52 protein-coding genes (1 of these 52 only partly in view) are annotated in these 55,926 nt (G+C 65.7%); 27 read left to right on the top strand and 25 right to left on the bottom strand.

Annotated features, from left to right (window positions below):
* Positions 1-39 precede the first annotated feature (39 nt).
* Positions 40-1,095, top strand: a complete 1,056-nt coding sequence (locus tag ACODS9_RS10070; RefSeq protein WP_489093845.1) for a GlxA family transcriptional regulator — start codon at positions 40-42, stop codon at positions 1,093-1,095.
* Between the two features lie 131 nt (positions 1,096-1,226).
* Positions 1,227-2,432: an NAD(P)/FAD-dependent oxidoreductase gene (locus ACODS9_RS10065; RefSeq protein ID WP_489093844.1), complete on the top strand. Its 1,206-nt coding sequence runs from the start codon at positions 1,227-1,229 to the stop codon at positions 2,430-2,432.
* A gap of 18 nt (positions 2,433-2,450) precedes the next feature.
* Here the strand turns inward: ACODS9_RS10065 and ACODS9_RS10060 are convergent, their stop codons facing one another.
* From ACODS9_RS10060 to ACODS9_RS10030, 7 genes are all read right to left on the bottom strand, one after another.
* Positions 2,451-3,161 (bottom strand): HvfC family RiPP maturation protein, encoded by a 711-nt coding sequence (locus tag ACODS9_RS10060; protein WP_489093843.1) that lies wholly within the window; start codon positions 3,159-3,161, stop codon positions 2,451-2,453.
* Between the two features lie 4 nt (positions 3,162-3,165).
* Positions 3,166-3,987, bottom strand: coding sequence for an HvfB family MNIO-type RiPP peptide maturase (locus ACODS9_RS10055; RefSeq protein WP_367238162.1), 822 nt, complete (start codon positions 3,985-3,987; stop codon positions 3,166-3,168).
* A 97-nt stretch (positions 3,988-4,084) separates the two neighbouring features.
* Entirely contained in the window at positions 4,085-4,576 is a 492-nt protein-coding gene (locus tag ACODS9_RS10050) for an HvfA family oxazolone/thioamide-modified RiPP metallophore (RefSeq protein WP_110733818.1), read from the bottom strand.
* A 167-nt stretch (positions 4,577-4,743) separates the two neighbouring features.
* Entirely contained in the window at positions 4,744-5,304 is a 561-nt protein-coding gene (locus ACODS9_RS10045; RefSeq protein ID WP_046855081.1) for a DUF4174 domain-containing protein, read from the bottom strand.
* 208 nt (positions 5,305-5,512) lie between these two features.
* A complete protein-coding gene (locus ACODS9_RS10040; protein WP_489093842.1) occupies positions 5,513-10,039 on the bottom strand; it encodes an NEL-type E3 ubiquitin ligase domain-containing protein in 4,527 nt (1,508 codons plus the stop codon).
* 77 nt (positions 10,040-10,116) lie between these two features.
* Positions 10,117-12,477, bottom strand: a complete 2,361-nt coding sequence (locus tag ACODS9_RS10035; protein ID WP_489093841.1) for a DNA polymerase II — start codon at positions 12,475-12,477, stop codon at positions 10,117-10,119.
* 93 nt (positions 12,478-12,570) lie between these two features.
* On the bottom strand, positions 12,571-13,776 hold the full coding sequence (locus ACODS9_RS10030) for an MFS transporter (RefSeq protein WP_489093840.1): 1,206 nt from the start codon (positions 13,774-13,776) through the stop codon (positions 12,571-12,573).
* A 114-nt stretch (positions 13,777-13,890) separates the two neighbouring features.
* On the opposite strand from ACODS9_RS10030, the gene ACODS9_RS10025 reads away from it, so the two are divergent.
* Positions 13,891-14,802, top strand: a complete 912-nt coding sequence (locus ACODS9_RS10025) for a LysR family transcriptional regulator (protein WP_367858832.1) — start codon at positions 13,891-13,893, stop codon at positions 14,800-14,802.
* On the opposite strand, the gene ACODS9_RS10020 is transcribed toward ACODS9_RS10025, so the two are convergent.
* On the bottom strand, positions 14,783-15,703 hold the full coding sequence (locus ACODS9_RS10020) for a LysR substrate-binding domain-containing protein (protein ID WP_046855076.1): 921 nt from the start codon (positions 15,701-15,703) through the stop codon (positions 14,783-14,785). The two genes, ACODS9_RS10025 and ACODS9_RS10020, sit on opposite strands and share 20 nt — an antisense overlap.
* Positions 15,704-15,874: 171 nt before the next feature.
* Between ACODS9_RS10020 and ACODS9_RS10015 the strand changes: the two genes are divergently transcribed.
* The 6 genes from ACODS9_RS10015 to ACODS9_RS09990 all read left to right on the top strand — a co-directional run bounded on the left by ACODS9_RS10015 (position 15,875) and on the right by ACODS9_RS09990 (position 20,502).
* Entirely contained in the window at positions 15,875-16,651 is a 777-nt protein-coding gene (locus ACODS9_RS10015) for a YqcI/YcgG family protein (RefSeq protein WP_046855075.1), read from the top strand.
* 2 nt (positions 16,652-16,653) lie between these two features.
* Positions 16,654-17,286 (top strand): LysE family translocator, encoded by a 633-nt coding sequence (locus ACODS9_RS10010; protein ID WP_046855074.1) that lies wholly within the window; start codon positions 16,654-16,656, stop codon positions 17,284-17,286.
* A gap of 26 nt (positions 17,287-17,312) precedes the next feature.
* Complete coding sequence (locus tag ACODS9_RS10005) at positions 17,313-18,413, top strand: hypothetical protein (protein WP_401109519.1); 1,101 nt, start codon at positions 17,313-17,315, stop codon at positions 18,411-18,413.
* A gap of 167 nt (positions 18,414-18,580) precedes the next feature.
* Positions 18,581-19,246 carry a sel1 repeat family protein gene (locus tag ACODS9_RS10000; RefSeq protein ID WP_401109612.1) on the top strand — a complete coding sequence of 222 codons (666 nt, stop codon included), beginning with the start codon at positions 18,581-18,583 and terminating at the stop codon, positions 19,244-19,246.
* A gap of 128 nt (positions 19,247-19,374) precedes the next feature.
* Positions 19,375-19,998, top strand: a complete 624-nt coding sequence (locus tag ACODS9_RS09995; protein ID WP_489093839.1) for a ferric reductase-like transmembrane domain-containing protein — start codon at positions 19,375-19,377, stop codon at positions 19,996-19,998.
* 15 nt (positions 19,999-20,013) lie between these two features.
* Complete coding sequence (locus ACODS9_RS09990; protein ID WP_046855071.1) at positions 20,014-20,502, top strand: HvfX family Cu-binding RiPP maturation protein; 489 nt, start codon at positions 20,014-20,016, stop codon at positions 20,500-20,502.
* A 69-nt stretch (positions 20,503-20,571) separates the two neighbouring features.
* Here ACODS9_RS09990 and ACODS9_RS09985 read toward each other — a convergent pair whose 3' ends face one another.
* Genes ACODS9_RS09985 through ACODS9_RS09975 form a run of 3 tightly spaced genes read right to left on the bottom strand, consistent with a single transcriptional unit; the run spans position 20,572 to position 26,222 of the window.
* Complete coding sequence (locus tag ACODS9_RS09985; protein WP_489093838.1) at positions 20,572-23,718, bottom strand: efflux RND transporter permease subunit; 3,147 nt, start codon at positions 23,716-23,718, stop codon at positions 20,572-20,574.
* Between the two features lie 15 nt (positions 23,719-23,733).
* Positions 23,734-24,960 carry an efflux RND transporter periplasmic adaptor subunit gene (locus ACODS9_RS09980; protein WP_489093837.1) on the bottom strand — a complete coding sequence of 409 codons (1,227 nt, stop codon included), beginning with the start codon at positions 24,958-24,960 and terminating at the stop codon, positions 23,734-23,736.
* A gap of 59 nt (positions 24,961-25,019) precedes the next feature.
* Positions 25,020-26,222 carry a TolC family protein gene (locus ACODS9_RS09975; RefSeq protein ID WP_489093836.1) on the bottom strand — a complete coding sequence of 401 codons (1,203 nt, stop codon included), beginning with the start codon at positions 26,220-26,222 and terminating at the stop codon, positions 25,020-25,022.
* 212 nt (positions 26,223-26,434) lie between these two features.
* Here ACODS9_RS09975 and ACODS9_RS09970 point away from each other — a divergent pair, with 212 nt between their 5' ends.
* From ACODS9_RS09970 to ACODS9_RS09960, 3 genes are all read left to right on the top strand, one after another.
* Positions 26,435-27,655, top strand: coding sequence for a putative DNA modification/repair radical SAM protein (locus ACODS9_RS09970; protein ID WP_263157888.1), 1,221 nt, complete (start codon positions 26,435-26,437; stop codon positions 27,653-27,655).
* A complete protein-coding gene (locus ACODS9_RS09965) occupies positions 27,652-28,494 on the top strand; it encodes a TIGR03915 family putative DNA repair protein (RefSeq protein WP_489093835.1) in 843 nt (280 codons plus the stop codon). Before ACODS9_RS09970 ends, ACODS9_RS09965 begins: the two co-directional genes overlap by 4 nt.
* Positions 28,495-28,644: 150 nt before the next feature.
* Positions 28,645-30,813, top strand: coding sequence for a TonB-dependent siderophore receptor (locus ACODS9_RS09960; RefSeq protein ID WP_489093834.1), 2,169 nt, complete (start codon positions 28,645-28,647; stop codon positions 30,811-30,813).
* 102 nt (positions 30,814-30,915) lie between these two features.
* On the opposite strand, the gene ACODS9_RS09955 is transcribed toward ACODS9_RS09960, so the two are convergent.
* The 5 genes from ACODS9_RS09955 to ACODS9_RS09935 are packed head-to-tail and all read right to left on the bottom strand — an operon-like array spanning position 30,916 to position 35,354.
* Complete coding sequence (locus ACODS9_RS09955; protein WP_046855064.1) at positions 30,916-31,671, bottom strand: ABC transporter permease; 756 nt, start codon at positions 31,669-31,671, stop codon at positions 30,916-30,918.
* Positions 31,671-32,876 carry an ABC transporter substrate-binding protein gene (locus tag ACODS9_RS09950; RefSeq protein ID WP_489093833.1) on the bottom strand — a complete coding sequence of 402 codons (1,206 nt, stop codon included), beginning with the start codon at positions 32,874-32,876 and terminating at the stop codon, positions 31,671-31,673. The genes ACODS9_RS09955 and ACODS9_RS09950 overlap by 1 nt, the downstream gene beginning before the upstream one ends.
* Positions 32,863-33,684 carry an ABC transporter ATP-binding protein gene (locus ACODS9_RS09945; RefSeq protein ID WP_046855062.1) on the bottom strand — a complete coding sequence of 274 codons (822 nt, stop codon included), beginning with the start codon at positions 33,682-33,684 and terminating at the stop codon, positions 32,863-32,865. Before ACODS9_RS09945 ends, ACODS9_RS09950 begins: the two co-directional genes overlap by 14 nt.
* On the bottom strand, positions 33,681-34,745 hold the full coding sequence (locus ACODS9_RS09940; protein WP_489093832.1) for an acyl-CoA dehydrogenase family protein: 1,065 nt from the start codon (positions 34,743-34,745) through the stop codon (positions 33,681-33,683). The genes ACODS9_RS09945 and ACODS9_RS09940 overlap by 4 nt, the downstream gene beginning before the upstream one ends.
* 48 nt (positions 34,746-34,793) lie before the next feature.
* A complete protein-coding gene (locus ACODS9_RS09935; protein WP_046855060.1) occupies positions 34,794-35,354 on the bottom strand; it encodes a carboxymuconolactone decarboxylase family protein in 561 nt (186 codons plus the stop codon).
* Positions 35,355-35,456: 102 nt separating this feature from the next.
* On the opposite strand from ACODS9_RS09935, the gene ACODS9_RS09930 reads away from it, so the two are divergent.
* Positions 35,457-36,371: an AraC family transcriptional regulator gene (locus ACODS9_RS09930; protein ID WP_489093831.1), complete on the top strand. Its 915-nt coding sequence runs from the start codon at positions 35,457-35,459 to the stop codon at positions 36,369-36,371.
* A 7-nt stretch (positions 36,372-36,378) separates the two neighbouring features.
* Here ACODS9_RS09930 and ACODS9_RS09925 read toward each other — a convergent pair whose 3' ends face one another.
* The 4 genes from ACODS9_RS09925 to ACODS9_RS09910 form a co-directional block, all read right to left on the bottom strand.
* Positions 36,379-37,257, bottom strand: a complete 879-nt coding sequence (locus ACODS9_RS09925) for a DMT family transporter (RefSeq protein WP_110700769.1) — start codon at positions 37,255-37,257, stop codon at positions 36,379-36,381.
* A gap of 176 nt (positions 37,258-37,433) precedes the next feature.
* Complete coding sequence (locus ACODS9_RS09920) at positions 37,434-37,934, bottom strand: GNAT family N-acetyltransferase (RefSeq protein WP_489093830.1); 501 nt, start codon at positions 37,932-37,934, stop codon at positions 37,434-37,436.
* Between the two features lie 117 nt (positions 37,935-38,051).
* The gene (locus ACODS9_RS09915; protein ID WP_489093829.1) at positions 38,052-38,471 is read right to left on the bottom strand and encodes a RidA family protein; all 420 of its coding nucleotides are present in this window, start codon (positions 38,469-38,471) and stop codon (positions 38,052-38,054) included.
* A 90-nt stretch (positions 38,472-38,561) separates the two neighbouring features.
* Positions 38,562-38,774 carry a PLDc N-terminal domain-containing protein gene (locus ACODS9_RS09910; protein WP_031315336.1) on the bottom strand — a complete coding sequence of 71 codons (213 nt, stop codon included), beginning with the start codon at positions 38,772-38,774 and terminating at the stop codon, positions 38,562-38,564.
* Positions 38,775-38,901: 127 nt separating this feature from the next.
* On the opposite strand from ACODS9_RS09910, the gene ACODS9_RS09905 reads away from it, so the two are divergent.
* Complete coding sequence (locus ACODS9_RS09905) at positions 38,902-39,651, top strand: SIR2 family NAD-dependent protein deacylase (protein WP_489093828.1); 750 nt, start codon at positions 38,902-38,904, stop codon at positions 39,649-39,651.
* A gap of 18 nt (positions 39,652-39,669) precedes the next feature.
* Here the strand turns inward: ACODS9_RS09905 and ACODS9_RS09900 are convergent, their stop codons facing one another.
* Positions 39,670-40,137, bottom strand: a complete 468-nt coding sequence (locus tag ACODS9_RS09900; protein ID WP_489093827.1) for an FAD/FMN-containing dehydrogenase — start codon at positions 40,135-40,137, stop codon at positions 39,670-39,672.
* 61 nt (positions 40,138-40,198) lie between these two features.
* The gene (locus ACODS9_RS09895) at positions 40,199-40,813 is read right to left on the bottom strand and encodes a LysE family translocator (protein WP_489093826.1); all 615 of its coding nucleotides are present in this window, start codon (positions 40,811-40,813) and stop codon (positions 40,199-40,201) included.
* Between the two features lie 112 nt (positions 40,814-40,925).
* On the opposite strand from ACODS9_RS09895, the gene ACODS9_RS09890 reads away from it, so the two are divergent.
* Entirely contained in the window at positions 40,926-41,378 is a 453-nt protein-coding gene (locus tag ACODS9_RS09890) for an Lrp/AsnC family transcriptional regulator (RefSeq protein WP_046855052.1), read from the top strand.
* Between the two features lie 25 nt (positions 41,379-41,403).
* On the opposite strand, the gene ACODS9_RS09885 is transcribed toward ACODS9_RS09890, so the two are convergent.
* Positions 41,404-41,754: a hypothetical protein gene (locus tag ACODS9_RS09885; RefSeq protein ID WP_046855051.1), complete on the bottom strand. Its 351-nt coding sequence runs from the start codon at positions 41,752-41,754 to the stop codon at positions 41,404-41,406.
* 227 nt (positions 41,755-41,981) lie between these two features.
* Between ACODS9_RS09885 and ACODS9_RS09880 the strand changes: the two genes are divergently transcribed.
* From ACODS9_RS09880 to ACODS9_RS09870, 3 genes are all read left to right on the top strand, one after another.
* On the top strand, positions 41,982-42,161 hold the full coding sequence (locus ACODS9_RS09880; protein ID WP_046855050.1) for a hypothetical protein: 180 nt from the start codon (positions 41,982-41,984) through the stop codon (positions 42,159-42,161).
* A 73-nt stretch (positions 42,162-42,234) separates the two neighbouring features.
* The gene (locus ACODS9_RS09875) at positions 42,235-42,615 is read left to right on the top strand and encodes a glycine zipper domain-containing protein (RefSeq protein WP_046855049.1); all 381 of its coding nucleotides are present in this window, start codon (positions 42,235-42,237) and stop codon (positions 42,613-42,615) included.
* A gap of 206 nt (positions 42,616-42,821) precedes the next feature.
* Positions 42,822-44,072 (top strand): 2-aminoadipate transaminase, encoded by a 1,251-nt coding sequence (locus ACODS9_RS09870; protein ID WP_489093825.1) that lies wholly within the window; start codon positions 42,822-42,824, stop codon positions 44,070-44,072.
* 3 nt (positions 44,073-44,075) lie between these two features.
* On the opposite strand, the gene ACODS9_RS09865 is transcribed toward ACODS9_RS09870, so the two are convergent.
* On the bottom strand, positions 44,076-44,378 hold the full coding sequence (locus ACODS9_RS09865; RefSeq protein ID WP_046855047.1) for a hypothetical protein: 303 nt from the start codon (positions 44,376-44,378) through the stop codon (positions 44,076-44,078).
* 193 nt (positions 44,379-44,571) lie between these two features.
* On the opposite strand from ACODS9_RS09865, the gene ACODS9_RS09860 reads away from it, so the two are divergent.
* Entirely contained in the window at positions 44,572-45,000 is a 429-nt protein-coding gene (locus ACODS9_RS09860) for a hypothetical protein (RefSeq protein WP_489093824.1), read from the top strand.
* A 67-nt stretch (positions 45,001-45,067) separates the two neighbouring features.
* Positions 45,068-47,179, top strand: a complete 2,112-nt coding sequence (gene fusA / locus ACODS9_RS09855; protein ID WP_489093823.1) for an elongation factor G — start codon at positions 45,068-45,070, stop codon at positions 47,177-47,179.
* Positions 47,180-47,247: 68 nt separating this feature from the next.
* Here the strand turns inward: fusA and ACODS9_RS09850 are convergent, their stop codons facing one another.
* On the bottom strand, positions 47,248-48,690 hold the full coding sequence (locus ACODS9_RS09850; protein WP_401109465.1) for a SulP family inorganic anion transporter: 1,443 nt from the start codon (positions 48,688-48,690) through the stop codon (positions 47,248-47,250).
* Between the two features lie 172 nt (positions 48,691-48,862).
* On the opposite strand from ACODS9_RS09850, the gene ACODS9_RS09845 reads away from it, so the two are divergent.
* From ACODS9_RS09845 to nuoE, 7 genes are all read left to right on the top strand, one after another.
* The gene (locus tag ACODS9_RS09845) at positions 48,863-49,627 is read left to right on the top strand and encodes a secretin N-terminal domain-containing protein (protein ID WP_489093822.1); all 765 of its coding nucleotides are present in this window, start codon (positions 48,863-48,865) and stop codon (positions 49,625-49,627) included.
* A 490-nt stretch (positions 49,628-50,117) separates the two neighbouring features.
* Positions 50,118-51,443, top strand: coding sequence for an isocitrate lyase (gene aceA, locus ACODS9_RS09840; RefSeq protein ID WP_046855043.1), 1,326 nt, complete (start codon positions 50,118-50,120; stop codon positions 51,441-51,443).
* A 138-nt stretch (positions 51,444-51,581) separates the two neighbouring features.
* A complete protein-coding gene (locus ACODS9_RS09835; RefSeq protein WP_489093821.1) occupies positions 51,582-52,244 on the top strand; it encodes a lysoplasmalogenase in 663 nt (220 codons plus the stop codon).
* 380 nt (positions 52,245-52,624) lie between these two features.
* Positions 52,625-53,038 carry an NADH-quinone oxidoreductase subunit A gene (locus ACODS9_RS09830; protein WP_011534614.1) on the top strand — a complete coding sequence of 138 codons (414 nt, stop codon included), beginning with the start codon at positions 52,625-52,627 and terminating at the stop codon, positions 53,036-53,038.
* Positions 53,039-53,047: 9 nt separating this feature from the next.
* The gene (locus ACODS9_RS09825; protein WP_008096180.1) at positions 53,048-53,725 is read left to right on the top strand and encodes a NuoB/complex I 20 kDa subunit family protein; all 678 of its coding nucleotides are present in this window, start codon (positions 53,048-53,050) and stop codon (positions 53,723-53,725) included.
* Between the two features lie 79 nt (positions 53,726-53,804).
* Positions 53,805-55,586, top strand: coding sequence for an NADH-quinone oxidoreductase subunit C/D (gene nuoC / locus ACODS9_RS09820; RefSeq protein ID WP_046855041.1), 1,782 nt, complete (start codon positions 53,805-53,807; stop codon positions 55,584-55,586).
* A 2-nt stretch (positions 55,587-55,588) separates the two neighbouring features.
* On the top strand, positions 55,589-55,926 hold the 5' portion of the coding sequence (gene nuoE, locus ACODS9_RS09815; RefSeq protein WP_012313767.1) for an NADH-quinone oxidoreductase subunit NuoE. The gene runs 160 nt beyond the window's last position; the window shows 338 of its 498 coding nt (coding positions 1-338); its start codon is at positions 55,589-55,591; its stop codon lies beyond the right edge, outside the window.

Here is a 55,926-nt window from a genome sequence, read left to right as displayed (position 1 = left end):
CTCGACTAGGGCCTACGCCCCGTCCACAAGCAGCGCGCCATGACCGACATCCCGCAGATTCCCGCAGCGCCCGTGCACGCGCTTGACCAGCCGCGCACCTTGCTGTTCCTCGCCTACCCGCAGATGGGCCTGCTCGACCTCAGCGGCGCGCAGACGGTGTTCTGGGCCGCGACCAAGGCCCGCGCCGCGCGCGGCCTACCCGGCTACCGGGTGGTCACCGCCAGCCTCGAAGGGGGCCTGGTGGCCACCGCCGAGGGCCTGGCCGTCGTCACCGAGCCACTGGCGCCCTGGCTGCACGAGCCCTTCGACACGCTGGTCGTGCCCGGAGCCCCGGAGATCGTCCGCACCCTCCCCGATCACGCCGAGCTGGTCGCCTGGCTGGCCAAGGCCGCCCAACGCGCCCGACGTACCGCTTCGGTATGCAGCGGCACCTTCCTGCTGGCCGCCGCCGGCCTGCTCGATGGCCGCCGGGCCGCCACCCACTGGGCGATGTGCGATGCCCTGCACCGACGTTTCCCGGCCATCGAGGTGGATGCCGAATCGATCTTCGTGCAGCAGGATCAGGTATGGACTTCGGCCGGCGTCAGCGCCGGCATCGACCTGGCGCTGGCCCTGGTCGAGGCCGACTGTGGCCGCGAGGTGGCCATGCAGGTGGCCCGCGAATTGGTGGTGTTCCTCAAGCGCCCCGGCGGCCAGGCGCAGTTCAGCGAACTGCTCAAGGCCCAGGGCGAGGACAGCGACGCCTTCGAGACCCTGCACCTATGGCTCAGCGAGCACCTGGGCGACCCGCGGCTGACGGTCGAGCGGCTGGCCGAGCAGGCGCGCATGAGCGTGCGCAATTTCACCCGGGTGTACAAGCACAAGACCGGCCGCACCCCGGCCAAGGCCATCGAGGTGTTCCGCCTGGAGGCGGCGCGCCGCTTGCTGGAAAACTCCGACCAGCATATCGAGCAGGTCGCCCGCCAGTGCGGGTTCGGCAGCGAGGAGCGCATGCGCCTGGCGTTCCAGCGTCACCTGGCGGTGACCCCGCGGGACTATCGGGCGCGCTTCGCCCGCAGCGTGCCGCTGGCCGAAATCCAGGGTTCTTTGGCCTAGGGACAAACCTGGGGGGCGCTTAGCATCTGCACCACGCCTGTCGGGCCGTAATCCAGGCTCACTCACTAGGCGTACCCTTTTTCCACTGCCGCAGCGACAACATCGATAATCGCGGCATCCAGGAGCCCCTCATGAAACAGATCCTGATCATTGGCGCAGGCTTCGCCGGGCTGTGGAGCGCCCTCGGCGCCGCCCGCCTGCTCGACCTGCACAAACGCGACGACGTGCTGATCACCGTGCTCGCGCCCCAGGCGGAGCTGCACATCCGCCCACGCTTCTACGAACCCGACGTACACACCATGGCCGCGCCCTTGCAGGCGTTGTTCGACGCGGTCAACGTGCGCTTCGTCAAAGGCACGGCCTACCACATCGACCAGGCCAGCCAGCAGGTGGCCTATCGTCAAGCGGGTGGCATCGAGGCCAAGCTGGGTTACGACCGCCTGATCATGGCCTGCGGCAGCCTGCTCAACCGCCCGGCGCTGGAAGGCTTCGACCAGCACGCCTTCGATGTCGACAAGATCGACTCGGCCACCCGCCTGGAAGAACACCTCAAGTCCCTGGCCGCCCGCCCCGACAGCCCCGCACGCAATACCGTGGTGGTGGCCGGTGGCGGCTTCACCGGCATCGAGACCGCCACCGAGCTGCCTAGCCGCTTGCGGGCGATCCTGGGCGACAAGGTCAAGCCGCGCATCGTCGTGGTCGACCGCGGCGCGAAGATCGGCGCCACCCTGGGCGACGGCATTCGCCCGGCCATCGAACAGGCATCGGCGGCGCTGGGGATCGAGTGGATCTGCGGCGCCACGGTGGCTTCGGTGGAAGGCGGCGGCGTGCTGCTGGACAACGGTGAACGCATCGCCGCCAACACCGTTGTCTGGACCGTGGGCTTCAAGGCCAACCCACTGACCGAGCAGATCAGCGGCGAACGCGACCGCCAGGGCCGCCTGCATGTGGATGGCAACCTCAAGGTCATCGGCAACCCGGCGGTGTACGCCGCGGGCGATGTGGCCTACGCTGCCTGCGACGAGGCCGGCAACTACGCGGTGATGTCCTGCCAGCATGCCATCCCGCTGGGCCGCTACGCTGGCAACAATGCCGCCGCCGAGCTGATCGGCGTGGCGCCGATGACCTACAGCCAGCCCAAGTACGTCACCTGCCTGGACCTGGGCGCCTGGGGCGCGGTGTACACCGAAGGCTGGGAGCGCACCGTCTCGCCGCCGACGGACAAGGCCGAGGCCAAGCAGCTCAAGCAGCAGATCAATTCGGTGTGGATCTATCCGCCGGCGGCCGACCGCGCGACAGCGCTGGCAGCAGCCGATCCGTTGATCCCGGTGGCCTGACGGTACATCTGCGCGCGCCTACAGGGCATCTCGAGTACCGACGATGATGCCCTGCTCACGCACCTGTCGCAGCATCTGCAGCCCTTGCTGCAGGTGCTGATCCCCCAGCGCCCGCAAGCGCTCGCGCCCGGTGCCGGGCAAGCCCACCAGCAGCTGCCAGGCCAAAGGCGCCAACCGGGCGAAGCGCACCTGCAGATCGGCGTCGCGGTACACCAGCAACAAGGTGGACTGCTCCGGCGCCTCGTCGGGCTGATACTCGGGGCCGATGCGCTCCACCGGCCAGCGGTAGGCCAGCACCCGTGCCACGCACGACAGCAGCGGCTCGCCGGCCAGCAGGTCGCCGTCCGGGTCGTACGGCGGATCCTCGGCGTCGCTCAGGTACAACTGCGCTTCGATCCATTCGTAGTGCGCCAGCTCCAGCTGCCAGGGGGCGTCCGGCGCGACGCCCTGCAGGTAATCGATGAAGGCTTCGGCTACTTCGGTGAACAGCGGCGTCTGGCTACGGTAATGGGCGTAGAAGTCACGCACCCGGGCATGCCAGCGCTGATCGCCAAGGGTCCGGCGCATCACCGGAAAACTGCCGGCCAACAACCCTTCGATGGCGCCGTAGAACAGTTCGCGGTAGACCTTCAGGCGCCGCGCCTCGATACCGGGCGGCGGCGGGTTGCCGACCGGGTCGCGCAGGTGGCGGGCCAGGGTGAACTGCTGGTGGCGCAAGGTTTCGGTCATGGTCTTAGGCTCCATGGGCACGTTGCACATCGCGAATGCGCGCCGTCTCGGCCAGCAACTCAGCCAGCGGCGGGTAGTTGAAGTCGCGCTCGAGCACGGTGGGTTGCGCGCCGAAGCGCTGGCAGGCGTCGGCGAACAAGGCCCAGACATCCTCCTTGACCGGCGCGCCGTGGGTGTCGACCTTCAGGTCCGGCGCCTCGTCATAGTGACCGGCCACATGCATGCCCACCACCCGCTCGCGGGGAAGGCCGGCGAGGAAGGCCCGGGCGTCGTACCGGTGGTTGCAGGCGTTGACGAAGACGTTGTTGACGTCCAGCAGCAGGTCGCAGTCGGCCTCGTCGAGCACGGCGCGGACGAAATCCAGCTCGGCCATCGCCTGGTACGGCGCGGCGTAGTAGCTGATGTTCTCCACGGCGATGCGCCGGCCAAGGATGTCCTGGGCCTGGCGGATGCGGGCGGCCACATGGTGGACGGCCTCGTCGGTGAACGGAATCGGCATCAGGTCATAGAGGTGACCGTCGTCGCTGCAATAGCTCAGGTGCTCGCTGTACATCCGCACCTGGTGGTGGTCGAGGAACTGCCGGGTGCGCTGGAGGAAGCCGAGGTCCAGCGGCGCGGTACCACCCAATGACAACGACAGACCGTGGCAGGCGATGGCAAAGCGCTCGGCCAGGCGCGCCAGGCCCTGGCCGAAGGCGCCGCCGACACCGATCCAGTTCTCCGGGGCGCATTCAAGGAAGTCCACCGCGCCCGCCTCCATGGTCAGCAGGTCGGGCAGCAGGCCGCGGCGCAGGCCGAGACCGGTATGCAAAGTGTGTTGGGGCATGATCGGAGGGTTCCGTATGACTGGGATCGGCATCGCGGGGCCAGCCCGCCCCCACAGGGCAGATTCCGGTGGGAGCAGGCTGGCCCCGCGACAGGCTTCAGGATTTGCCGGTCAGGTGGCTGAACAGCCCGTCGGGCATCGCCTTGCCATTGGCCTTGTAGATCGCCGCCAGGTGATCGTGGGCCTCCTGCTCGGAAATGAAGCCATCGTGGTTGCGGTCGATCTTGTCGAAGTCGGCCGCCCGGTCCTTGGCCACTGCCAGGAACTCCTCGCGCGAGACCTTGCCATCGTGGTTGCTGTCGGTGCGGGCGAACGAGGCGTCGCCACACTTGCCCTCACCGCACTTGCCCTCGGCGCCGGCCTTGGCGCTGGCGCCACACTTGCCCTCGCCACATTTGCCTTCGCTTTGCGTGGCCTTGCCGCCGGCACCGCACTTGCCCTCGCCGCACTTGCCTTCGCCAGGGGTCTTGGCAGCGGCCAGCTGGTAGCCCTGGGCCAACGGTTCTACCGCGAAGGCGCTGTTGCCAAGGACCATGCCGCCGAGCAGGGTGGCGCCAAGCAGGCCGAGGGTTTGACGGGTCGTTTTCATGGTGTCGCTCCACTGTGGTTGAGAAGTGGAGCCATTGAGCCGCAACGGTGTGTCGTCGATGTATCGAAGCGGGCGTGGTTTTGTATGGCAGTGGGTCGAGGCGAGGCGCAGATACACAGGGATACAAGAACGGCCTTCTGCTGGCGCAGAAGGCCGTGACAGAGGCGTCAGTCTTCCAGTGGCTTGGGCGGCGCGGCAGGTTTGGCTGGCTTGCTCGGCTTGGCCTTGCTGTCCTTGGCCTTTGGCTCGGCTGGCGCAGCGGCTACCGGCTCCGGCGCTGTCACTGCCTGCTCACTGGCCGGCAGTGCATCGACCGCCTTGAAGATCACCTGCGGGTCGAGCTTCTCGCCGCTGTCGTCGTCCTTGAGCACATGGCGTTCGCCGTCCTTGCCTACAAGGATCACTTTTGTGCCCTTGCTGGCGCCCAGCTTGAGCTCGCGAATCAACGCCATGGTGGTCTGCTGCTCGAGGTTCTTGTCCTCGCGCTTGCCCATCATGCTGGCGACGCTGTACAGCACCAGGCCACGCTCCTTGAATCCGGCCTGGGTAGCGGGATCGTTCAGTGCCTGTTCCAGGCCACGCAGGGTCGGGTCGGCCGAACTCGGGGCAATGACCACCAACGGCCTGGCCTTGCCCAGTTCCTTGGCCAGCGGGGCATCGCTGTCGGCGGCGTGCAAAGGGCCGGCTACAGCGAGCAAGGTGGCGAGGGTCAGTGACCGAACGAGCATGCGCATCTCCTTATTCTCTCGATAAACCAAAGACTGCAGATCAGGGAGAAAGATCCGGGCCGGGAGCCTAAACCAAGTGTTCATCCATGTGCTTGGGTCAAAGGTAACCAGCGGTTTCCGCAACCCTCGCAGATCTTGCTGACACCCTTTACGGAATCACCACTCCCGACCTTGAGCATAGTCCAAAGCCATCAAGGCCCAGGACATCTCAGCGTACGAAGATTTCCTGCTCCACGGCCATCTCCAGGGCATGGCGGGTGAGATCAAGCATCAGCGTATGCTGGGCCTGCATACGCGCCTCCTGTAACGTTTCGAACCGTTTGATGCGCTCCGCCTCCGACAGTTCTTCCTCCTTGATCAAGGCCTCCACACGTGCACGATAGGGTGTGTCAATAGCCTCGAAACGTTCAGGATAGACATGACGCAGTTGCTGTTGCCAAAAGTCCCTGTCAACCAGCGACAGCGCAAGTGTTTCGCTGTCTTCTGCCGCCAGCACGCGGTCACGCGCCCTGCCGACCTGTGGGGCGCCGATACCCGCCAGGTTGCGAAACAGCATCCCGTTGATGCGCAGGGGTAAGTCGAGACTGTCACGCAGCGCCAGTCGATAGGCCAGCAGCACCTCGATCTCATCCGGCTCCGCCCCCGCCGCCCGTCGCGCCTGAACATCCTCCAGGGCGATGCGGTCGACCGCGTCCAACCGCCACAGCTGACGTCCAAGACGCAGCAAGGCGCGTTCGCGATTGCCCACCACACTATCCTGACTCGCCCTCCACACCAGCAGACGCACTTCCAGATCACTGAACCGCAAGGTGACGCTGTCCTGGCAGGTGACATCCCGGGCATCGCTGAAAAGTGTTTCACGCAATTCGGTATCTGTACCCATGGCATTGAGCATATCCAATACCCTGAAGGCAAGATCGCGGGCGCCGGCCGGGCTGTCGAAGTCCGCCGTCGCCGACAGCCCGTTGAGCAACTGGAAGAATGCATCGCCGCTTTCGCTACCCTCCACCATCGCCCAGGCCGACCCCAGTTCGTCGCGGTGCGCATCATCGATCGCATCGAGCCAGCGCATTCGCGGCAATGTTTCAACCTCGGCGACTGTCACCGACGATTCGGCGTTGGCCATGGCGGCCTGTAACCGTTGTAGCTGGTCGGCGGAGAAGGGGTTGCCCTGTAGCCATACCCGCCCGCGAGTCCATGGCCGGGCCTGATAGAAGGTTTCGGGCAACTCGGTGATGATGTTGTTGCGCAGATCGAGCGTAACCAGCCGAGGGCACTCCAGCGTGCCGTGAGGCAACGAGTTCAGCCTGCAGTAACTCAGGCGCAACTCACTCAGCCGTGCCATTGCCCCCACCGAGAACGTACGTCCGAGTGGATTGTGGGAGAGATTCAAGTAGGTGAGCGCCTCGCAACCGGCGAGCACCGTGCTTTGGCCAGGGTCGAGCGCGATCTGGTTATTGTAGAGGTCCAGGCATTCCAAATAACGCATGTGCTGCAACTGCGTTGGCAGACGGGTCAATCTATTGCCCGGAAGTTCCAGCACCCGCAGGTTGGCAAATGCCTGGAGAAAGCTGTCGGGCACAGCCTCCAGTTCCATGCCGCGCAATGACAGGATGGCGACACGTTCAAAACGGATTTGCTCCGGCAACTCTGGCAAAACACCCGGCCTGGCGCCCATCTGGCTCCACCACAGCTCGATCGGCGGGAGTCGCTGAACGGGCTCTTCGAACGTGCTGCGCCGCCAGCACCTGATGAGCGCGTCACGAAAAAAACGTCGCTGTTCGCGAACCTCCCCACGTGGAGTGCTCCTGACCCAACGTTCCAGGTGCTGGCTCAGCAGTTCCGACTGCACACGCGTCGCATCCAGGACTTCCTCGACGTGCCGACCCGAGGCTTGAACCGACTGGACCCAAAGGTCAATCTCTACCTGGTCCAGGGCGGGAAACAGCCTATGCACCCTGTCGACCAGCGCCTGAGGCCTGCCTCGCCGCCATCCCCTTCCCGGCATACGGCCGCTCAACAGATATCCGTAGCGACCGTCCTCCAGGCGCGACGGCATGCATACTCCCGTTTTTGCAGGCGACAACAGGCGCTCGACAGCCTGGCGATCAGCCAGAGCGCGCCGCAGCACCACCTGCCGTAGACCTGCCGCGTAGGGGGGGGAGAGCCCCATTGCCGCAAGCTGGGCATCGTCATAGGCACCGGCCATCACCTCGAACAACTCACCGGGCTCCCCCAGAGCACCGCCCTGCTGATCCAGGCGCAGAAACCGGCCGTTGAGGTGGAGAAGCCTGGTCGTCGTGGCAAGCCCATCCTGACCTATTGCCACCGGCCCACTGGCATGCTCGTCGAACAAGCGCCAGCGTACGTCAGTGAAAGCACCCGACAGTCCATCGAGCAACCCGATCGCCACGCGCGCGAGATCCGCCGATTGCGGCATGGCGTAATGCAAGGCCTCCAGAACCCGCACCGTACGGATCCGCGCGACGCTGGCTCGCGCGCGCTCGGCCAGCCGCAAGGGTATCCGACCAGTCTCGAGCAGGCGCCGGTAATCGCCGGCATCGGCGGACTCAAGCAATGCCTGCGCCGCTCCCCGATGCAAGCCCGGAAACACTCGTCGCAGCGCGGCGGTGGCGGCTGTATCGGACTGCTGTGCGCTGTCGTACATGCGCTGCAACAACAACCGCCTGAGTGACCCGACCTGCTCCGCCAGCGCCGCGGACTCAAGTCCGGTCGCGCCCGTCAGCAGCCGAACGTGTTGCAGCAGATAGCGGTCTTCGCTGATCTGGCCGGTTTGCAGAGCATCGATCAACCGCTGGATCCGAGCGTCTAGTCGCAGGCGCAGGACGCTGTCGCAGAGCCAAGGGTCTGGCGGCTGATCGGCCATGTGCAGAGCGCGCAGATTCTCTGCATCAATACCATTGATTTTCAGCACCGCGTCAATCCTGGCATCGTCCAGTTCGTGAAATGGCCAGCCCAATCGACGAAACATCGAGCGCGCCCCCATCCACAGTGAGGGTTGGCTACTGGCCAACCGCCAAGCACCGGCTCCATTGCCGCACAACGCGGGGCCGAAACCCGCCCGGGGTCGCAACTGCCATGTCCCGTCCAGGCCATGTGGCTGCACTGGAAAATGCTGACCGTCCATTTCCACCCACGCTTGCCCGGCGTGCCTGAAGACGCCATTGGTATCCCGACTGGCAGCCAGCGGAGGTGCCTCACTGCAATATGAAGTCGGATCCTGATTCCACAATTTCACTCCACCATCCTCAAGCGGCGCTGGCACCAGACGGTCCACCAGCACCGAACGCGCCCATGCCTGACGCGCTATCGAAACGCCCGCACCGGTCGCCGCCATCACGGCAATATCGCGCAGTACATGCGTCAGATGATCGAGGGCCGCAGACGTATCGCCTTCATGCCAATCCGCCACACCATGGAAAACCTCGGTAAGCAGATCCCAGGCAAAGACCGCAAGCAGCGCGGCGCCAACCACAGGGACGAAGAACCCCGCCAGAGCGACAAGCATCCATCCCTCGGCGGCAAGCCGCCGGTCATGGGCCCGCTGCACCTCCCGGTCGATCTGCGCAACGGGGGGCGCAATCATTGCGGCATCATCCTTGATCTGCGCGATGCGCGCCGCCGCCAGTTGGTCGAACAGCGGCTGTGCCATGGGGCGCATGTGTACCTGGAGGTCGCGGGTGGCCCAGATCGTGACATCCCGGTACAACTCGATGACGGTCGAAAAGAAGCGCTGGCTGTCGCGGCGCCTCAGAAAACGGCTGAAGAACTTCAGGTAGGCGCCATCGCGCAAATGGCGACCCAGCCGCTTGCGGCTAAGGTGCTCCAGGTCGGGATGGGCACTCCAGGGGCCGTGTGGGTCACCCGGGATGTAGCAGAGGATGCGCTTGCTGGTATTACGCAACCAGCCCTGATCGACGACGTCAAACACGATGATCTGCTCCAGCGCGCACTCCAGCACGCGCAGTTGCTTGACAACCACCGGCGCCCCGTCCAGGGCCTGCGGCTCGCCATTGCGGCACACGCGCAGAAGCAGGTCGAGCTCGGCGGCGCTCAGGATGCCGTCGGCATTGGCCTTGTACGCATCGACAACAAACGTGGAATGCAGCAACCGCGCCAGCAACTCGCGCATGCTTTGCTCGCCGGGCGGGTCAAGGACTGCGTCCAGATGGCGCTGGTAGCGTGCGCCAGCATCCAGTTCGCGGCATAACCGGGCAAACCCGATCGCGCTGGGCTGGTCAAGACGCCCCCCGGCCCCGTCGAACAGGCCGTTGCCACGCGGCTGGCCGGTAGGTGTGGACTCGCTGGCGACGAAATTGCGCAGTGTGGCTTCCACCAGCGGTATCTGCGCATAGTCAGTACCCGAAACCGGAACCCGGGTGGTGAAGTACTGACCGCGCAACGGCACCGAATACCCTTGGCGAAACCACAGGGTGCCGACATCGACCCCTGTGGCGAATCGTTTGTCGAAGGCATCCTGCAAGGCCGCACCGACAAACGCTTCGATCCCCTGCACACGCCCCCAGCGCGCCTGCAGCCGTTGCCGGCAGTCAAGGCTGGTTTTGAGCGCGGCGCTCAGTTCCGCCAGAGGGGCATCGCCAAGCCCGTGCAACCACTCAGGCAGCCGCTTGGCAATCAGGCCATCCTGGAATGCCTGTTCGAGCCTGAGCGTGTCGTCGCTTTGCGCAACCCCTGAATCGCTGTCGGTGGGCATGCGTGGTCTCCTTGTGCTGGAGGCCACAGCTTAGGGAAAGCTGCCTTGCGACTCGCACTAGCCGGCTACCACCGCGCTCAGAACAGCGCCAGTTGACGATCGATCAGCGCCGCGAAGTCATCGCCGACAAAGGGCAGGATGGCATCGGCCACCGGTTGCAGCTGGCGGGTCAGGTAGTGGTCGTAGTCCAAGGGCGCCTGGCGGTTCTCCAAGGGCTCCGGGCCGGCCGTGGTGATGACATAGCTGATCCAGCCGCCGCGCTGGTACTGCAACGGGCGCCCGAGGCGGGCGTTGTACTCGTCCGCGAGCCGCGCCGCACGCACATGCGGCGGCACGTTGCGCTGGTAGTCGGCCAGCGGCCGGCGCAGGCGCTTGCGATAGACCAGCAGTTCATCCTGTTCACCGGCCAGGGTGCGCTCGATATAGCCGCGCACATAGTCGCGATAAGGCTGACCCCGAAATACCCGGCCATAGAGCTCCTGCTGGAACTGTCGGGCCAGGGGCGACCAGTCGGTGCGTACAGACTCCAGGCCCTTGTAGACCATCTCCTCGCTGCCGTCGCCACGTCGTACCAGGCCGGCATAGCGTTTCTTGCTGCCTTCGTCGGCGCCACGGATAGTCGGCATGAGAAAACGCCGGTAGTGGGTTTCGTATTGCAGCTCCAGGGCGCAGTCCAGGCCAAGGGTCTCGGCCAGGTGGCGGCGCCACCACTGGTTGACCTCGGCCACCAGCTCGCGGCCGATGCGCGCCGCGCCCTCTTCGTCGTGGGCGCCTTTGAGCCAGACGAAGGTGGAGTCGGTATCGCCGTAGATCACATCAAAGCCCCGCGCTTCGATCAGTGCCCGGGTCTGGCGCATGATCTGGTGCCCGCGCATGGTGATCGACGACGCCAGCCGCGGGTCGAAGAAGCGGCAGCCGCTGGAGCCAAGCACGCCGTAGAAGGCGTTCATGATGATCTTCAGCGCCTGCGACAGCGGCGCGTTGCCGTCACGCTTGGCCGCCTCGCGGCCCTGCCACACCCGTTCGACAATCGCCGGCAGGCAATGCTGGCTGCGCGAGAAACGCCCGCCGCGAAAGCCCTCCACCGAATGTGTGTCGTCCGGCTGGCGCAAGCCCTCGACCAGGCCCACCGGGTCGATCAGGAAGGTGCGGATGATCGAGGGATACAGGCTCTTGTAGTCGAGCACCAGCACCGAATCGTACAGGCCGGGCCGCGAATCCATGACGAAGCCGCCTGGGCTGGCCTCGCCCTCGACACTGCCCAGGTTGGGCGCGACATAACCCAGGCGGTGCATGTGCGGGATATACAGGTGGCAGAACGCGGCCACCGAACCGCCGCTGCGGTCCACGGCAAGGCCGGTGACCGAAGAACGTTCGAGCAGGAACTCCAGCAGCCGGGTATGGGCAAAGATCCGCGTGACCAGTTCGCAATCCTTGAGGTTGTAGCGGGCCAGGGCCGGCTTGTCCTCGGCGAACCGGCGGTTGATCTCGTCCATGCGCTGATACGGTGTGTCGATGGCCTTGCCCTCACCGAGCAACTGTTGCGCGACGCTTTCCAGGCTGAACGAGGGGAAGCTCCAGGTCGCCGAGCGCAGGGCCTCGATACCGTCGATCAACAACCGGCCCGGCGCCTCGGCGAAGAAATGGCTGCGGCTGCCATGCTCGCGCAGGTGCATCGGCGCGCCGTCGCGGCCCAGGCACAGCGGCACCTTCAGGCGCTGGGCATGCTCGTGCAGCAGGCGCAGGTCGAATTGCACCAGGTTCCAACCGATGATCGCATCGGGGTCGTGGCGAGCCAGCCACTGGTTGAGGCAGGTGATCAGTTCGGCGCGGTCGCCGCAGTAATGCAGGTCGAAATCCAGCTCGCCGGCCTCGCCGTTGGCTGGCCCGAGCATATAGACCTGACGCTGGCCGCAGCCTTCCAGGGCGATGCTGTACAGCTCGCCACGCTCGCTGGTCTCGATATCCAGCGACACCAGGCGCAAGGTTGGGCGATAGTCGGGGTCGGGCTTGAGCTGGGCATCGAGCAAGGTGCCCTGGTCGTCGGCGCGGCCATCGAAACGCACCGGCGCGGTGATGAAGCGTTCCATCAGGTAGCGCTCCGGCGGGCGGATATCGGCTTCGAACACCTCGATGCCCGCGCCGCGCAAGCGTTTTTCCAGGGCGATCAGCTGGCGGTGCTGGCGGCAGTACAGGCCCATGACCGGGCGCAGGTCGAAGTCGCGCAGTTGCAGCGGCTTGAGTTCGACGCCCTGTTCATCGGCCAGCAGCAAGCGGGCATGTTCGGCCTGGGCGGCGGGCAGGAAAGCCACCGAGGGCTGCGGGGCCAGGCGCACGCGCCGTGGCCCCTGGTCGGTGGCCAGCCAGAACTCCACGCAGGTGCCTTCGGGCGTGTCATGCCAGTGGCGGGTCAGGACGAAGCCTTGTTGCAATTGCACTGCGGGGGGACCTCGGATCGCTGCTTTGTTCGCACCTGCTGATTGTAACTGTCCTGTCGTCAGAAATGCTGCTTCGCGGATACGGACGTCGGGCTAGCGGGCGCCGGCGGCGAACCCGGCTCGGCGTCCACCCAGCACCAGCAACCATGCCAACCCCACCAGTGCCAGCACCACCGCGCCAAACGCCCCGACCCCGGCGCCCACCAGCAACAGCCCACCGATGATGCCACCCAGGGCGATGGCGCTGTTCCACACGGTCACCAGCATCGACTGCGCCACGTCGCCGCCCTCGCCCGCCGCATCGGCGCAGGCCGTTTGCAGCAGCGTCGGCGCACCGCCGTAGGTCAGCCCCCACAGCGCCACGCTGACATGCACCAACCAGGGTGCGCCTTGCACCTGCCCCAGCGCCAGGGTCGCCAGGGCGAAGCCGGCCAGGCACAGCAACACCAGCCCGCGCAGATGCCGATCGACCCCCAGGCCGACCAGGGCGATGCCGGCCAGCGAGGCCAGGCCGAAGGTCATCAGCACCTGGCCCACCGCGTCGGCCATGCCCGCCGCGGCGAGCAGCGGCACGATGTAGGTGTAGAGAATGTTATGGCCAAGTATCCACGCCAGGATCACCAGCAGCACCCGTGCCACACCCGGGGTGCGCAACACCGCCAGGGCCGCGGGGCGCTTGCCCGCAACCTGGCCGGGAAAGTCCGGTACTGCCCGCACCACCCAGGCGGCCAACAGCAATGCGGCCAGGGTCACCATCACGAAGGTGGCCCGCCATCCCATCAATGCCCCCAGCCAGGTACCGATGGGCAAGCCCAGCGACAAGGCGATGGGCTGCCCCAGCATCGCCACTGCCATGGCCTTGCCCTGCTGGGCCGGTGCCACCATGCGCCGCGCATGACCGGCGATCAGGCCCCAGGCCAGGCCGGCGGCGGCACCGGTGCAAAAACGCAGGAGCAAGGTGAGCGTGTTGTCCGAGGACACCGCAGTCAGCCCGTTGAACAGGATGAAGCCGCCAATGGCCAGCAGCAGTGCCCGGCGGCGCCACCAGCCTTGGGTCAGGGTCACCAGCGGGATGGCCGTGAGTAACGAACCCAAGGCGTAGGCCGTGACCCATTGCCCGGCCATGGCCTGGCTGATCTGCATACCGTCGGCGATCTGGTCGAGCAGACCGGCCGGCAGGGTCTCGCTGAGGATGGCGATGAAGCCGGTCAGGGCCAGCGCCAGCAAGCCGCTCAGGGGCAGGCGCGTGGCACTGGCGGGGGATACGCCGGCGCAGGCCGCCGAGGAAGGTGAATGCATGATGGTCTCCGGTTTGTCGAACAGGCAGGCATCTTGCTCCGCTGGGGTATTGCGGAAAAAGCCGGGTACAATTCCGCTCAGTCAGGACTTCAACGTCCGCAATCGGAGCACAGCATGGACAGCCTCAGTGGCTTCATGGTCTTCATCCGGGTCGCCGAAGCCCGCAGCTTCGTCGCCGCCGGCCAATCGCTGGGGATCAGCGCGTCAGCCGTGGGCAAACGCGTGGCCCGGCTGGAAGAGAAACTGGGAGTGCGCCTGTTCCACCGCAGCACGCGCAGCATCACCCTGACCGCCGAGGGCACGCTGTTCCTCGAGCGCAGCCGGCGTATCCTGGCCGAGATCGAGGCCACCGAGCAGGCACTTTCCCAGGCCAGCGGCGCGCCGCGCGGGCGCCTGCGGGTGAGCCTGCCGCAGGTGACCGGGTTGGTGATGCCGGCGCTGGCCGAGTTCATGGCGCGCTACCCGGAGATCGAACTGGACCTGGACTTCAGCGACCGCATGGTGGATATCGTCGGCGAGGGTTTCGACGTGGTGATGCGCGGCGGCCAGCCGCTGGATTCACGGCTGAACGCCAAGTTCCTCGGGCACTTCCAGCATCGCCTGGTGGCGTCCCCCGAGTACCTGCGCGAACGCGGCACGCCGCAGCACCCCCGCGAGCTCGGCGGGCACAGCTGCCTGCACTATCGTTTCCCCAGCAGCGGCAAGCTGGAAACCTGGCCGCTGCGCCGGGAACACCCCGAACAGGACTACGCCATTCCCATCTCGATGGTCTGCAACCATGTCGAGACGCGCATCTGCTTCGCCCTCAACCACCGTGGCATCACCTGCCTGCCGGACTTCAGCGTGCGCCGGGAGCTGGCGGCTGGCAGCCTGGTCAGCGTGCTCGACCCCTTCATGGAGCGGCGCGGCAGCTTCTACCTGCTGTGGCCATCCGGGCGGCAGATGCCGCCCAAGCTGCGGGTGTTCATCGACTTCATGCTCGAGCGGGTGCTGCCGGCCACCGACCTCAGCCGTACAGGTAGCTGATGTCCTTGTGCGACAGCGGCGGCACCTGCGCCACCAGGTAGTCGCGCAGCTTGTGCATCTGGTGGGCCTTGGGGCTGGACTTGAGCCAGGTCATGTAATAACCGTCGCCGGTGGCCACGGCGTGGGGGAACGGCGTGGCCAGGTTGCCGGCGGCGAGGTCGGCGCTGGCCAGCACCAGGTCGACCACCGAGATGCCCAGCCCCTGCTGGGCGGCTGAAATACCCTGGTCGAGGGTGTCGAACACCTGGCCCTGGTCGATGCTGATGTCCAGCGCGTCCATGCGCGCCAGCCAGCGTCGCCAGTCGCGACGGTCCGGCGAGGGGTGGAGGAATTCGCAACCGGAGAGCACCGACAGTTCCGGGCGCGCCTGCTCGAGGTAACTCGGGTGGCACACCGGGATCAGCCATTCATCGAACAACTTGAGGCTCTCCACATCCGCCGCGAAGCGCCCGTTACCCAGCAGGATGGCGCAGTCATAGGGCTCGGAATAGAAGTCCACCGCATCGATGTCCATCCACACGCTGGACAGCTGCACCGAACAGCTGTTGTCGACCTTCTTGAAGCCGTCCAGGGCCCGCAGCAGCCAGCGCACGGTGAGCGTGGACGGCGCCTTGAGCCGCACGCCGTAGCGATCCTGGCGCAACAGCGCGCAGGCATTCTCGATGATCTTGAAGCCGACCTTGAGTTCCTGGGCCAGCAGGCGGCCAGGCTCGGTCAGGCGCAGCTTGGGGCCGCGGCGCTCGAACAGGTCGCAGCCGAACAGGGCTTCGAGGGTCTTGATGTGGTGGCTGACCGCGCCCTGGGTAAGGGCCAGTTCCTGGGCCGCGCGGGTAAAGGAGCCATAGCGCGAGGCCACTTCGAAGGCGCGCAAGGCGTGCAAGGCTTGAATCCGTTCCGACATGGCGCCTTCCAGAGCATGAGTGAAGCTAATAGTAGGTCATAGATCCAGGCGTTTTACAACGCAGGACCCATCTCCGAAAATGCTGGTAAATAACAATTATATATAACCAACCTGCACCGATATGACGAAAAAGTTCTATTAACGCTGCATTCGGATCTACCTGGGGAAATCATGTTTACGGGTTATGGAATCTGCTACCGCCTGGATGCGCTAGAGCTAGCCGACGAACATGTCCAGAACCGCCACCACTGGACACACAAGACCATAGAACACTTCAAGGAAACCCTGGCCAACCCTGACTTCCCCTGCCTGTTCGGGCGCAAGGCAGTCACGGCGCGCACCTGCCATATCGTCTTCGCCCGCGCCGCACGACTGGCCGAGGATATCGCCGGGGGCCTGGCCGACTACATCGCCACCATCACGCCGATCCCGCTCAAGCAGCGTATCGGCAACCCGTTGCTGGTGTTTCTCGAAACGGCCGCCGACTCCTCGCTCGAGGCGCAGCAGGCGCTGGCCTGGGATGTGCTGCGCGAGGTCCACGCCCGTGACACGCTGCCATGGCCCGAGGAGATCCCGCAGGACCCGCATGACACACGCTGGTCATTCTGCTTCGCCGGCATGCCGCTGTTCATCAACATGAGCTTCCCCGCCCATCGCCTGATGAAAAGCCGCAACCTGGGCCCGCACATCGCCTTCGTCATCAACCCGCGGGAGAGCTTCGACGAGGTCGCCAGCGCCGGCACCGAGAGCGGCCAGCGCATCCGGGCGCGGATTCGCGAGCGGGTGCGCCACTACAACGACGGCGTCATGCCCCAGACCCTTGGCTTCTTCGGCCAGGACGACAACTTCGAATGGAAGCAGTACCAGTTGCAGGAGCCCGGCTCGCCAAGCCCGGCTCGCTGCCCGTTCCATACCCACGCAACAGCTGAACCTCTTACCGAGAACTGAACGTGAATACCGCACTCACCGCCACCTATGCCCTCACCGTCCTGCTGCTGATCGCCACGCCCGGCCCGGTGGTGGCCCTGATCGTCAACACCGCCGCCGCCTCGGGCTCGCGCAAGGCCCTGTTCACCGCGGTCGGCACCAACTGGGCCTCACTGGTGCTGATCGGCGCGGCCGCCTGGATCATCCTGACCAGCGCGGCCATCGACAAGGCCTGGCTCAGCGGCATGAGCCTGCTGGGCTGCCTGTTCATCGGCTACATCGCCCTGGGTACCCTGCGCGAAGCGCTGCAGGCCCCGGCCGAGGACGCCACCCAGGCCGCAACCGGCGTGCAACCGGGCCGTGGCGGCCTGCTGCAGGGTTTCATGGTCGGCATCTCCAACCCCAAGGACATCATCTTCTTCATCGCCTTCTTCCCGCAGTTCATTCAGATCACCGAGTCGTTCGGCAAGAGCATGGTGGTGCTGTCGCTGCTGTGGATCGCCATCGATTTCGCCGTGCTCAGCCTGTACATCTTCGCCATCGGCAAGATTGCCTCGCCGCGCAGCAACCGCCTGATCAGCCTGGCGTCGGGCGTCGCCCTGCTGCTGATCGCCGCGGTCGGCCTGGCCTACAACATCAGGGAACTGGCCGCCTGAGCCTGCCCTCACACCAAGGAGCGCCCATGACACCGATCGACAGCGCCACCCCCGGCAGCATGGGCACACCCTACCCCTTGGCAGAGGATTACCAGCGCTTCCTGCAACTGGGCAGCCGCCGGGCGCCGCACACGCTGTACGTGCATGAACGCGGCTACCGTTCCGGCACCATCAACACCGACGCATTGGGCATGCGCTACAGCCATTGCGCCGGCAAGCGCTTCTCGGTGGCCGAGCGCGGCGGCGCGGCGCGGGTCAACCTTCTGGTGGGCGGCTCCACCGCCATGGGCATCGGCGCCAGCTCCGACGAGCACACCGTGGCCTCGTACCTGTCGATGCTGACCGGCGAGATCTGGCTGAACCTGACCGGTTGCGGGCTCAATGCCACGCAGGAACTGCTGATGTTCCTCACTCACCAGCACCGCTTCGGCCAGATCGGCCATGTAGTGGTGCTCAGCGGCCTCAACTCGCTGGCCCAGGAGGCCCTGGCCGAGGTATTGGCCGGCGCGCAGGACCCGCATCGGGCGCAGGCCTACCAGGATTTTCTCAATCGCTTCAACGAAGGGGTGCAAGCCACCGGCGAGGCACGCCGCGAATCGCTCTGGCAGCGCCTGGGCCAGGTCCTGGCGCCTGCGCGACAACCGCGCTGGCCGGACATCGAGCCGCTGTCCAGCCCCGACAAGCGTCTGATCCGCGCCGCCGATTGCGTCGGCCGGACCCTGCGTCAATGGGATCGCCTGCTGGCCGACGGCCACACCACCCTCACCTTCATCCTCCAGCCACTGCTACCCTGGTGCCGCGAGGTCGTGCCCAGCGCCGAACAGGCCATGCTCGGCGAGCTCGAGCGCCAGCCGTCGAATTTCGATCGCCTGCTCGGCGACACCTTCGACAGCCAACTGCACATGGCTTTCTTTCGCCGTATCAAGAACCAGGCCGAGCCGGTGCCGTGCTATGACATGAACAGCATGCTCAGCAGCTCGCCGGTGTTCAGCGAACACCTGTTCGTCGACCGCTTGCACTTCAACGACCTGGGCAACAACGCGCTGGCCAAGGTGATTACCGCCAAGTTGGGCCTGGCCCAGGAAAGACAGGCCCTGCGCAAGGTCGCACCGATCAAGCTGGTCTGATGGCCGTACGCCGGGCTTTCGGGGAAGGGGCGCGGATGGATAGAATACGCTGTCGTCGCTCCTGATTTGCCCGAGGCAACCGCGTAACTGCCATGACCATCCCAGCCGCCCCTTCGTTTTCGGCCCGCCGTCAGGGTCGCAGCCATCGCACCAGCCTGGCCGTGGCGATGCCGTTGCTGCTGGCCGCCGTCGGCGCCCAGGCCCTGGAAGTGAACATCGACCCCCATGCCGACCTGCTGTACCGCCAGGCATTGCCCCTGCTGGAACAGGCCGACAACCAGGACGACAGCGCCAGCCCGCTGCGCACCGCCATTGGCGACCCCGAGCTCAGCCGCCAGGGCCAGGCCATGGCGCACACACTGCCCACGGCCGTGGCGCTGCTGAAAAAATCCGTCGCCCTCGGCCACCCGGTGGCCCAGTATCGCCTGGCGCTGTACTACACCACCTATTTGCCGGCCAACCAGATCGCCGAGGCCGCCTGCCCCTTGCTCGAGGCCAGCCTCAAGCAAGGTTTTGCTCCACCGGCGCTGGCCATCGCCCACTGGTGCACACCCTACAATGCCAGCCCGGCCTACCGCGAGGCCCTGGAGGCAGTCCCGAGCATGGCCACCCTGTATGCCGCCTACTATCCGCAGCCGGCCACCCGCCTGGCCTGCAATCGCAGCCGGCCGCAGGGCCTGCAACTGCAGTGGGGACGCCAGCGTGACTACCAGGCCGAGATCTACCGGCTGCTGGGTGAGCTCGATCCGCGCCAGCGTCAGACCTTTCTGCAGAAGGCGGTGGAGATCAATGGTTGCGCGGCGGCGCAGCAGCGTCTGACCAGTACCCGCTGAGCGCCACTACACAGCGATACATAACACCGCCCTCCTCGACACACTGTCGATACCCCGCCAGCACAGACTTCCGGCCAGCACAGCGCGACGGCAACCCGCCGTCGCCGAGCACGCCGGAAACCCTGCCCATGAAAGCGTTACCACTGCCCTCTGGCTGGAAGCTGTTCCACGCCCTCGCGGCCCTGACCCTGCTGATGACCGCTGTGGTGCTTGTCACCCATCCGTTGGGGGTCGACGGCCTGCGCAGCGCCATTCGCGCCACGGCACGCAGCTCTTTCGCACTGTTCCTGCTGACCTTCCTGGCCTCGACGCTGGTCACCCTGCTACCCAGCCAGGCCAGCCGCCAGTTGCTCCGTGAACGGCGCTACCTGGGCCTGGCCTTCGCCTTCTCGCATACGGTCCATGGCGTGCTGATCTACCTATATGCGCAACGCTACCCGGAGTTGTTCTGGGCCGGGCGCAGCGCCGTGGCGAACATCCCGGGCTCGGTGGGTTACCTGTTCATCCTGTTGCTGGCCCTGACCTCGTTCAAGGCACCGATGCGCCTGCTTGGCCCACGCCTGTGGAAAGGCCTGCACAGCACCGGCACCTGGGTGCTGGCGGCGGTGTTCTGCCTGTCGCTCTACAAGCGCATCCCCATGGGCGGTTGGTACCCGCTGGCGTTCGCCCTGATGTTCGCCGCCATCACCCTCAAGCTCATCGCCAAGCAGGCCCAGCGCTCACGCCGGGCCGCCACTGCCCTGTCGCACTGACCCAAGGAGATCACCATGCTGACAAATACCCTGACTCGCCCGTTCATGGCCCTCGACCGGGCTGGTAGCTGGAGCGCCGACCTGCCGCTGCGTCTGTTCCTGGCCTGGGAGTTCTTCGAATCGGGCCTGGAGAAGTTCAATGGCGCCAACTGGTTCGCCGACCTGCAAGGCAGTTTTCCGTTCCCGTTCGACCTGCTGCCGGCGGGCCTGAACTGGCAACTGTCGATGTGGGCCGAGCTGCTCTGCCCGCTGCTCCTGCTGCTCGGCCTCGGCACCCGCCTGGCCTCGGCGGTGCTGATGGTGGTGACGGTAGTGGCGATCGCGGCGGTGCACTGGCCAAGCCAGTGGTCGAGCCTGGCGGAACTGGGGCGGGGGTATGCGATCACCGACCAGGGGTTTGGCAACTTCAAGCTGCCGCTGATCTACCTGGTGGCGTTGTTGCCACTGCTGTTGAAAGGTTCTGGAAGGTTGAGCCTGGACCACTGGCTGTGGCGTCGGCGTTGAAGCGTCGCGGAGCAAGCCCGCTCCCACAGTGATGCTTGCGTGGGAGCGGGCTTGCCCCGCGATAGAGGCTCACACAGTCTCGGCCTCATCGCGCCGGTGCGCCCACTGGTACAACGCCGGCAGCACCAGCAAGGTCAGCGCCGTCGACGACAGGATCCCGCCGATCACCACCGTCGCCAGCGGTCGCTGCACCTCGGCACCGGTGCCAGTGGCCAGGGCCATCGGGATGAACCCGAGCGATGCCACCAGCGCGGTCATCAGCACTGGCCGCAAGCGGGTCAAGGCGCCCTCCTCGACTGCGGCACGCAGGCCGCGCCCTTCCTCGCGCAGGTTGCGGATGAAGGCGATCATCACCAGACCGTTGAGCACCGCCACCCCGGAAAGCGCGATAAAGCCCACGCCCGCCGAGATCGACAGCGGAATGTCGCGCAGCCACAGCGCCAGCACGCCACCGGTGAGGGCGAAAGGAATCCCGGTGAACACCAGCAGACCGTCCTTGAGGTTGTTGAACATCATCAGCAACAAGGCCATGACCAGCAGCAACGACACCGGTACCACCACGCGCAGACGCTCGGCCGCCGACTGCAGCTGCTCGAACTGGCCGCCCCAGCGGGTCCAGTAGCCCGGTGGGATCTGCACCTGGTCGATCAAGGTCTGCGACGCCTCTTCGACGAACGAGCCCAGGTCACGCCCGCGCACGTTGGCACTGACCACCACCACACGCTTGCCGTCTTCGCGGCTGACCTGGTTGGGACCCAACTGCAGATTCAGCGTGGCCACCTGGGACAACGGGATGAAGCCGATCTGCGCAGCGCCCGCGGCGGCACTGGCCGGCACCGGGATCAGCAGGCTCGACAGCCCGTCGACATCGGTGCGCAGCGCCTCGGACAGACGCACCACCATGTCGAAGCGACGGTCGCCTTCGTACAGGGTACCGGCGGTACGGCCCCCCACGGCGATGGCAATGGCATCCTGCACATCGCCCACGTTCAAGCCGTGGCGGGCGGCCTTGTCGCGGTCGATATCGATGGTCAGCACCGGCAAGCCGGTGGTCTGCTCGACCTTCACCTCGGACGCCCCCGTCACTTGCTGCAAGCTGGTGGCGATCTGCGCGGCGGTGCGGTTGAGCACCTCCATGTCATCACCGAACACCTTCACCGCCACATCGCTGCGCACCCCGGAAATCAGCTCGTTGAAGCGCAGCTGGATCGGCTGCGACAGCTCGTAGTTGCTGCCCGGCACGCTGGCCGCCGCCTGCTGCACCTCGGCGATCAGCGCGTCCCGCGACTTGCTCTGGTCCGGCCACTGCTCACGCGGCTTGAGCATCACGTAGGCGTCGGAAATGTTCGGCGGCATCGGATCGGAGGCGATCTCGGCGGTGCCGGTGCGGGCGAACACTCGCTCGACTTCCGGCACCCGCTCGATGATGGTCTTCTCCAGGCGCTGCTGCATGTCCACCGACTGCGACAGGCTGGTGCCCGGCACACGCAGGGCCTGCAGGGCGAAGTCACCCTCGCTGAGGCTGGGGATGAACTCGCTGCCCATGCGGCTGGCCAGCACACCGGACAGCAGCACCAGGGTGGCGGCGCCGGCAAAGGCCAGGTTGCGCCGGCCCAGCACCCACTCCAGCACCGGGGCATAACGACGGCGGGCGGTGCGCATGACCACGCCCTCTTCTTCCTTCACCTTGCCGGTGACGAACAGCGCGAGGGCCGCGGGGACGAAGGTCACCGAGAGGATCATCGCCCCCAGCAGCGCCATCACCACGGTGAAGGCCATGGGGTGGAACATCTTGCCCTCGACCCCGGTCAGGGCAAAGATCGGCAGGTACACCACCATGATGATCAATTGCCCGTAGATCAGCGGTCGGCGCGCCTCGCGGGCGGCGGCAAACACTTCGTGGAAGCGCTCGGAACGGGTCAACATGCGGCCATGATGCTGCTGGGCATGGGCCAGGCGGCGAATGGCGTTCTCGACGATCACCACCGCGCCGTCGACGATGATGCCGAAGTCCAGCGCACCCAGGCTCATCAGGTTGGCGCTGACCTTGTTGCTGAACATGCCGGTAAAGGTGAACAGCATCGACAACGGGATGACCATGGCGGTGATCAGCGCGGCGCGGATGTTGCCCAGGAACAGGAACAGCACCGCGATGACCAGGATCGCGCCTTCGATGAGGTTCTTCTTCACCGTGGCGATGGCCTTTTCCACCAGGTTGGTGCGGTCGTACACGGTGATCGCCACCACGCCCTTGGGCAGGCTGCGGTTGATCTCCTCGAGCTTGGCCGCCACCGCCTGGGACACCGTGCGGCTGTTCTCGCCGATCAGCATGAACACCGTGCCCAGCACCACTTCCCGGCCGTTCTCGGTGGCGGCGCCCGAGCGCAGCTCCTGGCCCAGGCCGACCTGGGCCACGTGGCTGACGCGGATCGGCGTGCCGTCGACGCTGGAGATGACAATGCTGGCGATGTCCTCGGCCGAAGCCACCTGGCCCGGAGCGCGGATCAGCAATTGCTCGCCGTTGCGTTCGATATAGCCGGCGCCAACGTTGGCGTTGTTGCGCTCCAGGGCGGCGATCAGGTCGTTGAGGGTCAGCTTGTAGGCTGCCAGGCGCTTGGGCTCCGGGGCGATCAGGTACTGCTTGGCGTGGCCGCCGATGCTGTTGACCTCGGCCACGCCAGGCACATTGCGCAGCTGCGGCTTGATGATCCAGTCCTGGATCACCCGCAGGTCGGTGGCGGTATAGGGTGTGCCGTCGTCCTTCAGCGCGCCTTGCGTGGCCTCGACCGTCCACAGGAAGATCTCGCCAAGGCCGGTGGAGATCGGCCCCATGGCCGCCTCGATGCCCTCGGGCAACTGCTCGCGCGCCACCTGCAGGCGCTCGTTGACCAGTTGCCGGGCGAAGAAGATATCGGTGCCGTCATCGAAGATCACCGTTACCTGCGACAAGCCCGAGCGCGACAGCGAGCGGGTCTGCTTCAGGCCCGGCAACCCGGCCATGGCGGTCTCGATGGCGAAGGTGATGCGCTGCTCGGTCTCCAGGGGCGAATAGCCCGGCGCGGCGGTGTTGATCTGTACCTGCACGTTGGTGATGTCGGGCACGGCGTCGATGGGCAGCTTCTGGTAGCTGTGGATGCCCACGGCGGCCATCAGCACCACGGCGAGCATCACCACCAGGCGCTGCTCGATGGCGAATTGGATCAGGCGTTCGAACATGGAAGGCGTCCCCGGTCAGTGGCTGTGTTCGGCCGAGCCTTTGCCCAGCTCGGACTTGAGGACGAAGCTGCCGGCGGCGGCCACTTCGGTACCGGCGGCCAGGCCTTCACGGATCTCCACCTGGCCGGCATCACGCCGGCCGGGCTTGACCGGGCGGGCCGCGAACCCTTCATCGGTGCGGGCGAACACCACGGTCTGCTCTTCCCAGGTCTGCAGGGCGCTTTCCGGCACCACCACCGCGGCGTCGAAGCGTTCGACGGTGACCGCGATATTGACGAACAACCCGGGGCGCCAGGCGCCATTGGGGTTGGCCAGGGTGGCGCGCACGGTGGCGGCGCGGTTCTGCTCGCCGAGCAGGCTGCCGACGTAGTTGACCTTGCCCTCCACCTGGGCGCCGAGGTCCGGCGCGCTGACGGTGACGCCACGGCCACTGACCACCTTGTCCAGGTCACGCGGGGCCACGGCGAAGGTGGCCCAGACCCGGCTCAGGTCGGATAGCGTGAAGGCATTGCTGGTCTCGTCCACCACCTCGCCCACGGTCAGGTGCTTTTCCACCACCACTGCGTCGAACGGTGCGCGCAGCTCGTAGCGGTTGCCCTTGCCGGCCGGCGCCACCGCGGCGACCTTCTGCCCGGCGTTGGCGGCGGCGATCTCGGCCTCCTGCAGCGCCTGGCGGGCCAGCAGGTAGTCCTGCTCGGCACTGATGCGCTCCTGCCACAGCTGTTTTTCACGCGTGAAGGTCAGCCGGGCCAGCTCCAGGCGCCGTTGCGCGGCCTGCTGCTCGCTGCGCAGCTCGGAGATCTGCTGGCTGGCGATCACCGCCAGCACCTGGCCGCGTTTGACCGCCTGGCCCAGCTCGGCCTGCACCGACTCGACCACGCCAGGAACCCGTGGCACCACATGAGCGGTGCGGTCTTCGTCGAAACGGATTTCGCCGGGGAAGCTGATGGCGGTGCCCAAGGTGCGCGGACCGGCGGTGGCCAACTGCACGCCGGCGGCGCGGATCTGCTCGGCAGTCAGGTGCAGCTGGCCCTCCTCCTCGCCATGCCCCTCGCCTGCGGACTCGCCGTGGCCGTGTCCGTCGTCCTTCTCTTCGTCATGGCCGTGGCCGGCTTCGCCGTGGTCGTCGTGTTGGGCCTGGCCGCTGCCGGCCTTGCCGAGGGTGCCGGTCCAGGCCGCGCCACCGAGGCCGATAACGGCCAGGGCGGCGGCGAGGATGGCGAGCTTGCGTGGGTTGGTCATTGTTGCTCCTGCTGGAAAAGTCGTTGCAGTTCAGGGCCTGCCCCGCGATGGGACGAGGCTCAAAGCTCGCCGTAGATCCGCTCCACCTGCGCCCGGGCATCGGTCGCCTGGGCCAGCGCGTCAAGGTAAAGCCCGCGCGCCTCGATCAGCGTGCGCTGGGCATCGAGCACATCGAGGAAGGCGAACTTGCCCATCTCGAAACCTCGGGTGGCGGTGTCCACTGCCTGCTGGGCGGCGGGCAGGATGGTGCGGTCATACGCCTGCACCTCGCCCATGGCCGTGCCCCACTGCTCCAGGGCACTGCGGGTTTCGCTGCGCAGGCGCAGTTCGACGGCGTTGCGCAGATCGCGGGCCTGGTCGGCGCGGCGCGCGGCGGCCAGTACGTTGCCCTGGTTGCGGTCGAACAGCGGCAGCGGCATGGACAACCCCACCACATTGACCCGCTCACGCTCCTCACGGCTGTACTGGCTGCCCAGGCTCACGGTCAGGTTGGGGATGCGCTGGGCCTTCTCGGAGCCCAGGCTGGCATCGCCACGCTCGATCTGCGCCGCGGCCAGGCGCCATTCGGCGGTCTGCTCGACCGTGGCCAGCAGGCGTTCGGCCTTGGGCGCCGGGCCTGGCGAGAGCGAGCTGGCGTCGAGTCGGTCGAAGCGGGCCTCGGCGCTGCCGGTCAGCCGCGCCAGGGCTTGATTGGCCACTGTGCGTTCGGTTCGCGCCCGGCGCACCGCCGCCTCGGCCTGGGCCAGCTGCACCTGGGCGCGGGTGGCCTCCACTGGCGAGGACTGCCCCGCGCGCACCCGCCCCTCCACCACCCGCAGGCCGCGTTCGGTCAGCGCCTGCGATTGCTGCGCCAACTCCAGCGCGGTCTGCGCCCGCAAGGCGGCATGGAAAGCCTGGATCACATCGGCGCGCAGGCTGTTGCGCTGGCGCTCGAGCTCCAGACGGGCGACCGCCTGGCCGGCCTCGGCGACCTCGATCCGCGCATCGCGCTTGCCGCCCAGTTCCAGGGCCTGGCTGAGGGTCACGGTGGTGGTACTGGTGTCACGGCGGGTGTCCTCGACCTCCCACGACAGCTCGGGGTTGGGAATCAGCCCGGCCTGACGGCGCTCGCCTTCGGCGATGCCGATCTCGCGGCCGATGGCGGCGAAGTCCGGGTTCTGGGCAAATGCAGCGGTGAGCGCCTGGTCCAGGCTCAGGCCCTCGGCGCCGGCAGGGCCGGCCAGCAACAGGCAGAGCAAGGCGATCTTGCGGGGGATGGGCACGGCGGAAGTCCTCGTCGACAAGCGGCGGAATGCTTTGGCGAGGGACTTTAGGGAGCCTTGGTTATCTGGGGGGTGGCGTGAAGATTACAATTCTGTAATCGAACGTTCGGGCGTTTCACGGGGACCTTGCAGCGCCTGGCGGATCAGAAGCCCTTGCCATCAGACCAATCCCGAAATACTGTATGAATATTCAGTATTCAGCGGGCCGCCCCATGCAACTCATCGCCAAACTCGGCATCCTCGCCGACGCCGCCAAGTACGACGCGTCCTGCGCCAGCAGCGGCGCGCCCAAGCGCAGCTCGCGCGGCCGCGACGGCCTCGGCGCCACCGATGGCATGGGCATCTGCCACAGCTACACCCCCGATGGCCGCTGCGTGTCGCTGCTCAAGGTGCTGCTGACCAACTTCTGCCTGTACGACTGCCAATACTGCGTCAACCGCCGCTCGAGCAACGTGCCCCGGGCACGCTTCAGCCCCGAGGAGGTGGTGCGCCTGACCCTGGACTTCTACCGGCGCAACTGCATCAGCGGCCTGTTCCTCAGCTCAGGCATCATCCGCTCCGCCGACTACACCATGGAGCAGCTGATCCGGGTGGCGCGCCTGCTGCGCGAAGAACACGCCTTTCGTGGCTATATCCACCTCAAGACCATTCCCGACGCCGACCCGCTGCTGATCGAGGAAGCCGGGCGCCTGGCCGACCGACTGAGCGTGAACATCGAACTGCCCACCGACGCCAGCCTTCAGCGCCTGGCCCCGGAAAAGCGCGCCAGCACCATCCGCCAGGCGATGGGCGTGATCCACCACGGCCAGCAGGCCGTCGCCGGCGAGCCGCGCGCGCCACGCTTCACCCCCGCCGGGCAGAGCACCCAGGTGATCGTCGGCGCCGACGCCACCGACGACAGCACCTTGTTGCGCAACGCCGAGTCGCTGTATCAGGGCTATGGGCTCAAACGGGTCTACTACTCCGCCTTCAGCCCGATCCCCGACAGCCCCTCCAGCGTGCCCCTGGCCGCGCCGCCGCTGCTGCGCGAACACCGCCTGTACCAGGCCGACTTCCTCTTGCGCGGCTACGGCTACAAGGCCGGCGAACTGCTGGGCGGGGCCGGCAACCTGGCCCTGGACATCGACCCCAAGCTGGCCTGGGCGCTGGCCAACCGCGAGGTCTTCCCGCTTGACGTCAACCGCGCCGAGCCGGCGTTGCTGGCGCGCATCCCCGGTATCGGCCTGCGCAGCGTGCAGCGCCTGGTCGCCCTGCGCCGGGAACGGCGCATCCGCTACGACGACCTGATCCAGTTGCGCTGCGTGCTGGAGAAAGCCCGTCCGTTCATCGTCACCAGCGACTACCGCCCGGCCCAGGCCGAGCTGCGCAGCGGCCTGCTGAGGGCCCGCCTGCGTGAACCCCAGGCGCCTGTGCAGATGGGGCTGTGGGGATGATCGCGCTGGATTGCGGCGATGATTTCGCCATCTGGCGCGACCAGGCCCGCCAACTGCTCGGCCACGGCATCGATCCGGCCACGGTGACCTGGGGTCAGACCTGGATGGATGACTTGCTGGCCGTGCCCACGCCCCTGCCCGCAGGCCCCGGTCCGTTCCACGCCCGCGTGCCGGCGGCGCTGCTGACCCAGCTGGAACAGGCCGGGCGCTACCGCGGCGAGCAGCGCTGGAACCTGTTGTACGAGGTGCTGTGGCGCGTCGCCCATGGCGATCGCACCGCGATGCTGGCCGGCGACCGCCTGGGCAGCGAGCTGCAACGACGCATCCGTCAGGTCGGCCGGGAGGCTCATCACCTGCATGCCTTCGTGCGCTTCGTGCCACTGCCCGAGGCGCTGGCCGAGCAGTTGCAGCTGGACCTGGTGGCCTACCATGAACCCGCGCATGACATCCTCGACAGCGCCAGCGCGCACTTCGCCGAACGTCTGGGCCGCCAGCGCTGGCTGATCGCCACGCCCCACGACGGCATCCGCTACGACGGCGCGCAACTGGACTACCGTCGCCAGTGCCCGCAAGACTGGCGGCAATGGGCGCGCAACGCCGACGACCCCGGGGCCGAACTGTGGCTGGCCTACTACCGGCACACCTTCAACCCCGCCCGGCTCAACCCCGGCGCGTTGCGCCAGCATCTACCCGGACGCTTCTGGCGTCATCTGCCCGAGGGACCGCTGATCCCCGAGCTGGTGGGCCAGGCACGGCACGGCAAGCAACGTGACGGCCAGGCGCTGGAAATAGGCAGGCAACAAGGTAAACGGATTGGCACAGGTGGCACCGATCGATAGGTGTGGCTGTGGGCAAACCAATCCATTCGAATGGAAAAATGTGAAAATTTCATCACTTTCAATTCATACGCACTGTTCTTGATCGGGCAATCCCGACATACTTATTGCTAATCGTTCTCATAAGCACTAGTAATAAGGATAAAGCTCGGCATGTCATCGCTCCCCTCGCCCCACCGTTTCGCGCCCACCCGCAACCTGCTGGCCATGGCCATCTGCATGGCGACCCTCACCCCCGCGCTGGCAGCCGAACAGGCCCCCGCCGTGATCGAACTGGGCGCCACGGCCATCGACGACAGCAGCCTGGGCAGCACCACCGAGGGGTCGAAGTCGTACACCACCGGCGCCATGTCCACCGCCACCAAGCTGCCGCTGACCATGCGCGAAACGCCTCAGGCGGTGACGGTGATCACCCGCCAGCGCATGGACGACCAGAGCATGACCAGCATCAACGACGTCGCCAGGTACACCCCGGGCCTGTTCCTCAACCAGTCCAATGGCCCGGGGCGGCAGACCTACAAGGCCCGTGGCTTCGACGTCGACAACATCATGTACGACGGCATCCCCAGCGCCTACACCGGCTGGGTGGTCGGCGCCCAGCCGAACCTGGCGATGTTCGACCGGGTGGAAGTGGTGCGCGGCGCCACCGGCCTGGTCACCGGTTCCGGCACGCCCTCGGCGGCGATCAACCTGGTGCGCAAGCGCCCGCTGGCGGAGCAGAAAGTCACCCTCACCGGCGCCGCCGGCAGCTGGGACAACTACCGCGGCGAACTGGACGCCTCCAGCCCGCTCAACGACAGCGGCACCCTGCGCGGCCGCGTGGTGGCCTCGTACCAGGACGCCAACGGCTTCCGTGACGGCCAGCAGGAGGACCACGGGCTGTTCTACGCGATCACCGAGGCCGACCTGGGCGAAGACACCACCCTCACCCTCGGCCTCTCCCACCAGAAGGACAAGACCAACGTGTTCTGGGGCGCGATCCCCACCGCCCTCGACGGCCATCACCTGGACCTGCCACGCTCCTACAACCCGGCCAACGACTGGGAGGTCAAGGACCAGGAGATCAATACCCTGTTCGCCGAGGTGCGCCAGCGCCTGGCCAATGACTGGAAGCTGCAGGTCAACGCCACCTACAGCGAGCAGAACGCGCTGTTCCGCGGCTCCTACCAGTCGCGCTGGGACCTGGCCAAGCCGCTGAGCCGCACGGTCTACCAGTCGGCCCACGACGAGAACCAGCTGGGCCTGGACACCTTCGCCAGCGGCCCGTTCGAGGCGTTCGGGCGCACCCACGAGCTGGTGGTCGGCGCCAGCAAGCGCATCTACGACATGAGCGAGCGCAACTACAGCCCCTACGACATGGACTACCCCATCGACGGCGGCAAGCCCGACTTCCTGCACACCAGCAGCAGCCGCTACCTGATCAACCAGGAAGGCGTGTACACCACCACCCGCCTGAGCCTGGCCGACCCGCTCAAGCTGATCCTCGGCGGGCGCCTGGACTGGTACGACTACGACAAGCGCGGCAGCAACGATGGCGACTACAAGGTGACCCGCAACGTCACCCGCTATGCCGGCCTGATCTACGAGCTGGACGAACACCACTCGGTCTACGCCAGCTATACCGATATCTTCCAGCCACAGGACAGCCAGGACAGCAGCGGCACGCCGGTGCGGCCGATCGAAGGCAAGAACTACGAGGTAGGCATCAAGGGTGAATACTTCGATGGCGCGCTCAATGCCAGCCTTGCCGTGTTCCGCATCGACCAGGAAAACCGCGCGGTCGAGGTGGACGACAAGAGCGTCTGCCGAGCGGGCCAGTTCACCTGCTACGAAGCCTCCGGCGAGGTGCGCAGCCAGGGTATCGACTTCGAGGTGCAAGGCGCGCTGACCGAGCAATGGCAGATCGGTGCCGGCTACACCTACGCGCGTGTGCACACCACCAAGGACGCCAAGAACCCCGCCAACGTCAACAAGCCGCTGTCCTCCGACACCCCCGAGCACCAGCTCAAGCTGTTCACCACCTACCGCTTCCAGGGCCCGCTGGAAAAACTGCGCGTCGGTGGCGGCGTCACCTGGCAGAGCCGCATGTACAACGATTTCAGCGTGGCCGACGGCAGCCGCTACCGCCTCGAGCAAGGCGCCTATGCAGTGACCGACCTGATGGCCGGCTACGCGGTCAACCAGCACCTGGACCTGCAGCTCAATGCCAACAACGTGTTCGACAGGAAGTACTACTCGTCGATTTCCAGCTCGGTGAACTACGGGGGCGACACCTTTGGCGATCCGCGCAACCTGATGCTGACCGCCAAGTACAGCTTCTGACCTGCTCAGGCGCAGGGATGCGCCTGAAATCCTGGTTGAACGCGGATTCTGTGGGTGCTGCGTTACGCCGCCCCCACAAATCCAGGCCCGCGCTCTCCTTCTTCAGGCATGCACCCAGCGTCGATGCAGCGCCCGCGCCAAGGCATCGAGCATGAACCCCAGTGCGCCGATCAGCAGCACCATCGCCATCAGCTCCGAATAGGCCAGCCGGTCGCGGGTGTCGAGGATGAAATAGCCAAGCCCGGCACTCACCCCGAGCATTTCGCACGGCACCAACACGATCCACAGGATGCCGATGGCCAGGCGCACGCCGGTCAGCACATGGCCGATCACCCCGGGGATGATCACCTTGCACAACGTCTCCCAGCGCGTGGCGCTGAGGCTGCGGCTCAACTGCAGCCAGCGCGGGTCGAGCTGGCGCACCCCGGCGGCGGTGTTGAGCAGGATCGGCCACAGCGCGGCGAAGGCCAGCAGGAAGTAGATCGGCTGGTCGCCCACGCCCATCAGCATCACCACCACCGGCATCCACGACAGCGGCGAGATCATGCGCAGGAACTGGAACGCCGGCGTGGTCGCCGCCTCCAGGTGGCGATAGCTGCCCACCAGCAGGCCCAGCGGCACGCCGATCAGCAGCGCTAGCAGCAGGCCGACGAGGATGCGCTCGAGGCTCACCCAGATATGCCCATAGACCTCGCCCTGCCCCAGCAGCTCGATCAGGCTTTGCAACGTGGCCTGGGGCGCGAAGCGCGCCGACAGGCCATCGGCGGCGCCGAACAGGCGCACCCCCGCCCACCACAGCAACAGCAGCGCCGCCAGGCCTGCCAGGCCCAGGGCACCATGCACGAAATGCCTGCGCATCAGACCGCGAACTCCTCGCTACGCTGGAAGTTCTCGGCAATGCCGAACGCCGCCGGGCCACCCACCGCGGCAATGGCGTTGCGCACGAAGCGATCGTCCACCAGGTCGCGGGCGGTCTGGGCCGGGTCGAGGGCGGCAAGGAAATCGCTCTCGCCGACGATCAGGGTGTTCTTCAGGCGCTTGACCAGCTCCTCGGTGTAGCTGGGGAACGGGTAAGGCTGGAAGTCGATGCGCTTCTCGTCCCACTGCTGGTGCTGGATCGCGCCGCTGGCGATATAGCCGGCACGGTCCTCGACCGATGGCGCCAGCACCTTGGTCAGCACCGCCGGTTCGTGCGGGGTGTACTTGTTGGGGCCGGCCTTGGACAGCAAAGCCGCGGCCTCGGCGCGGTGCTCGCGGGTCCAGTGCTGGGCCTTGACGATGGCGTTGACCACCTTCTGCGACCACTCCGGGCGATTGTTCAGGTCATGCTCGTGCATGAACACCACGCAGCAGGCGTGGTTGCGCCAGACATCGCCGGTGAAGCGCTGCACGCGGCCGACCTTGAGGTTCTCGGCCAGGGCGTTGAACGGTTCGGCGACGATATACCCGGCGATGCGCTTGCTGGCCAGGGCCGGCGGCATGTCCGAAGGCGGCAGCACCAGCAGGTTGACTTCGTTGTCCGCCAACTGCGCGGTGGCGGGCTTGGACACAGGCTTCAGGCCGTTGTCGGTGAGTATCTGCTGCAGCACCACGTTGTGGATCGAGTACCAGAACGGAATGGCCACGGTCTTGCCGCCGAGCTGCTTCATGTCGGTGATGTCCGGGGCCACGGTCAGGCCCGAGCCGCCGACGTGGTTCCAGGCCACGACCTTGGCTGGCACCTTGCTGCCGTAGCGCGCCCACACGGTCATCGGCGACAGCAGGTGGATGACGTTGACCTGCCCGGAGATGAATGCCTCGATCACCTGGGCCCAACTGCGCAGCAGCACCGGGCGCTCGGCCTTGATGCCCTCGGCCTCGAACAGGCCGTTGTTGTGCGCCACCAGCAGTGGCGTGGCATCGGTGATCGGCAGGTAGCCGATGCGCACCGGCGCGTCCGGCTCGGCGGCGGCGCGGGCCTGCAGGCTCGACAGCAACGGCACGGCGCCGGCGGCGGTGAGCATGGCACTGAGCTTGAGAAAATCGCGACGGGACGTGGTGGAACAGCAGTCATCCATGCACATGGACAGCCTCCGAGGGCAAGGGGGATGGGGTGGGTTCGGCTGTGCGGCTTGCCCGCCGAAGGGTCTTGAGGATTTCGATACGCAGCGCGCCCAGCTCCTCGACCCGCTGCGCCCGCGGCTGCGGCAGGTCGATGTGCCACTGACCGAGGGTGCGCGCCGGGTGGTTGCCCAGTAGCAGCACGCGATCGGACAGCAGCAGGGCTTCGTCGATATCGTGGGTGATCAGCACGGCGGCGGTATTGTGGGTGGCAATCAGTTGCAGCAGCAGTTGCTGCATGTCGGCGCGGGTCACCTCGTCCAGCGCGCCGAAGGGTTCGTCCAGCAACAGCACCTCGGGCTGGCGCGCCAGGCAGCGGGCCAGCGCGGTACGCTGGGCCATACCGCCGGACAACTGCGCCGGGTACTGGCCACGGGCGTGGGCCAGGCCCACCGCGTCGATCGCGTGGTCGATGCGTGCGCGCCGCTCGGCCGCCGGCAGCTTGGGCTGGCGGGCGAAGTCGAGGCCGAAGGCGACGTTCTTCTCCAGGCTCAGCCAGGGCAGCAGGCTCGGGTCCTGGAACGCCACCGCCAGGCGCGGGTGCGGCCCCTGCAGCGGCTCGCCGCGCAGCTGCACGCTGCCGCCACGGGCCTGCTGCAGCCCGGCCAGCACGCGCAACAGGCTGGACTTGCCGACCCCGCTGGGACCAAGGATGGTCACCACCTCGCCCGGCGCCAGCGCCAGGTCGAACTGCTCCAGCACCGCCTGCCAGCCACCGTCGCGCGGGTAGCCCAGGCTGATGTCACGGGCTTCGAGCAGCACCTCGGTCATGCGCTGGCCGCCTGGCGTTGCAGTTCGGCGCGCAGCTGCACCAGGCTCGGGGTGACGATCGGCACGAACGCCGACTCGCGCCAACGCCGGGCGAAGCCTTCGCCATAGGCCGTCAGGTAGGCCTTGCCACCGCTGGCCTGAAGCTCCAGCTGCACGGCGTCGGCGGCACATTCGGCGAGGGTGATGCGCAACTTGAACAACGCGGCCGGTTGGTCCTGGAAGCGCCCGTCGAGCAACCCCTGCTTGAGCTCGCCGACGGTATTCTCCAGGCGTTCCTTGAGCACCTGACGGGCCTCTTCGAGGAACGAGCCACGGCCCTGCAGGTGCTCCTGCACTTCATCCAGCGCTCGCCGGGCCAGGCCCATGGCCATGCCGCACTGCAGCGCCAGGAACGCCGGGCGCACCTTGGGCAGGAATTCGCGGGCGTTGTCATGCAGCAGCCAGTCGCGGGCCAGTGGCACCTGGTGGAACGCCAGCGCCGCGGTGTTGCTCGACTGCAGGCCCATCAGTTGCAGATCGTCGGAGCGCTCCAGGCCCGGCGCGTTGGAGGGAATGGCAACCACGAACGGTGCACCGCCGGCGTCATCCTCGATGGCCGCCGCCACCACGAAACCGCGCTTGCGCAGGTTGGTCACCCAATGCAGCCGGCCTTCGAGGTTCCAGCCATCGGCCGCGAGGCGGCCACGCACCTGCAAGGCCTCGATGCCGGAGAGAAACTTCATGGCATTGGACAGGCCGGTGGCCCCGGCGAGTTCGCCCTTGAGCAGGTCGGGCATCAGCCGTTTGCACAGCTCCCGGTTGGGGCTTTGCAAAAGATATTCGATGAAGGCGCGCTGGCCCCAGCAGACGAAGGCCGCGGCCAGCGAACGGCTGGCGATGGCGGCGATGGCCTCGACCGCCTCGCTGACGTCGCCGCCCGTGCCACCCAGGGCCGGGTCGACGCCGATGCGCAGCAACTGCGACTCGGCGATCTGCGCCAGCACCAGGTGCGGATCGCACTGGCCCTGGTCAATGGCCTCGGCATTGGCATCCAGCCATTGTCCAAATGCATGGTCAAGCATGTCCCTAACTCCTTGTGAAACGCCGGGCGCGCCGGCATCAGGCCTCGGTCAGGCCGAAGGCTGCCAGCGGTATTTGCCAAGCTCGTCGTTGAGCGGCGTCTGGGCGAACACATTAGCAAAGTTGCACAGGGTTGCGAGGCTGACACCGAGAATCACTTCCAGGGCGTTGCCTTCGCTGAAACCGGCTTCACGGAAGGCCTGGTAGGTGGCGTCGCTGACGTTGCCGCGGGTGGCGATCACTTCACGGGCGAACGCGGCCAGGGTCTCGTAGCGGGCGTCGGGCAGCTCGCCGCGGGCACGCAGGGCATCGACCACTTCCTGGGGCAGCTTGGCCTTGTTCAGCGCCACGGCGGTGTGGCCGGCGACGCAGAAGTCGCAGCCGTGCTGGGTGGCGGCGATCAGCTGCACCACTTCGCGCTCGGCCAGGGTCAGCTCGGACTTGCCGTTGAGCGCCGAGACGGTGACGTAGGTTTCCAGTGCCGCTGGGGCGTTGGCCAGGATGCCCAGCAGGTTGGGGATGAAGCCGGAGTTCTTCTGCGCGTTCTCGAGGAACGGGCGGGCGGCTTCCGGAGCGGTCTGCAGGCTGTGTAGAGTAATGCGCGCGGACATGGAGTGGTCTCCTTTGATGTAGGTCGCTACAGTCTGTTGGTTATAAGAAGTAGCATCCATATTCATCAGTCGCCTTTCCTTGCTCCAGAGTCCTTGCATTAGATGATTTCTTCCAGCCCCCTCGTCGATTGGTTATTAGAGAGCCTGGAGCTCGATGCCAGCCTGTTCCATGTGGGCCGCTATTGCGGCGGCTGGCATGCCAGCACCCAGGGCCTCGGCCGGGCCAGTTTCCACCTGGTGGTGCAGGGCCATTGCTGGCTGCACATCGACGGCCAGGCGCAGCCGCTGCGCCTGGAGAGCGGCGATGCGGTGTTCCTGTTGCGTGACCTGGCCTATCGATTGTCCGGCGACGAGGATACCGCCGACGCCTGTGCCCAGCCGCGCCGGAGCATGCAGGCGCTGGACCTGGAAGCCGGGGACGGCGTCGGGCTGGTGTGCGGTTTCTTCCACTTCCAGTCGGGGTTGTCGTCGCTGATCGTCGATGGGCTGGCGGACTGGATCCTGCTGCGCGCCAGCGACCCCGCCGGCAGCGCGGCGCGGGCGCTGTTCGAGTTGATCCTCGAGGAATGCCGGCGCCCGCAGCCGTCCCAGGCGCTGCTCGAACGCCTGACCCACCTGTTGTTCCTCTATGTGCTGCGCCAGCAGGCACACGACGGCCAGGCGCTGGGCGGGCTGGTCGCCCTCGCCCGCCAGCCGGCCTTCGCCGGGTTGCTGGAGCGCTTGATCGAGGCACCAGGCCAGGCCTGGACGCTGGAGGCCATGGCGGCCTGCACGGGGCTGTCGCGCTCGGCGTTCTTCAAGCGCTTCAACGAATTGGCCGGGCAATCCCCCGGGCAGGTGCTGCTGGCCCTGCGCATGCGTCATGCCTGCCAGTTGCTCAAGGCCGGCAATACCGTCGAGCAGGTAGGCGCGCAGGCCGGGTATCAGTCGGTGGCGGCATTCACCCGGGCCTTCGCCAAGGCCGTCGGGGTGCAGCCGGGGGCGTACCGCAAGCAGCACGAAGGACGCGCGGGATAAGGGCCGTTCAACGTCGCCGCTGCATCCAGGCAGCCCCAAGCCCGCTGAGGCAGATCACCGCGATACCGACCAGGCTGGTACTGTCCGGCACCTGGGCGAATACCACCAACCCCAGCAACCCGGCGAACACGATCTGGCAATAGCTGAACGGCGCCAGCAACGCCGGCGCGGCATGGCGGAACGCCTGGGTCAGCAGCAGGTGCGCGGTCATCCCGCAGCCGCCCAGCGCCAGCATCAGCGGTACATGCGGCCACTGCGGCGTCTGCCAGAAGAACGGCACCAGCGCCGTCATGATCAGGGTGTTGCACACGCCCGCGTAGAAGTTGCTGGTGGTCGGGCTGTCATGGGCCGCTAGCTTGCGCGTCAGCAACTGATAGAAGCAAAAACCCAGGGCCGAACCGAAGGGAAACAGGATTGCCGGGGTAAACATCGCGCCGCCCGGGTGCACCACCACCAGCACCCCGACGAAGCCCATGACCACCGCCAGCCACTGTCCCGGGGTCACCCGCTCCTTGAGCAGCGGCACCGACAATGCGGTGACCAGCACCGGGGCGAGAAAGTTGACCGAGGTCGCCTCCGCCAGCGGCAGATACTGCAGCCCGGCGGTGAACAACAGGCTGGTGCTGAGCAGGCTCAGCGCACGCAGGGTCTGCAGCAATGGCCGGCGGGTGCGCAGTACCGCCAGCCCAGCCTTGGGCAGGAAGATCCCGGCCATCAGCAAGGTGTGCACCAGGTAACGGACCCACACCACCATGATGACCGGGTAGATCCCGCCGAGGAATTTCGACAAGCCGTCGTGGCTGGCGAACAGGAACGTGGCCACCACCACCAGGGCGATACCGCGCAGCGGCTGATTGACTCCGGACAACGGTGTACTGGAACTCATGGGGCTCTCGGGCGATTGCCCCGGCATGGCGCCCGGGCATGGGCGGATTCTAGAAGAGAAGCCAGAGGGTGGACAAAGCATTGTGGTCCAATCAGTACATTCTGTTCGCTGATCGGCCACTTTCCCACATCCCCTCGCTGCCAGCGAGGGCGCAAACCATGCTGGAGCTCGACCCTTCAGTGCAATCGCTGGGTCACCAGGAAGTTGCGCAACGACGGCTCGTCATCCAGGGCAATCTCCCGCACCGGCCGTGGCAGGTCGGCCAGTACCGCCTGAAAGAACGCCAGGGCCGGGGCATCCTCGCCGTAGCACCGCACCAACCAGTCGCCTTGACCCTCGCACAGCGTGCGCCGCGCTACCGCCAGGCCCACGCCCTGGCGGCGATATTTCTTGAGCACGAACAGGTCGGCCAGCTCCCAGGCGTCGATGCCGGGCAGTTCACTGCGCTCGATAAGCAGGAAGCCGGCGATGAAACCGTCCACCAGTATCAGGCTGGCGCTCCAGCCCGGGGTTTGCCAGTAGCGGGTGAAGTGCGGCTCGTGGAGGTAGAAGCGCCCATCCGCCTCGACATCTTCCTGCTCCCAGTCAGAGGACTCGTAGGCGTAGAACTGGTAGAGGTTGCGCACCAGGTCGGCATGCTCGGGGCCGGTCTGGAGCAGTTCGACAGGGAGGGTCATGGAACAGGCTCGATGAATGCGGGAGCGCGAGTCTACCTGGGCGCTCAGGCGTTTGCAGCGGGGCGGCGGCGCATCCATCGTCGCGGCTGGTCGCCACGCCGATGGATGCGAGCTTGGTCACGCCTGCGGCAGGGCCGCCACGGCGTCCACTTCCACCAGCATGCCGTCCAGCGCCAGGCGCGGCACCGGGATCAAGGTGCAGGTCGGGGTCATCCGGCCGCCCCAGGCACGCTCGGCCTCGGCCACCCACTGGTGCAGCCTTGCCTCGGAATGGTCAACCACCAGCAGGGTGAGCTTGCACACGTGCTCCAGCGTTGCCCCACGGGAAGCCAAGGCGATCTTCAGGTTCACCAGGGCCTGGCGCGCCTGCTCGTCGAAACGTGCCGACAACTTGCCCTGCAGGTCCTCGCCGCCCTGGCCGGCGATATACAGCAGGCGGCTGCCGGCGCGTACCTCGGCGACGTGGGAATAGGCATTGCCACTGGGGTCGTAGAGGCCTTCGGGGTTGCTCAGGGCAAAGGCGGCTGGCTGGGTCATGGTATCGCTCCATCGATGGAAAGAGCGGCCGAGTATCAAACCTCAGGTTAAGTCGAGGTCAAGCCCCGCCTGCCACACCTTGATCGGCGCTTATTTTTCCTGCAACACCGCCCTGCCCTTCACCGCGCGCGGCCCACGCCAGGCCCAGAACAACAGGCCCGGGAACGGTGCATAGACGACGAAAACCACCCATAGCATCTTGCGCTCGGCGCGCCGATCACTGCCGATGATGTGCCAGATGGCCCAGATTTCCAGGAGGATGACGACGAGCGCGACAACGAACCAGATTGTTCCGATTTCCATGAGTCTTCTCCTATTGGCTGTACTGGCTTGGGTTGTCGCGCGCGCCGAGGGTTCACTCGGATCTTGTCCGGCCCGCGGCCCACTGGCACAGTGACCGGCCGCCCTGCACCGCACCATGGGAGCCCTCATGCCATTCGATCCGACGCTGCTTGCCCAGGCCCGCCACGTGGTGGTGTTCACCGGTGCCGGAGTGTCCGCGGAAAGTGGCATCGCCACGTTTCGCGACAAGCTGACCGGCCTGTGGGCACGCTTCGATCCGGCGCAGCTGGCCAGCGCCGAGGGCTTTCGCGCCGACCCGGCGCTGGTCTGGGGCTGGTACCAGATGCGCCGCGCCGGGATCGCCAAGGCCGAACCCAACGCAGGCCACCTGGCCATCGCCGCGCTGGCCGCGCAGGTGCCGCAGCTGACCCTGATAACGCAGAACGTCGACGACCTGCACGAACGCGCCGGCAGCCGTGCCGTGCTGCACCTGCATGGCCGGCTGGATGCCTTTCGCTGCCTGGACTGCGCGCGCCCGGCGGATGAGCCCGTGGCACTGCCCGAGGAGGCCGCTCAGGGCTGCCGTATGGAACCACCGCGCTGCGCTTGCTGCGCCGGGCCGCTGCGCCCCGGTGTGGTGTGGTTTGGCGAGATGTTGCCCGAGGCGGTGCTGGAGCAGGCATTCGCCGCCGCGCGGCAGTGCGATGTACTGCTGTCGGTAGGCACCTCAGGCCTGGTACAGCCGGCGGCCTCGATACCTCGCATGGCACTGGCGGCGGGGGCGACGGTGGTGCATGTCAATCCGCAGCCTGTGCCCTGCGAGCATCCGCGGGCGTTCATGTTGCCCGGCAAGGCGGGTGAGGTGCTGCCGCAACTGCTGCGTCAGGCCTTCGCCTGAGCTACCGGGCAGACCGGTTCAGCGGCCAGCCTGGTCCAACGCAGCCTTCAAGGCATCGGCATCGGCGTAGCTGTTGCGCGCTGCCACCACGCCGTTATCCAGCGCCAGCCACAGCACCTTGCCTTCGTCCCCGGCATAGCGGCTGGCGACCCGGCCGTCGCGGTCGAGCAGTACCCGGTAGCTGTAGTCGCGCATGGCCGGGATGGCGAACAGCTTGCTGATCAGCGCCGGCATGCGCTGGATATCCGCGACGAACACGGCATGGCGCGCCTCCAGGTAGCCTTTGGGCTGTTCGGCCAGGGCCGCCTTGACCAGCTTGGCACCGTCCATGTCGCGGGCGACCAGCAGGACCTGGGTGTCGGCCCCCAGGCTGTATGGCTGGTCGTACTGGTCGAGCAACGTCCAGGGCGCGAGGGTTTCGCCAGGTTGCGCGGCGTGGGCCACGAGCGCCAGCAGGCTGAGCAGAAGTGCGGCGGCGTATTTCATGAGGGTCCGGTCCGAATCGTGAGGGCCGTCAGCATAGCCCAACCCGCCGTGCTTGACAGGCTCAACGCAACTGCCCGGCAATCAGCCCCACGGCAATCAGGATCATCACCCCACCAGACAACCGACCCACGGCCTGCGCCGCGGTAGGTCGGGTGCGCAGCACGGCCTTGGCGCCGTAGCCGACCATCAGGTAGATCACCAGCGAACTGCCCAGGTGCACCAACCCCAGCAGCAGGATTTGCAGCGGCAACGGCCAGCTCGACTGCGGGTCGGTGAACTGCGGCAGCAAGGCCAGGAACAGCAGGAATACCTTGGGGTTGAGCCCACTGACGCACAGGCCCTTGAATGCCCAGCGCGACCCCGAGTCCTGCCCGCCACCCGCGCCGGCCTCGGGCACCGCCGGGCTCAGCAGCAGGTTGCCGCCCAGCCACAACAGGTACACGCACCCTGCCAGGGTCAGCAAGGTCAACGCCAGCGGGTGACCGGCGATCAGGCTGCCGACCCCGGCAGCGACCACCAGGGTGACGAGCAGATGCCCGGACAACATGCCCGCCACCGCCGGCACCACCCAACGCCCGCGCATGCCGGCCGAGATGGCGTAGGCCCAGTCGGCACCGGGGGTGATCACGAACAGCAGGGAAACGGCCCAGAACGCCGTCAGTACACTCATGGCCATTTCGAGCCTTCCTTTCACACAGGTTTCGGTGAAAGAAAGACTACGGATATCGCCCAGGGATTTTCTTTCGTATATTCCCCGGAACAAGCCGAACAATGGAAGAATCTTCCCCATGGATCGAACCGATCGCAAGATCCTTGCCGAGCTGCAAAAAGACGGGCGCCTGTCGGTGACCGAACTGGCCGAGCGCGTGGGCTTGAGCCTGTCGCCCTGCCACCGGCGCCTCAAGGCGCTGGAGGACACAGGTGCCATTCTCGGTTATCACGCCCGCCTGGCCCCGGCGGCCCTAGGCTTGAATTTCGCCGCGCTGGTATTCGTGACCCTGCGCGAGGTGACCCGCCAGCCGGTGGCGGACTTCGAGGCGGCGCTGGCGGAGATCCCGCAGATCGTCGAGGCCCAGCGCCTGTTCGGCGACCCCGACTACCTGCTGCACGTGGTGGCCAGGGACCTGCCGGCCTTCCAGAAGCTGTATGACGAGCAACTGACCAGCATTCCCAATGTGAAGCGCCTGAGTTCGACGCTGGTGATGAAGGAAGTGATTCAGGACCGGCTGCTGCCGATGTGACCCTGCAGCGCTGGCCGAGTACGGCCTACAGGCAGGTGGCGGCTGCCGCGCGCCGGCGCAGGGCCATGCCGTCGTTCTTCTGCGCGTAGTAGTCCACCCGCGTGCCGCCGGCCTGGGCATAGACGTCGACGAACGACTCGGCTTCGCGGGTATAAACCGTGAATCCGCCCTGCTTGCGGGCCTCCAGATAGCCGCTGGCGTCAACCCCGAAGGTGTTCTCTTCCTGCCAGCTGAACTGGATGCACTGGGCCACCAGATCCGGTGTCTTGTGCGAATCCAGCTGCGCGGTGGGTGCGCCGCCGCGCGCCGCTTCCATGGTCGACGATGCACAGCCCGCCAGCAGCAGCGCCACGGTGATCGGCAGAATTGCTCGCATGTTCCATCCTCGGGACAAAAAAAAGAAGGTGACTCTAGCATTGCCGGGGCACGAGTGTGGTGTTTCACAAATAACGACCATAACTCGCGGCGCTTTTTGCGCTCACGCGGCGTTGTCGCCGTTCATCGCCGCCGCAATAAAATCTTGCGCGACAAAGAACCAAATTGATCGCCTCGTGTCTCAGGAGGTACCGCGTAAACCCTTGCGGATCAAGGACCTATAACGTGATGAAACGCCTTGCAAGCCTTTCCATGGTCGCCACCCTGCTGCTGCTCGGCGGCTGCTACAGCAACCATTACCACGATGATGACGATGGCTGGCGCGACCGTGACCGCGGCCACCGTCACCACCATCGCCATGACCGCGACGATGACGACCGCCAGTACCGTGACCGTTACTACCGCTGAAGCGTCCTTGCAACCCTGACTCGCCGCGAGCATGCGGCAATCTACCCCTGATGACTCCCCTGAGGTTCATAACATGCGTCTGACTCTGCCTTCCCTCGCCCTCGGCCTGCTGCTCTGCCAGGGCGCTTTCGCCGGTGACGGCACCGCGGCCATCGGCGGCGGCCTGGGTGGCGCCCTCGGCAACGTCGTGGGCAAACAGATCGGCGGCAGCACCGGTGCGGCCATCGGCGCCGGCCTCGGTGGCGCGGCCGGCAGCGCGGTGGGCGCGCGCAAGGGCAACCGTACCGAAGCGGCCATCGGCGGCGGCCTGGGCTCGGCGGGCGGTTCGCTGATCGGCGGCAAGCTCGGCGGCTCCAACGGTTCGACCATCGGTGCCGGCCTGGGCGGCGCGGCCGGTGGCGCCATCGGCAACCACATGGGCGACAACAACCGCAAGCACAAGCGTCGCCACTGATCCAAACGGTCGAAGGCTCGAAGCGAAACAACAAAAGGCGGCTGCCCCTAAGGGACAGCCGCCTTTTGTTTTGGCGCGATTTCAGCGCTAGGCAACGCTCTGCAGAAATTCATGAATCAAAGGAATGACGGCAATCCAATAAATCGTTTGCGGATACCCCCTGCACACTTCGATATTCACGCCATCGAATCACAGGCGCCGCGCACATGAATCAGCCAAACATCAGCCAGTCCATTGCCATCGTTCACCCGATCACGCTTTCCCATGGTCGCAATGCCGAAGTCTGGGATATCACCGGCAAGCGCTACATCGACTTCGTCGGCGGCATCGGCGTGCTCAACCTGGGCCACTGCAATCCGGCGGTAGTCGAAGCGATCCAGCAGCAGGCCACGCGCCTGACCCACTACGCCTTCAACGCAGCGCCCCACGGCCCCTACCTGGAGCTCATGGAGCGCCTGCGTGAATTCGTCCCGGTCAGCTACCCGTTGGCCGGCATGCTCACCAACAGCGGCGCGGAAGCGGCGGAAAACGCGCTGAAGGTCGCCCGCGGCGCCACTGGCAAGCGCGCCGTCGTCGCCTTCGACGGCGGCTTCCATGGCCGCACCCTGGCCACCCTCAACCTCAATGGCAAGGTAGCCCCGTACAAGCAACGTGTGGGCGAACTGCCAGGCCCGGTCTATCACCTGCCCTACCCCAGCCCGGACACCGGAGTGAGCTGCGAACAGGCGCTCAAGGCCATGGAACGCCTGTTCAGCGTGGAGTTGGCGGTGGAGGACGTGGCGGCGTTCATCTTCGAGCCGGTGCAGGGTGAAGGGGGTTTCCTCGCCCTTGATCCAAGCTTCGCTCAGGCCTTGCGCCGCTTCTGCGACAGCCACGGGATACTGATCATCGTCGACGAGATCCAGTCCGGTTTCGGCCGCACCGGGCAGCGTTTCGCCTTCCCCCGACTGGGTATCGAGCCGGACCTGCTGCTGCTGGCCAAGAGCATCGCCGGTGGCATGCCCCTGGGCGCGGTGGTCGGCCGCCGGGAGATCATGGACTCGCTGCCCAAGGGCGGCCTGGGCGGCACCTACTCGGGCAATCCGATCGCCTGTGCGGCGGCCTTGGCGAGCCTTGCGCAGATGACCGACGACAACCTCGCCACCTGGGGCGAACGCCAGGAACAGGCCATCGTCGCACGCCATGCGCGCTGGAAAGCTGCAGGATTGTGCAGCTCGCTCGGCCGCCTGACCGGGGTCGGCGCCATGCGCGGGCTGGAGTTTGTCAACGGCGATGGCAGCCCGGCACCGGCGCAACTGGCCAAGGTGCTGGAAACGGCGCGTGCCAAGGGGTTGCTGCTGATGCCCAGTGGCAAGGCGCGACATATCATCCGCCTGCTGGCGCCACTGACCATCGAGGCCAAGGTGCTCGAGGAAGGGCTGGATATCCTCGAGCAGTGCCTGGCTGAACTGGGGTAAGGCTTACAGGCCCAGCTCTTCGGGGGTGGGCATGTCGCATTCGAAGGCGATCCAGCCGCCTTCGAGTTCGGCATGGCCGTTGACGATCAGGCCGTAGTAAGTAAGGCCATTTTCCAACGTGACGCAGATGTGCGTGGCACCTTTTTCCGGTGCCGCGAGCGTTCCGACGAAATGCACCTTCTTCAACACTTCGGTTACCGCCTCGAGGCCCACGCGCATGTTGCTGTTCTCCGAAGCCTCGGTATCGCCCCCACGGTCTTCGGCGCTGACGGTCACGGTGGCGATGTAGGGGTATTTGCTGCTCAAGCGGGGTTACCTCGGGGTATGGGGCTGGAAATGGGTGACAAGAGTACGGCAGACGCTCGGGGTTGTCTCTACCGGCTCATCGCGGGGCAGGCCCGCTCCCACGAGAGGCCCTGCGACCTGGCTGACATGGCCTCGCGGGCGCCGATCTGTTAGGGTGCCCGCCGATGCACGCCACACCACGCGAGGATACCGAGTGAGCGCAGAACAACCCCTGATCGCCGACCTGTTCGAGGTCGACAAACGCCTGACCCTCAAGCCCGTCGTGGACTTCAACGCCTACCTGCGCAACGCCTTCGGCGACGGCCCCTGCCGCTGCCACCGCTGCGTCGAGGGCAATGGCGACGAGAGCAGCTACAGCCACCGCCACAGCTTCGAACTGGAAGGCCGCACCCTGCACCGACGCTTTGCCAGCACCGCTGGCAGCGACGTGTTGATGGTGCTGAAGAAGGCCTGGCTGTCCTACACCAAGGCCGAACTGATCACCGTCGGCGCGCTGGACATGGCTACCCTCAAGGCCTTCACCGACACAGCCCTGCACGAACGCCTGCTGGCCCTGTTGCCGGCCAGCGGCCTGGCGCGTGAAGCCGAGGGCCAATGGCAGCTGCAGGTGCTCGCCGACTGACGGTCGCCCCGGCAGGATTCTCCCGCTCTGCTACCTTGGGAGAATCCTCACCCGCAGGTGACCCGCCATGGCCCGCACGACTCCCATCGAGCTGTACCGCAATATCGGCATTGTCGCTCACGTGGATGCCGGCAAGACCACCACCACCGAACGGATCCTGTTCTACACCGGGGTCAACCACAAGATGGGCGAGGTGCACGACGGCGCCGCGACCATGGACTGGATGGCTCAGGAGCAGGAGCGCGGCATCACCATCACCTCGGCGGCCACCACGGCCTTCTGGCAGGGTTCGACCAAGCAGTTCGAGCACAAGTACCGCTTCAATATCATCGACACCCCCGGCCACGTCGACTTCACCATCGAGGTGGAGCGCTCGCTGCGCGTGCTCGATGGCGCGGTAGTGGTATTCAGCGGCGCCGACGGGGTCGAGCCGCAGTCCGAGACGGTGTGGCGCCAGGCCAACAAGTACCATGTGCCGCGCCTGGCCTACATCAACAAGATGGACCGCCAGGGCGCGGACTTCCTACGCGTTGTGAAGCAGATCGACCAACGCCTGGGCCACCACCCGGTACCGATCCAGCTGGCCATCGGCAGCGAGGAAAACTTCATCGGCCAGATCGACCTGGTGAAGATGAAGGCCATCTACTGGAACGACGCAGACAACGGCACCAGCTACCGCGAAGAAGAGATTCCCGCCGAACTGCAGGCACTGGCGGACGAATGGCGCGCGCACATGATCGAAGCCGCCGCCGAGGCCAATGACGAACTGACCGTGAAGTTCCTCGAAGGTGAAGAGCTGAGCGTCGACGAGATCAAGGCCGCCCTGCGCCAACGCACCATCGCCAACGAAATCGTCCCGACCATCCTCGGCTCGTCATTCAAGAACAAGGGCGTGCCGCTGATGCTCGACGCGGTGATCGACTACCTGCCCGCCCCGTCCGAAATCCCGGCGATCAAGGGCACCGACCCGGACGATGAAGAGAAGCACCTGGAACGCCACGCCGACGACAAGGAGCCGTTCTCGGCCCTGGCCTTCAAGATCGCCACCGACCCGTTCGTCGGCACCCTGACCTTCGCCCGGGTATATTCGGGCGTGCTCAGCTCGGGCAATGCGGTGCTCAACTCGGTCAAGGGCAAGAAAGAGCGGATCGGCCGCATGGTGCAGATGCATGCCAACCAGCGCGCCGAGATCAAGGACGTGTGCGCCGGCGATATCGCCGCACTGATCGGCATGAAGGACGTGACTACCGGCGACACCCTGTGCGACATGGACAAGCCGATCATCCTTGAGCGCATGGATTTCCCCGACCCGGTGATCTCGGTGGCGGTGGAGCCGAAGACCAAGGGCGACCAGGAGAAAATGGGCATCGCCCTGGGCAAGCTGGCCCAGGAGGACCCGTCGTTCCGGGTCAAGACCGACGAGGAAACCGGCCAGACCATCATCTCCGGCATGGGCGAGCTGCACCTGGACATCATCGTCGACCGCATGCGCCGCGAGTTCAACGTCGAAGCCAATATCGGCAAGCCGCAGGTGGCGTACCGCGAGAAGATCCGCAACACCTGCGAGATCGAAGGGCGTTTCGTGCGCCAATCGGGCGGGCGCGGCCAGTATGGCCATTGCTGGATCCGCTTCGCCCCGGGCGACGAAGGCAAGGAAGGCCTGGAGTTCGTCAACGAGATCGTCGGCGGCGTGGTGCCTCGCGAGTACATCCCGGCGATCCAGAAAGGCATCGAGGAGCAGATGAAGAACGGCGTGCTCGCCGGCTACCCGCTGATCAACCTCAAGGCGGCGGTGTTCGACGGCTCGTACCACGACGTCGACTCCAACGAGATGGCCTACAAGATTGCCGCCTCCATGGCCACCAAGCAGCTTTCGCAGAAAGGTGGCGCGGTGCTGCTGGAGCCGGTGATGAAGGTCGAGGTGGTGACGCCCGAGGAGTACCAGGGCGATATCCTCGGCGACCTGAGCCGGCGCCGGGGCATGATCCAGGATGGCGACGAGACCCCGGCCGGCAAGGTGATCCGTGCCGAGGTGCCGCTGGGCGAGATGTTCGGCTACGCCACCTCGATGCGCTCGATGACCCAGGGCCGGGCGAGTTTCTCGATGGAGTTCACCCGCTACGCCGAGGCGCCGGCGAGCATTGCCGATGGCATCGTCAAGAAAAACCGCGGGGAGTAAGCCTTTCTCCTATAACGGCCCTATCGCCGGCAAGCCGGCGATAGGGCCGTTGCAGGCAACCATTGCCTTCAATGCTGCTCCCCTGCCCGCTTCAACAGCTTCTTGCAGCGCTCGGAAAGATGCACCACCCGCAACTGCTTGCCCGCCTTGGCATAGCGCTCGCGCAGGGTCTTCAGCGCCGCTACCGCCGAATAATCGACAAAGCTCAGGTGCTGGCAATCCAGCGTCACCTTGGCCGGGTCGTTGGCCGGGTCGAACTGGTTGAGAAACGGTGTGGTCGAGGCGAAGAACAGCGTGCCGTGCACCTGGTAATGCTTGCTCCCCTCGGCGTCCTCATGAATATCGGCATACAGCTCGCGGGCGTGCTGCCAGGCAAAATTGATGGCGGCGATGACGATACCGAACAGCACCGCCATGGCCAGGTCGGTGAACACCGTGACCACGGTCACGGCGATGATCGCCAGCACATCGCTCACCGGCACCTTGTGCAGCACCCGTAGCGACGCCCAGGCGAAGGTCTGCTGGGCCACCACGAACATCACCCCGACCAGCGCCGCCAGCGGAATACGCTCGATCAACGGTGACAGGAACAGCACGAACAGCAGGATCATCACCCCCGCCACCACGCCCGACAGTCGGCCACGGCCATTGGAGCTGAGGTTGATCACGGTCTGGCCGATCATCGCGCAGCCACCCATGCCGCCGCACAGGCCCGAGACCATATTGGCCGCCCCCAGGGCCACGCACTCGCGGTCCGGGTAACCGCGGCTTTCCGTGACCTCGTCGGTGAGGTTGAGGGTCAGCAGGGTTTCCAGCAGGCCGACCATGGCCATCAGCACCGCGTAGGGCGCGATGATCTTCAAGGTCTCGAGGTTCCAGGGGATGTCCGGCAGCGCCAGTGTCGGCAGGCCGCCGGCGATGTGCGCCATATCGCCGAGGGTGCGGGTTGGCAGCCCCAGCAGATAGACCAGCAGGCCGACGCCGAGGATCGCCACCAGCGCCGGCGGCACGGCGCGGGTCAGCCTGGGAAGCACATAGACCACCAGCATGGTCAACGCCACCAGGCCGATCATCAGGTACAGCGGCGCGCCGCTGAGCCAGTGCTCGCCTTCCTTGAAGTGCTCCAGCTGGGCCAGGGCGATGACGATAGCCAGGCCGTTGACGAAGCCGAGCATCACCGGGTACGGCACCAGGCGCACCAGCTTGCCCAGGCGCAGCGCGCCGAACAGGATCATCACCACCCCGCCCAGCAGCACCGTGGCCAGCAGGTACTGGACGCCGTGCTGCACCACCAGGGCGACAATGACCACCGCCATCGAGCCGGCGGCGCCGGAGATCATCCCCGGGCGGCCGCCGAACAGCGCGGTCAGGGTGCAGATGATGAAGGCCCCGTACAGGCCCATCAGCGGGTTGAGGTGGGCCACCAGGGCAAAAGCGATGCACTCCGGTACCAGGGCGAACGAAGTGGTCAGGCCGGCGAGCAGGTCGGCGCGTAGGCGTGCGGGTTTCATGGGGGTCCTGTAAGCAGCCTCGGCGCAGAACGTTGTGTGGGAGCGCCTGAGGAGTGAGCCTGAAGTCGAGGGCCGCGATGTTACGGAATTTGCCTGACTGCAACCACTGAAAAGCCAACCTGTGCATGCCGCTGTGATCCACAACCAGCAAGATGCCGACAAATTTGCCATCATGTTCATTCCACCCGCGGAGATCATGGACATGCCGCTACGCCCCCTCCTCGCCTCGCTGCTGCTGGCCGCCAGCCTTACCGCCCAGGCCGCCACCGAGGTCATTCCCCTGCAACACCGCAGCAGCGCCGAACTGCTGCCCGCCGCCCAGTCCTTCCTCGGCAAGGACGGCAGCGTCAGCACCTTCGAGGACAAGCTGATCGTCAACGCCAGCCAGGAACGCATCGACGACCTGCGCGCCCTGCTGCAACAGCTCGATACCGCGCCAAAACGCCTGCTGATCAGCGTCGACAACAACGACAGCAACTTCCAGGACAACCGCGGCAACGCCCGCGTGATCCGCTACGGCACCGCCAACCGCGAAGGCGGCATGCAGCAGGTGCAGGCCAGCGACGGGCAGCCGGCGCTGATCCAGGTGGGCCAGAGCATCCCCGTCACCAGTAGCTCGACCGATGGATACGGGCGCATCCAGAGCAACACCGAATACCGCAACGTGACCCAGGGTTTCTACGTCACGCCACGCCTTAGTGGTGACACGGTTCGCCTGCAAATCAGCACCAATAATGATCGAATGAGCCAGGAACGTGCCGATGTAGTGAAAGTGCAAAGCACCGACACGACCGTTACCGGCAAGCTCGGCGAGTGGATCACCCTGGCCGGGTTCAACCAGCAGAGCCAATCCGAACGCAGCGCGTCAAGCCTCAGTTACAGCACCCAGCGCGGTGAAAACATGACTTTGCGGGTCAAAGTCGACCTTCTCGACTGACCCCAGGCAATTCAAGGCCTCGACCAAGGGCCTTGAAACTGACCGCCAAGTCGCATTAGACCAAAGATGTAGTAAGCCGAAAAAAGCACTACAAAATGTTTGACAGGCTCTTTTCGCCAAGGGCATGATGGCCTCGCTCCCGCTAATCAGAGGCCCTGGCAAGGGTCTTCGAGGTGCGCTCCTCCCACCGTGGAGGCACCTCGTGTCCATACGGCCCACAAGGCGGTTCGACGGGATTGCGACTGCAACGAAGAAGTTGTCCCGAGGGACGGAAGCGCATCACCGCAGTTCTGGCAATCGCGTCGCACCGCAGCAAGGCATCCACGAGCCAACCTGCAGGGCACACCTTCGCCTGGCCTGCCCACCCTTCCCCTTCGCACTTCCCCGTTCGCCGCCGCACTCCCCCGGACAGCACAGCCTGGCCCTCTGACCCGCGTATCCGAGCATCAGCACAATTACACTCAAGATCGATGCGACGAGGTTTATTTCCATGGCACTGACACGCGAACAGCAAATTGCAGCCCTCGAGAAAGACTGGGCCGAAAACCCGCGCTGGAAAGGCGTGACCCGTACCTACACCGCCGCCGATGTCGTTCGCCTGCGTGGCTCGCTGCAACCGGAGCACACCCTGGCTCGCCAGGGCGCGGAAAAACTGTGGAAGCTGGTCACCCAAGGTGCCCACCCGTCCTTCCGCCCTGAAAAAGATTTCGTCAACTGCATGGGCGCTCTGACCGGCGGCCAGGCAGTGCAACAGGTCAAGGCCGGCATCCAGGCCATCTACCTGTCCGGCTGGCAGGTTGCCGCCGACAACAACTCGGCCGAGTCGATGTACCCCGACCAGTCGCTGTACCCGGTCGACTCGGTGCCGACCGTGGTCAAGCGCATCAACAACTCGTTCCGCCGCGCCGACCAGATCCAGTGGAAAGCTGGCAAGAACCCGGGTGACGATGGCTACATCGACTACTTCGCACCGATCGTGGCTGACGCCGAAGCCGGTTTCGGCGGCGTACTGAACGCCTACGAACTGATGAAGAACATGATCGAAGCGGGCGCCGCCGGCGTGCACTTCGAAGACCAGCTGGCCTCGGTGAAAAAATGCGGCCACATGGGCGGCAAGGTACTGGTACCGACCCAGGAAGCCGTACAGAAGCTGGTGGCTGCCCGTCTGGCCGCCGACGTTGCCGGTGTACCGACCATCATCCTGGCCCGTACCGACGCCAACGCCGCCGACCTGCTGACTAGCGACTGCGACCCGTACGACCAGCCGTTCGTGATCGGCGACCGTACCCGTGAAGGCTTCTACAAAGTCCGCGCCGGCCTCGACCAGGCGATCTCCCGCGGCCTGGCCTACGCGCCGTATGCCGACCTGATCTGGTGCGAAACCGCCAAGCCGGACCTGGACGAAGCCCGTCGCTTCGCCGAAGCAATCAAGAAGGAATACCCGGACCAACTGCTGTCGTACAACTGCTCGCCTTCCTTCAACTGGAAGAAGAACCTGGACGACGCCACCATCGCCAAGTTCCAGCGCGAACTGTCGGCCATGGGCTACAAGCACCAGTTCATCACCCTGGCCGGCATCCACAACATGTGGCACGGCATGTTCAACCTGGCGCACGACTACGCCCGCAACGACATGACCGCCTACGTGAAGCTGCAAGAGCAGGAATTCGCTGACGCCAGCAAAGGCTACACCTTCGTGGCGCACCAGCAGGAAGTCGGCACCGGCTACTTCGACGACATGACCACCGTGATCCAGGGTGGCGCTTCGTCGGTTACCGCACTGACCGGTTCGACCGAGGAAGAACAGTTCCACTGAGTCTGGTGAACTGTTGAACAGGAAGGCCCGAGGCTTGTGAAAGCCCTGGGCCTTTCTTATTGCCCCGAGAAAGGGCCGACACGGGCAATACCGCAGATCAGGTCTATGCTTGTGGCTACCCAGCAGCAAGGACCGCCCATGCCTCGTCCAAGCCACCTGATCCTGATCGCCGTCGCAGCCGCTGCCCTCTATATATACGCACTGGCCAGCGACAACGCCCTGCTCGGCCTCCTGATCAAACCCATCCCGGTCCTGAGCCTGATCGCCTGGCTGAGGACCATGCCCACCACGCCCTACCGTCGCTGGATCATGATCGGCCTGGCCTTCTCGGTACTCGGCGATATCCTCCTGGCCATCCCCCGCGATCTGTTCGTGTTCGGCCTGGCCGCATTCCTTTGCGCCCACCTGGCATACCTTCGCGGTTACTGCAGCCTGACCCAACGCCCGGCCTACCCCTCACTGGCCTTCGCACTGCTGGTGGGCGCCTCGCTGTTCGGCCTGCTCGCCAGCCACGGCCTGGGCCCACTGCTGGTCCCGGTGGCACTGTATGCCCTGGCGATCGGCTGCATGCTCTGGCGAGCCCTGGCCTGTGGCGGTGTCGCCGCACTGGGGGCCTGCGCCTTCGTGTTCTCCGACAGCCTGATCGGCATCGACCGCTTCGTCAGCCCGTTCGCCGCTGCCGAGTACCTGATCATCCTGTCCTACTGGCTCGGCCAGTGGCTCATTGCCGCGTCGGTCAGCCGTAGCACAAACGACAAAGTATTGATCCAGAGCGGTACGCGCAGCGCCGGAAGCTGCTAGAACGAGAGTTTTTCGCATTTGCAAGTGGGCAGATCGGCAGATGAACTTTGCAAGGCCCAGAACAGCTAAAACAATACAGCCCAGGTTAAATGATATTAATTATCATTACGCAACTAGCCAGTCATTACGCGGGGTAAGAAACATAATTAACAAATCCGCGTGCAATGCCCGAAACTCAAGGCTTTCAGCCAGTTACGAAAGATTTTTGTTCTTAAACCTACGAATAAATTTGCAACGGAAATTTTACTTGCACTGGGTTTACCCATAAAATCAGCGCGATTGATTCAGCTGCGACATTTGGTCACTGCGTCTGCGACACCACGTCGCCGCTCTACTTATTTCAGACTGCAGAGCTGGGTCTCTGTATAAGGATTTCTAGCATGTCCGATTCGGCAGGACTCATCGCCCACAACTGGGGCTTTGCCATCTTCCTCCTGGGTGTCGTCGGCCTGTGTGCCTTCATGCTCGGCCTGTCCAGCCTGCTCGGTAGCAAGGCCTGGGGTCGCGCCAAGAACGAACCCTTCGAATCCGGCATGCTGCCCGTCGGCAGCGCCCGCCTGCGCCTGTCCGCCAAATTCTATCTGGTCGCGATGCTGTTCGTGATCTTCGATATCGAAGCCCTCTTCCTGTATGCATGGTCTGTGTCCGTCCGCGAAAGCGGCTGGACCGGATTCGTCGAAGCACTCGTTTTCATAGCAATTCTGTTGGCAGGTCTTGTCTACCTATGGCGCGTCGGAGCTCTTGACTGGGCACCCGAAGGTCGCCGCAAGCGGCAAGCGAAGCTGAAACAATGAGGCTTTGGCATGCAATACAATCTCACCAGAATCGATCCGGACGCACCTAACGAGCAGTATCCGGTCGGTGAGCGGGAAACCGTCACCGATCAACTGCTGGAAGACCAGGTCCACAAGAACATCTACATGGGGAAACTCGAGGATGTGCTGCGTGGCGCGGTCAACTGGGGTCGCAAGAACTCCCTCTGGCCGTACAACTTCGGCCTGTCCTGCTGCTACGTGGAAATGACCACGGCCTTCACGGCACCCCACGACATCGCCCGCTTCGGCGCCGAAGTCATCCGGGCTTCGCCGCGTCAGGCCGACTTCATGGTCATCGCCGGTACCTGCTTCGTGAAGATGGCGCCGATCATCCAGCGCCTGTACGAGCAGATGCTCGAGCCCAAGTGGGTCATCTCCATGGGTTCGTGCGCCAACTCCGGCGGCATGTACGACATCTACTCGGTCGTTCAGGGGGTCGACAAGTTCCTCCCCGTGGACGTGTACGTGCCTGGCTGCCCGCCGCGCCCCGAGGCGTTCCTGCAAGGCTTGATGCTGCTGCAGGAGTCGATCGGCCAGGAGCGACGCCCGCTTTCCTGGGTTGTTGGCGATCAAGGCATCTACCGTGCCGAGATGCCCGCCCAGAAAGACCTGCGTCGCGAACAGCGTATCGCGGTAACCAACCTGCGCAGCCCCGACGAAGTCTGATCCAGCGACCTGCCGCCCGCTCCCCCAGGAGCCGGCGGCCTGGCTTCATTCTTAACGTTGACCCAAAGCGACCGAGACCATGACAGCGGACAACGCTATTTATATTCCGCCTTACAAGGCTGACGACCAGGATGTGGTCGTCGAACTGCACAACCGATTCGGCGCCGACGCTTTCGTCGCCCAGGAAACCCGCACCGGCATGCCGGTACTGTGGGTAAAGCGTGCCCAGCTCAAAGAAGTACTCTCCTTCCTGCGCAACGTCGCCAAGCCGTACAGCATGCTGTACGACCTACACGGCGTCGACGAGCGCCTGCGCACCCAACGCCGCGGCCTGCCGGCCGCCGACTTCAGCGTGTTCTACCATCTGCTGTCGGTCGAGCGTAACAGCGACGTGATGATCAAGGTGTCGCTGAGCGAAGGCGACCTGAACCTGCCGACCGTCACCGGTATCTGGCCCAACGCCAACTGGTACGAGCGTGAAGTCTGGGACATGTTCGGCATCGACTTCGCCGGCCACCCGCACCTGAGCCGCATCATGATGCCGCCGACCTGGGAAGGTCACCCGCTGCGCAAGGACTACCCGGCCCGCGCCACCGAATTCGACCCCTACAGCCTGACCCTGGCCAAGCAGCAGCTTGAAGAGGAATCGGCACGTTTCAACCCGGAAGCCTGGGGCATGAAGCGTTCGGGCGCCAACGAGGACTACATGTTCCTCAACCTCGGCCCCAACCACCCTTCGGCCCACGGTGCCTTCCGTATCGTCCTGCAGCTGGACGGCGAAGAGATCGTCGACTGCGTGCCGGATATCGGCTACCACCACCGTGGCGCCGAGAAGATGGCCGAGCGTCAGTCGTGGCACAGCTTCATCCCCTACACCGACCGTATCGACTACCTCGGCGGGGTGATGAACAACCTGCCGTACGTACTGGCGGTAGAGAAGCTGGCCGGCATCCAGGTGCCGCAGAAGGTCGACGTGATCCGCATCATGCTCGCCGAATTCTTCCGCATCACCAGCCACCTGCTGTTCCTGGGTACCTATATCCAGGACGTCGGCGCCATGACCCCGGTGTTCTTCACCTTCACCGACCGCCAGCGCGCCTACACCGTGATCGAGGCGATCACCGGTTTCCGCCTGCACCCGGCCTGGTACCGCATCGGTGGCGTCGCCCACGACCTGCCGCGCGGCTGGGACAAGCTGGTCAAGGACTTCGTCGAATGGCTGCCCAAGCGCCTCGACGAATACACCAAGGCCGCCCTGCAGAACAGCATCCTCAAGGGCCGTACCATTGGCGTCGCCGCGTACAACACCAAGGAGGCCCTGGAATGGGGCACCACCGGTGCCGGCCTGCGTTCCACCGGCTGCGACTTCGACCTGCGTAAAGCCCGCCCCTACTCCGGCTACGAGAACTTCGAATTCGAAGTACCGCTGGCCCACAACGGCGATGCCTACGATCGCTGCATGGTCCGTGTCGAGGAGATGCGCCAGAGTATCCGCATCATCGACCAGTGCCTGCGCAACATGCCGGAAGGCCCGTACAAGGCGGACCACCCGCTGACCACGCCGCCGCCGAAAGAGCGCACCCTGCAGCACATCGAGACCTTGATCACCCACTTCCTGCAAGTCTCGTGGGGCCCGGTCATGCCGGCCAACGAGTCGTTCCAGATGATCGAGGCGACCAAGGGCATCAACAGTTACTACCTGACGAGCGATGGCGGCACCATGAGCTACCGCACCCGGATCCGTACCCCGAGCTACCCGCACCTGCAGCAGATCCCTTCGGTGATCAAAGGCAGCATGGTCGCGGACCTGATCGCGTACCTGGGCAGTATCGACTTCGTTATGGCTGACGTGGACCGCTAAGCATGAACAGCACGCTTATCCAAACCGACCGTTTCGCCCTGAGCGAAACCGAGCGCTCGGCCATCGAGCACGAGATGCACCACTACGAGGACCCGCGCGCGGCGTCCATCGAAGCCCTGAAGATCGTGCAGAAAGAGCGCGGCTGGGTGCCGGACGGCGCCATCTACGCCATCGGCGAAGTGCTGGGCATCCCCGCCAGCGACGTCGAGGGCGTGGCCACCTTCTACAGCCAGATCTTCCGCCAGCCGGTCGGCCGCCACATCATCCGCGTATGCGACAGCATGGTCTGCTACATCGGCGGCCATGAGTCGGTGGTCAGCCAGATCCAGAGCGAGCTGGG

It is taken from the genome of Pseudomonas sp. FG36, from assembly GCF_057809275.1.
The sequence above is the reverse complement of the archived record's forward strand: the minus strand, read 5'-3'. Positions and strand labels throughout refer to the sequence as shown.

What these genes read in the sequence shown, in the direction of transcription:
- ACODS9_RS09990 (WP_046855071.1), top strand. Translation starts at nt 20,014, where the DNA reads ATGCTGACAAATACCCTGACTCGCCCGTTCATGGCCCTCGACCGGGCT.
- ACODS9_RS09985 (WP_489093838.1), bottom strand. Translation starts at nt 23,718, where the DNA reads ATGTTCGAACGCCTGATCCAATTCGCCATCGAGCAGCGCCTGGTGGTG.
- ACODS9_RS09905 (WP_489093828.1), top strand. Translation starts at nt 38,902, where the DNA reads ATGCCATTCGATCCGACGCTGCTTGCCCAGGCCCGCCACGTGGTGGTG.
- ACODS9_RS09955 (WP_046855064.1), bottom strand. Translation starts at nt 31,671, where the DNA reads ATGCGCAGGCATTTCGTGCATGGTGCCCTGGGCCTGGCAGGCCTGGCG.
- ACODS9_RS10020 (WP_046855076.1), bottom strand. Translation starts at nt 15,703, where the DNA reads ATGTCGGAACGGATTCAAGCCTTGCACGCCTTGCGCGCCTTCGAAGTG.
- aceA (WP_046855043.1), top strand. Translation starts at nt 50,118, where the DNA reads ATGGCACTGACACGCGAACAGCAAATTGCAGCCCTCGAGAAAGACTGG.
- ACODS9_RS09945 (WP_046855062.1), bottom strand. Translation starts at nt 33,684, where the DNA reads ATGACCGAGGTGCTGCTCGAAGCCCGTGACATCAGCCTGGGCTACCCG.
- ACODS9_RS09900 (WP_489093827.1), bottom strand. Translation starts at nt 40,137, where the DNA reads ATGAAATACGCCGCCGCACTTCTGCTCAGCCTGCTGGCGCTCGTGGCC.
- ACODS9_RS10045 (WP_046855081.1), bottom strand. Translation starts at nt 5,304, where the DNA reads ATGCTCGTTCGGTCACTGACCCTCGCCACCTTGCTCGCTGTAGCCGGC.
- ACODS9_RS09920 (WP_489093830.1), bottom strand. Translation starts at nt 37,934, where the DNA reads ATGACCCTCCCTGTCGAACTGCTCCAGACCGGCCCCGAGCATGCCGAC.
- ACODS9_RS09960 (WP_489093834.1), top strand. Translation starts at nt 28,645, where the DNA reads ATGTCATCGCTCCCCTCGCCCCACCGTTTCGCGCCCACCCGCAACCTG.
- ACODS9_RS09915 (WP_489093829.1), bottom strand. Translation starts at nt 38,471, where the DNA reads ATGACCCAGCCAGCCGCCTTTGCCCTGAGCAACCCCGAAGGCCTCTAC.
- ACODS9_RS09940 (WP_489093832.1), bottom strand. Translation starts at nt 34,745, where the DNA reads ATGCTTGACCATGCATTTGGACAATGGCTGGATGCCAATGCCGAGGCC.
- ACODS9_RS10070 (WP_489093845.1), top strand. Translation starts at nt 40, where the DNA reads ATGACCGACATCCCGCAGATTCCCGCAGCGCCCGTGCACGCGCTTGAC.
- ACODS9_RS10005 (WP_401109519.1), top strand. Translation starts at nt 17,313, where the DNA reads ATGACACCGATCGACAGCGCCACCCCCGGCAGCATGGGCACACCCTAC.
- nuoC (WP_046855041.1), top strand. Translation starts at nt 53,805, where the DNA reads ATGACAGCGGACAACGCTATTTATATTCCGCCTTACAAGGCTGACGAC.
- ACODS9_RS10025 (WP_367858832.1), top strand. Translation starts at nt 13,891, where the DNA reads ATGGACAGCCTCAGTGGCTTCATGGTCTTCATCCGGGTCGCCGAAGCC.
- ACODS9_RS10065 (WP_489093844.1), top strand. Translation starts at nt 1,227, where the DNA reads ATGAAACAGATCCTGATCATTGGCGCAGGCTTCGCCGGGCTGTGGAGC.
- ACODS9_RS10055 (WP_367238162.1), bottom strand. Translation starts at nt 3,987, where the DNA reads ATGCCCCAACACACTTTGCATACCGGTCTCGGCCTGCGCCGCGGCCTG.
- ACODS9_RS09850 (WP_401109465.1), bottom strand. Translation starts at nt 48,690, where the DNA reads ATGAAACCCGCACGCCTACGCGCCGACCTGCTCGCCGGCCTGACCACT.
- ACODS9_RS09965 (WP_489093835.1), top strand. Translation starts at nt 27,652, where the DNA reads ATGATCGCGCTGGATTGCGGCGATGATTTCGCCATCTGGCGCGACCAG.
- ACODS9_RS09935 (WP_046855060.1), bottom strand. Translation starts at nt 35,354, where the DNA reads ATGTCCGCGCGCATTACTCTACACAGCCTGCAGACCGCTCCGGAAGCC.
- ACODS9_RS09875 (WP_046855049.1), top strand. Translation starts at nt 42,235, where the DNA reads ATGCGTCTGACTCTGCCTTCCCTCGCCCTCGGCCTGCTGCTCTGCCAG.
- ACODS9_RS09950 (WP_489093833.1), bottom strand. Translation starts at nt 32,876, where the DNA reads ATGTGCATGGATGACTGCTGTTCCACCACGTCCCGTCGCGATTTTCTC.
- ACODS9_RS10060 (WP_489093843.1), bottom strand. Translation starts at nt 3,161, where the DNA reads ATGACCGAAACCTTGCGCCACCAGCAGTTCACCCTGGCCCGCCACCTG.
- ACODS9_RS09890 (WP_046855052.1), top strand. Translation starts at nt 40,926, where the DNA reads ATGGATCGAACCGATCGCAAGATCCTTGCCGAGCTGCAAAAAGACGGG.
- ACODS9_RS09885 (WP_046855051.1), bottom strand. Translation starts at nt 41,754, where the DNA reads ATGCGAGCAATTCTGCCGATCACCGTGGCGCTGCTGCTGGCGGGCTGT.
- ACODS9_RS09835 (WP_489093821.1), top strand. Translation starts at nt 51,582, where the DNA reads ATGCCTCGTCCAAGCCACCTGATCCTGATCGCCGTCGCAGCCGCTGCC.
- fusA (WP_489093823.1), top strand. Translation starts at nt 45,068, where the DNA reads ATGGCCCGCACGACTCCCATCGAGCTGTACCGCAATATCGGCATTGTC.
- ACODS9_RS09930 (WP_489093831.1), top strand. Translation starts at nt 35,457, where the DNA reads ATGATTTCTTCCAGCCCCCTCGTCGATTGGTTATTAGAGAGCCTGGAG.
- ACODS9_RS10050 (WP_110733818.1), bottom strand. Translation starts at nt 4,576, where the DNA reads ATGAAAACGACCCGTCAAACCCTCGGCCTGCTTGGCGCCACCCTGCTC.
- ACODS9_RS09980 (WP_489093837.1), bottom strand. Translation starts at nt 24,960, where the DNA reads ATGACCAACCCACGCAAGCTCGCCATCCTCGCCGCCGCCCTGGCCGTT.
- ACODS9_RS09910 (WP_031315336.1), bottom strand. Translation starts at nt 38,774, where the DNA reads ATGGAAATCGGAACAATCTGGTTCGTTGTCGCGCTCGTCGTCATCCTC.
- ACODS9_RS09845 (WP_489093822.1), top strand. Translation starts at nt 48,863, where the DNA reads ATGTTCATTCCACCCGCGGAGATCATGGACATGCCGCTACGCCCCCTC.
- ACODS9_RS09880 (WP_046855050.1), top strand. Translation starts at nt 41,982, where the DNA reads ATGAAACGCCTTGCAAGCCTTTCCATGGTCGCCACCCTGCTGCTGCTC.
- ACODS9_RS09825 (WP_008096180.1), top strand. Translation starts at nt 53,048, where the DNA reads ATGCAATACAATCTCACCAGAATCGATCCGGACGCACCTAACGAGCAG.
- ACODS9_RS10015 (WP_046855075.1), top strand. Translation starts at nt 15,875, where the DNA reads ATGTTTACGGGTTATGGAATCTGCTACCGCCTGGATGCGCTAGAGCTA.
- ACODS9_RS10040 (WP_489093842.1), bottom strand. Translation starts at nt 10,039, where the DNA reads ATGCCCACCGACAGCGATTCAGGGGTTGCGCAAAGCGACGACACGCTC.
- ACODS9_RS09995 (WP_489093839.1), top strand. Translation starts at nt 19,375, where the DNA reads ATGAAAGCGTTACCACTGCCCTCTGGCTGGAAGCTGTTCCACGCCCTC.
- ACODS9_RS09895 (WP_489093826.1), bottom strand. Translation starts at nt 40,813, where the DNA reads ATGGCCATGAGTGTACTGACGGCGTTCTGGGCCGTTTCCCTGCTGTTC.
- ACODS9_RS10030 (WP_489093840.1), bottom strand. Translation starts at nt 13,776, where the DNA reads ATGCATTCACCTTCCTCGGCGGCCTGCGCCGGCGTATCCCCCGCCAGT.
- ACODS9_RS10000 (WP_401109612.1), top strand. Translation starts at nt 18,581, where the DNA reads ATGCCGTTGCTGCTGGCCGCCGTCGGCGCCCAGGCCCTGGAAGTGAAC.
- ACODS9_RS09970 (WP_263157888.1), top strand. Translation starts at nt 26,435, where the DNA reads ATGCAACTCATCGCCAAACTCGGCATCCTCGCCGACGCCGCCAAGTAC.
- ACODS9_RS09925 (WP_110700769.1), bottom strand. Translation starts at nt 37,257, where the DNA reads ATGAGTTCCAGTACACCGTTGTCCGGAGTCAATCAGCCGCTGCGCGGT.
- ACODS9_RS09830 (WP_011534614.1), top strand. Translation starts at nt 52,625, where the DNA reads ATGTCCGATTCGGCAGGACTCATCGCCCACAACTGGGGCTTTGCCATC.
- ACODS9_RS09870 (WP_489093825.1), top strand. Translation starts at nt 42,822, where the DNA reads ATGAATCAGCCAAACATCAGCCAGTCCATTGCCATCGTTCACCCGATC.